This window comes from Chloroflexota bacterium (genome assembly GCA_026708035.1).
In the GTDB taxonomy this organism is placed as follows: Bacteria; Chloroflexota; UBA11872; order UBA11872; family UBA11872; genus JAJECS01.
The window spans coordinates 1-57671 of sequence record JAPOVQ010000023.1; the positions used below are offsets into that span (position 1 = coordinate 1).

General features: G+C 69.7%; 51 protein-coding genes (1 of these 51 running past the window's edge). 18 read left to right on the top strand and 33 right to left on the bottom strand.

Features of this window, described 5'->3' with window-relative positions:
• Window positions 1–1563 (top strand): hypothetical protein (locus tag OXG33_09700; GenBank protein ID MCY4114193.1); only part of this gene is annotated, 1563 nt, incomplete at its 5' end.
• A 40-nt stretch (window positions 1564–1603) separates the two neighbouring features.
• Here the strand turns inward: OXG33_09700 and OXG33_09705 are convergent.
• The 7 genes from OXG33_09705 to OXG33_09735 all read right to left on the bottom strand — a co-directional run bounded on the left by OXG33_09705 (window position 1604) and on the right by OXG33_09735 (window position 7846).
• The gene (locus OXG33_09705; protein ID MCY4114194.1) at window positions 1604–3304 is read right to left on the bottom strand and encodes a ribonuclease J; all 1701 of its coding nucleotides are present in this window, start codon (window positions 3302–3304) and stop codon (window positions 1604–1606) included.
• 79 nt (window positions 3305–3383) lie between these two features.
• Entirely contained in the window at window positions 3384–4007 is a 624-nt protein-coding gene (locus tag OXG33_09710; protein MCY4114195.1) for a uracil-DNA glycosylase, read from the bottom strand.
• Window positions 4008–4925, bottom strand: a complete 918-nt coding sequence (dapA, locus tag OXG33_09715) for a 4-hydroxy-tetrahydrodipicolinate synthase (GenBank protein MCY4114196.1) — start codon at window positions 4923–4925, stop codon at window positions 4008–4010. It abuts the gene before it with no gap.
• 702 nt (window positions 4926–5627) lie between these two features.
• Entirely contained in the window at window positions 5628–5960 is a 333-nt protein-coding gene (locus OXG33_09720; GenBank protein ID MCY4114197.1) for a redoxin domain-containing protein, read from the bottom strand.
• A gap of 18 nt (window positions 5961–5978) precedes the next feature.
• Window positions 5979–6128, bottom strand: coding sequence for a hypothetical protein (locus OXG33_09725; protein ID MCY4114198.1), 150 nt, complete (start codon window positions 6126–6128; stop codon window positions 5979–5981).
• Window positions 6129–6137: 9 nt separating this feature from the next.
• Complete coding sequence (locus tag OXG33_09730; GenBank protein MCY4114199.1) at window positions 6138–6956, bottom strand: ABC transporter permease subunit; 819 nt, start codon at window positions 6954–6956, stop codon at window positions 6138–6140.
• Window positions 6953–7846, bottom strand: coding sequence for an ABC transporter ATP-binding protein (locus OXG33_09735; protein MCY4114200.1), 894 nt, complete (start codon window positions 7844–7846; stop codon window positions 6953–6955). The genes OXG33_09730 and OXG33_09735 overlap by 4 nt, the downstream gene beginning before the upstream one ends.
• A 152-nt stretch (window positions 7847–7998) precedes the next feature.
• Between OXG33_09735 and OXG33_09740 the strand changes: the two genes are divergently transcribed.
• The 3 genes from OXG33_09740 to OXG33_09750 all read left to right on the top strand — a co-directional run bounded on the left by OXG33_09740 (window position 7999) and on the right by OXG33_09750 (window position 11746).
• A complete protein-coding gene (locus OXG33_09740) occupies window positions 7999–8631 on the top strand; it encodes an LON peptidase substrate-binding domain-containing protein (GenBank protein MCY4114201.1) in 633 nt (210 codons plus the stop codon).
• A gap of 396 nt (window positions 8632–9027) precedes the next feature.
• Window positions 9028–9342, top strand: a complete 315-nt coding sequence (locus OXG33_09745; GenBank protein ID MCY4114202.1) for a DUF4389 domain-containing protein — start codon at window positions 9028–9030, stop codon at window positions 9340–9342.
• Window positions 9343–9418: 76 nt separating this feature from the next.
• Entirely contained in the window at window positions 9419–11746 is a 2328-nt protein-coding gene (locus OXG33_09750; protein MCY4114203.1) for a Smr/MutS family protein, read from the top strand.
• Window positions 11747–11866: 120 nt separating this feature from the next.
• Here the strand turns inward: OXG33_09750 and OXG33_09755 are convergent, their stop codons facing one another.
• From OXG33_09755 to OXG33_09770, 4 genes are all read right to left on the bottom strand, one after another.
• Entirely contained in the window at window positions 11867–12040 is a 174-nt protein-coding gene (locus OXG33_09755) for a hypothetical protein (protein ID MCY4114204.1), read from the bottom strand.
• A gap of 14 nt (window positions 12041–12054) precedes the next feature.
• On the bottom strand, window positions 12055–12372 hold the full coding sequence (gene rsfS / locus OXG33_09760; GenBank protein ID MCY4114205.1) for a ribosome silencing factor: 318 nt from the start codon (window positions 12370–12372) through the stop codon (window positions 12055–12057).
• A 62-nt stretch (window positions 12373–12434) separates the two neighbouring features.
• Window positions 12435–13055 (bottom strand): nicotinate-nucleotide adenylyltransferase, encoded by a 621-nt coding sequence (gene nadD, locus OXG33_09765; protein MCY4114206.1) that lies wholly within the window; start codon window positions 13053–13055, stop codon window positions 12435–12437.
• A 7-nt stretch (window positions 13056–13062) separates the two neighbouring features.
• Entirely contained in the window at window positions 13063–13950 is an 888-nt protein-coding gene (locus OXG33_09770; protein MCY4114207.1) for a hypothetical protein, read from the bottom strand.
• 476 nt (window positions 13951–14426) lie between these two features.
• On the opposite strand from OXG33_09770, the gene OXG33_09775 reads away from it, so the two are divergent.
• On the top strand, window positions 14427–15233 hold the full coding sequence (locus tag OXG33_09775) for an SDR family oxidoreductase (protein ID MCY4114208.1): 807 nt from the start codon (window positions 14427–14429) through the stop codon (window positions 15231–15233).
• A gap of 263 nt (window positions 15234–15496) precedes the next feature.
• On the top strand, window positions 15497–16948 hold the full coding sequence (amt, locus tag OXG33_09780) for an ammonium transporter (protein ID MCY4114209.1): 1452 nt from the start codon (window positions 15497–15499) through the stop codon (window positions 16946–16948).
• A 342-nt stretch (window positions 16949–17290) separates the two neighbouring features.
• On the opposite strand, the gene OXG33_09785 is transcribed toward amt, so the two are convergent.
• Window positions 17291–18646, bottom strand: a complete 1356-nt coding sequence (locus OXG33_09785; GenBank protein ID MCY4114210.1) for an FAD-binding protein — start codon at window positions 18644–18646, stop codon at window positions 17291–17293.
• Window positions 18647–18930: 284 nt separating this feature from the next.
• On the opposite strand from OXG33_09785, the gene OXG33_09790 reads away from it, so the two are divergent.
• On the top strand, window positions 18931–19392 hold the full coding sequence (locus OXG33_09790) for an ImmA/IrrE family metallo-endopeptidase (GenBank protein MCY4114211.1): 462 nt from the start codon (window positions 18931–18933) through the stop codon (window positions 19390–19392).
• Here the strand turns inward: OXG33_09790 and OXG33_09795 are convergent.
• Complete coding sequence (locus OXG33_09795) at window positions 19376–19579, bottom strand: hypothetical protein (GenBank protein ID MCY4114212.1); 204 nt, start codon at window positions 19577–19579, stop codon at window positions 19376–19378. The two genes, OXG33_09790 and OXG33_09795, sit on opposite strands and share 17 nt — an antisense overlap.
• Window positions 19580–19774: 195 nt before the next feature.
• Between OXG33_09795 and OXG33_09800 the strand changes: the two genes are divergently transcribed.
• The 3 genes from OXG33_09800 to OXG33_09810 are packed head-to-tail and all read left to right on the top strand — an operon-like array spanning window position 19775 to window position 25122.
• On the top strand, window positions 19775–20482 hold the full coding sequence (locus tag OXG33_09800) for a biotin--[acetyl-CoA-carboxylase] ligase (GenBank protein MCY4114213.1): 708 nt from the start codon (window positions 19775–19777) through the stop codon (window positions 20480–20482).
• A complete protein-coding gene (locus OXG33_09805; protein ID MCY4114214.1) occupies window positions 20479–24726 on the top strand; it encodes a DUF2298 domain-containing protein in 4248 nt (1415 codons plus the stop codon). The genes OXG33_09800 and OXG33_09805 overlap by 4 nt, the downstream gene beginning before the upstream one ends.
• Before the next feature lie 45 nt (window positions 24727–24771).
• Window positions 24772–25122 carry a hypothetical protein gene (locus OXG33_09810; GenBank protein ID MCY4114215.1) on the top strand — a complete coding sequence of 117 codons (351 nt, stop codon included), beginning with the start codon at window positions 24772–24774 and terminating at the stop codon, window positions 25120–25122.
• Between the two features lie 21 nt (window positions 25123–25143).
• On the opposite strand, the gene OXG33_09815 is transcribed toward OXG33_09810, so the two are convergent.
• The 8 genes from OXG33_09815 to OXG33_09850 form a co-directional block, all read right to left on the bottom strand.
• Window positions 25144–25473: a type II toxin-antitoxin system RelE/ParE family toxin gene (locus OXG33_09815; protein MCY4114216.1), complete on the bottom strand. Its 330-nt coding sequence runs from the start codon at window positions 25471–25473 to the stop codon at window positions 25144–25146.
• The gene (locus tag OXG33_09820) at window positions 25470–25709 is read right to left on the bottom strand and encodes a type II toxin-antitoxin system ParD family antitoxin (protein ID MCY4114217.1); all 240 of its coding nucleotides are present in this window, start codon (window positions 25707–25709) and stop codon (window positions 25470–25472) included. Before OXG33_09820 ends, OXG33_09815 begins: the two co-directional genes overlap by 4 nt.
• 268 nt (window positions 25710–25977) lie before the next feature.
• Window positions 25978–28095, bottom strand: a complete 2118-nt coding sequence (locus OXG33_09825) for a DUF5667 domain-containing protein (protein ID MCY4114218.1) — start codon at window positions 28093–28095, stop codon at window positions 25978–25980.
• The gene (locus OXG33_09830) at window positions 28092–28649 is read right to left on the bottom strand and encodes an RNA polymerase sigma factor (protein MCY4114219.1); all 558 of its coding nucleotides are present in this window, start codon (window positions 28647–28649) and stop codon (window positions 28092–28094) included. The genes OXG33_09825 and OXG33_09830 overlap by 4 nt, the downstream gene beginning before the upstream one ends.
• Window positions 28650–28941: 292 nt before the next feature.
• Entirely contained in the window at window positions 28942–29988 is a 1047-nt protein-coding gene (locus OXG33_09835; GenBank protein MCY4114220.1) for an NAD-dependent epimerase/dehydratase family protein, read from the bottom strand.
• The gene (locus tag OXG33_09840; protein MCY4114221.1) at window positions 29880–30839 is read right to left on the bottom strand and encodes a GDP-mannose 4,6-dehydratase; all 960 of its coding nucleotides are present in this window, start codon (window positions 30837–30839) and stop codon (window positions 29880–29882) included. The genes OXG33_09835 and OXG33_09840 overlap by 109 nt, the downstream gene beginning before the upstream one ends.
• Window positions 30840–31061: 222 nt before the next feature.
• Window positions 31062–31487 (bottom strand): hypothetical protein, encoded by a 426-nt coding sequence (locus OXG33_09845; protein MCY4114222.1) that lies wholly within the window; start codon window positions 31485–31487, stop codon window positions 31062–31064.
• Between the two features lie 166 nt (window positions 31488–31653).
• Entirely contained in the window at window positions 31654–31890 is a 237-nt protein-coding gene (locus tag OXG33_09850) for a hypothetical protein (GenBank protein ID MCY4114223.1), read from the bottom strand.
• Window positions 31891–32138: 248 nt separating this feature from the next.
• On the opposite strand from OXG33_09850, the gene OXG33_09855 reads away from it, so the two are divergent.
• Window positions 32139–32423 (top strand): 4a-hydroxytetrahydrobiopterin dehydratase, encoded by a 285-nt coding sequence (locus OXG33_09855; GenBank protein ID MCY4114224.1) that lies wholly within the window; start codon window positions 32139–32141, stop codon window positions 32421–32423.
• A gap of 19 nt (window positions 32424–32442) precedes the next feature.
• Window positions 32443–32610, top strand: a complete 168-nt coding sequence (locus tag OXG33_09860) for a hypothetical protein (GenBank protein MCY4114225.1) — start codon at window positions 32443–32445, stop codon at window positions 32608–32610.
• Window positions 32611–32914: 304 nt separating this feature from the next.
• Here OXG33_09860 and OXG33_09865 read toward each other — a convergent pair whose 3' ends face one another.
• The 3 genes from OXG33_09865 to OXG33_09875 all read right to left on the bottom strand — a co-directional run bounded on the left by OXG33_09865 (window position 32915) and on the right by OXG33_09875 (window position 35892).
• On the bottom strand, window positions 32915–33628 hold the full coding sequence (locus OXG33_09865; GenBank protein ID MCY4114226.1) for a class I SAM-dependent methyltransferase: 714 nt from the start codon (window positions 33626–33628) through the stop codon (window positions 32915–32917).
• A gap of 4 nt (window positions 33629–33632) precedes the next feature.
• The gene (locus OXG33_09870; protein MCY4114227.1) at window positions 33633–34691 is read right to left on the bottom strand and encodes an aminotransferase class I/II-fold pyridoxal phosphate-dependent enzyme; all 1059 of its coding nucleotides are present in this window, start codon (window positions 34689–34691) and stop codon (window positions 33633–33635) included.
• A gap of 181 nt (window positions 34692–34872) precedes the next feature.
• Window positions 34873–35892, bottom strand: a complete 1020-nt coding sequence (locus tag OXG33_09875) for an AIR synthase-related protein (GenBank protein MCY4114228.1) — start codon at window positions 35890–35892, stop codon at window positions 34873–34875.
• Window positions 35893–35903: 11 nt separating this feature from the next.
• Between OXG33_09875 and OXG33_09880 the strand changes: the two genes are divergently transcribed.
• Entirely contained in the window at window positions 35904–37154 is a 1251-nt protein-coding gene (locus OXG33_09880) for a methyltransferase domain-containing protein (protein MCY4114229.1), read from the top strand.
• Between the two features lie 25 nt (window positions 37155–37179).
• Complete coding sequence (gene pabB, locus OXG33_09885) at window positions 37180–38487, top strand: aminodeoxychorismate synthase component I (GenBank protein MCY4114230.1); 1308 nt, start codon at window positions 37180–37182, stop codon at window positions 38485–38487.
• A 129-nt stretch (window positions 38488–38616) separates the two neighbouring features.
• Here the strand turns inward: pabB and OXG33_09890 are convergent, their stop codons facing one another.
• Together OXG33_09890 and OXG33_09895 are read right to left on the bottom strand one after the other, a co-directional pair.
• The gene (locus OXG33_09890) at window positions 38617–39090 is read right to left on the bottom strand and encodes an SH3 domain-containing protein (protein ID MCY4114231.1); all 474 of its coding nucleotides are present in this window, start codon (window positions 39088–39090) and stop codon (window positions 38617–38619) included.
• Between the two features lie 243 nt (window positions 39091–39333).
• Window positions 39334–39798 (bottom strand): hypothetical protein, encoded by a 465-nt coding sequence (locus OXG33_09895; GenBank protein MCY4114232.1) that lies wholly within the window; start codon window positions 39796–39798, stop codon window positions 39334–39336.
• Between the two features lie 243 nt (window positions 39799–40041).
• Between OXG33_09895 and glnA the strand changes: the two genes are divergently transcribed.
• The gene (glnA, locus tag OXG33_09900; protein MCY4114233.1) at window positions 40042–41484 is read left to right on the top strand and encodes a type I glutamate--ammonia ligase; all 1443 of its coding nucleotides are present in this window, start codon (window positions 40042–40044) and stop codon (window positions 41482–41484) included.
• Between the two features lie 18 nt (window positions 41485–41502).
• On the opposite strand, the gene OXG33_09905 is transcribed toward glnA, so the two are convergent.
• From OXG33_09905 to OXG33_09920, 4 genes are all read right to left on the bottom strand, one after another.
• Complete coding sequence (locus tag OXG33_09905; protein MCY4114234.1) at window positions 41503–41946, bottom strand: hypothetical protein; 444 nt, start codon at window positions 41944–41946, stop codon at window positions 41503–41505.
• On the bottom strand, window positions 41943–43025 hold the full coding sequence (locus OXG33_09910; GenBank protein ID MCY4114235.1) for a hypothetical protein: 1083 nt from the start codon (window positions 43023–43025) through the stop codon (window positions 41943–41945). The genes OXG33_09905 and OXG33_09910 overlap by 4 nt, the downstream gene beginning before the upstream one ends.
• Window positions 43022–45064 carry a hypothetical protein gene (locus OXG33_09915; GenBank protein MCY4114236.1) on the bottom strand — a complete coding sequence of 681 codons (2043 nt, stop codon included), beginning with the start codon at window positions 45062–45064 and terminating at the stop codon, window positions 43022–43024. The genes OXG33_09910 and OXG33_09915 overlap by 4 nt, the downstream gene beginning before the upstream one ends.
• A 153-nt stretch (window positions 45065–45217) precedes the next feature.
• Window positions 45218–45991: a class I SAM-dependent methyltransferase gene (locus tag OXG33_09920; GenBank protein ID MCY4114237.1), complete on the bottom strand. Its 774-nt coding sequence runs from the start codon at window positions 45989–45991 to the stop codon at window positions 45218–45220.
• A 188-nt stretch (window positions 45992–46179) separates the two neighbouring features.
• Here OXG33_09920 and csrA point away from each other — a divergent pair, with 188 nt between their 5' ends.
• Both csrA and OXG33_09930 read left to right on the top strand, forming a co-directional pair.
• Window positions 46180–46401, top strand: coding sequence for a carbon storage regulator CsrA (gene csrA / locus OXG33_09925; protein ID MCY4114238.1), 222 nt, complete (start codon window positions 46180–46182; stop codon window positions 46399–46401).
• A gap of 102 nt (window positions 46402–46503) precedes the next feature.
• Window positions 46504–50010: a glycosyl hydrolase gene (locus OXG33_09930; protein ID MCY4114239.1), complete on the top strand. Its 3507-nt coding sequence runs from the start codon at window positions 46504–46506 to the stop codon at window positions 50008–50010.
• On the opposite strand, the gene OXG33_09935 is transcribed toward OXG33_09930, so the two are convergent.
• Entirely contained in the window at window positions 50007–50693 is a 687-nt protein-coding gene (locus OXG33_09935) for a DUF3105 domain-containing protein (protein MCY4114240.1), read from the bottom strand. The genes OXG33_09930 and OXG33_09935 overlap by 4 nt on opposite strands.
• A 97-nt stretch (window positions 50694–50790) precedes the next feature.
• On the opposite strand from OXG33_09935, the gene OXG33_09940 reads away from it, so the two are divergent.
• Complete coding sequence (locus tag OXG33_09940; GenBank protein ID MCY4114241.1) at window positions 50791–52674, top strand: PQQ-dependent sugar dehydrogenase; 1884 nt, start codon at window positions 50791–50793, stop codon at window positions 52672–52674.
• A 116-nt stretch (window positions 52675–52790) separates the two neighbouring features.
• On the opposite strand, the gene OXG33_09945 is transcribed toward OXG33_09940, so the two are convergent.
• Entirely contained in the window at window positions 52791–55601 is a 2811-nt protein-coding gene (locus OXG33_09945; GenBank protein MCY4114242.1) for a hypothetical protein, read from the bottom strand.
• A 689-nt stretch (window positions 55602–56290) separates the two neighbouring features.
• Window positions 56291–57671, bottom strand: the end of a protein-coding gene (locus tag OXG33_09950; protein MCY4114243.1) for a hypothetical protein. 1436 nt of this gene lie beyond the right edge of the window; the window shows 1381 of its 2817 coding nt (coding positions 1437–2817); its start codon lies beyond the right edge, outside the window — the gene reads right to left on this strand; it ends in the stop codon at window positions 56291–56293.

Here is a 57671-nt window from a genome sequence, read left to right on the forward strand (position 1 = left end):
ATCGGCGTCACTGCGGCGCAGGTGGAGTCGTCGGCCTACTACGACGCCAACTTCCGGCTCATCCGCGATCTGGGCGTCGATGGCGTGTTCTGGGAATGGGCCGATCGTGAAGACCTGACGCCGGAGCCCGTGGCGCTCGACTCGCTGCGGCGCCATGACTTGAAGATCGGGCTCTTCTACGACTGGGAGCTGCTGCACGTCGGCGGCCAGCCGGTGCTGAGCGACCGTGCCTACATCGCGGCCGACGAGGCCAGCCTCCGCAAGATCTCGGACGAAGTCATCGCCTTCTACCAGAGGATTCCCGAGGATCTGTGGCTGTACGACGCGCACGGACGATTGCCGGTGATCGTCTACGCCTTCGGCTTTCCCGAAGCGCTCGATGACGTCGACGCGTGGACCTGGTTCTTCACCGAGTTGGCGGGCAGGGTCGAGACCGCGCTAGAGGTCGACGTGATCTTCGACTGGTCGGTGACCTACTTGCCGCCGTCCCAAGTCCAGGAGCTGGCGTTCGAGCGCTGGCCGGACGACTACGCGCCGTTCAACTTCGTGGTGGACGTGCCCCAGTCGCAATTCGGGCATCACGTGGTGACCTGGAACTACATCTTCGACAACCTCGGTGTCGCCTTGAACCACGGGCTCCCGCGCGTGGTCCGCGACGATATCCGCTACCTGCAGGAGACCGCCTGGCTGGCCGCGCACACCAGCCCGAGCCTGGTGTTCATCTACAGCTGGAACGAGTTCTGGGAGGGCTCGCACCTCTTCCCCGACGATACCTACGAGTGGCGGCGCTACGAGCTGGCGCAGGCCCAACTGGCGGAGTTGGCGGAGACGCGTGCCGACGATCTGCCGCGCGCGGTCATCATCGGGGACCCGGCCGACGCGTATCCGCTCGGCACGAACGACCTGTTCGAGAGCCAGCGCCTGCTGCTGCGGCATTTCCTGCGCCGCTACGTGCCCCAGGCCCACTTCATCACCCCTGACCGAGCTACGGCCGACACGCTGGCCGGCTATGACCTGGTGGTGAGCCTGACCACCGACCGGGACATCGACCCGCTGCTGGACGAGATGTCCGAATCGGTCCAGATCGTCTATTTGAACGCCACGGACCTGACAACCGACTTTGCGCGACGTTTCGTGCAGACGGCGGCGGCGATGCAGCCATACGGACGGTTCGAGATTCTGGACCGCGCCGGCCAGCCGATCAGCGACTCGGTCTTGGCCAAGGGCGACGTCTGGCGCGTCACGCCGGCGGCCGGCGCCGGCGTGGCCCTGACCTTCGACGAGGACGGCCAGCCCTACCCGCTGGTCGTACGGGCCGGCAACGATCACTGGATTAACGTCTACAACCCCACCGACGCCGCCCTGGCCGCGGTCTTCGAGACGGTGTATGGCCGTCCGCTCGAGCCCGCCATTACTTTCGGCCTCGGCGGACGCACGCAGCGACTTGAGATCTATCCCGACGGTCGGGTCTTTCAGAACACCTTCAGCGCCCCGGCGGTGTTTCTGCATGAACCGCTGGCCATCCCGGAATTCGAACCGGTTCCGCCGGCGGGGATTCCGTAGAAACCCCTCAGGACCGGCTGCGCGGGGGCGGTTGCCGGCGCTAGACCTCCGTCACGATCGGCAGGATCACCGGCCGCCGCCGCGTCTTCTGGAACAGGTGCCGGCCGAGCGAGCCGCGTATCTTGCTTTGCAGGTAGTCCACCTCGGGGTCCGGGTGGTCGCCCCGGTCGATCGTCTGCCGCACGTGCTCCCGCGCCCGCTCCAGCAAGTCTTCGGATTCGGGGGCGTAGACGAACCCGCGCGAGATGATCTCCGGCGTGCCCACGGACTTGCCGGTGTGGTGGTCCACCGCCGCCACGACCACGACCACGCCGTCCTCGGCCAGGTGCCGCCGGTCGCGCAGCACGGTCTCGCCCACGTCGCCCACGCCCAGGCCGTCCACGAACACCATGCCGGCTTCCACGTAGCCGGTAATCGCGGCGCGCTCGCGCGTCACCTCGATCACGGCCCCGTTCTCCGCCATCACGATGTCGTCCCCCGCCACCCCCACCGACTCCGCCAGCCGCCGGTGCTCCACCAGGTGCCGAAACTCCCCATGCACCGGCATGAAGAACCGTGGCCGCAGCGTCGTGAGCACCAGCTTGAGCTCCTCCTGGCTGGCGTGGCCGGAGACGTGCACCGGGCGCAGTTGCTCGTAGTAGACGGTGGCGCCGAGATGCGCCAGCCGGTCGATGGTGTGGTTGACCTTGGCCTCGTTGCCGGGAATAGCAGCCGCCGAAACGATGATCGTGTCGTCGGGGGCGATGTCGATGTTCCGGTGGTCCCGGTTCGCCATGCGCACCAGCGCCGAGCGCGGCTCGCCCTGCGAGCCGGTGCAGACGATGGCGATGTCCTCGGCCCGGAAGTTGTCCAGTTCGTCCGCGGCCACGATCAGCCCCTCGGGCACTCGCACGTATCCCAGGTCGGAAGCCACCCGGTGCACGCGCTCCATTGACCGCCCGACCAGTGCCACCTTGCGTCCGTAGGCGACGGCCGCGTCGAACACCTGCTGCGCGCGCGAGACGAGCGACGAGAACGTCGCCACGATGATGCGCCCCGGGGCTTCCGCGAAGATCTGGTCGAAGGTCTCCGCCACCACCTGCTCGGACGGCGTGTAGCCGGGACGATCCGCGTAGGTGCTGTCGGCCATCAGCAGCAGCACGCCGTCGCGCCCGAGCCGGCCCAGGGTCTGAACGTCCGGCGGGCGTCCGTCCACCGGCGTGTAGTCCAGCTTGAAGTCGCCCGTGTGCACGATCGTGCCGATCGGCGTGTGCACGGCGATGCCCGTGGCGTCGGGAATGCTGTGACACATGTGAAAGAACTCGCAGCGGAACGGCCCGATCTCGACGACGTCGCCGGCCTCGATCGCGTGGAACTCCTGGCCGTCGACCAGCCGGGCCTCGTCCAGCTTCACCTGCACCAGGCCCAGGGTGAGCGCGGTGCCGTAGAGCGGCAGCGGAAAGTCCCGCAGCGCGAAGGGCAGCGCCCCGATGTGGTCCTCGTGGCCGTGGGTCAGCAGGACGGCGCGCAGCTTGTGCCGAATCTGGCGCAGATAGGCGAAGTCGGGAAGGATCAGGTCCACGCCCAGGTGCTCGGCGTCCGGGAACGTCAGCCCGCAGTCGATGATGACGGCGTCGTCGCCGAACTCGATGACGGTGCAGTTTTTCCCGATCTCTCCCACGCCGCCGATGGGCACGACGCGGACGGTGTCGGGCTTCAGTTCCTGCGGCAACGCGCCAGCTACGTCCGCGGCGCCCGGCAAAGGGCGCCCCTTCCGTCATTCCGGCCAAAGCCGGAATCCAGGCCGGAACCACCCAGCAGCGCTCTAGCGCGCCCCCGCCTCATCCGAACATCGACAGCTGCTGGCTCTCCGGCTCCGCGGGCTCGGCGGCGGGCGCCGGGCCCTCCAGCAGTTTCGGGATTAGCGCAAAGTCGCTGCGCAGCACGTCGCGAAGGCGCATTTGCCGCAGCGCCGCCGCCGGGTGATAGACGGGAAGGAACGTGCGCCCCTCGCGGCGGCGGGGCACCCCGCGCGCCCGCGAGATCTGCGCGTCGGAGAAGTGCGCCTGTAGCGCGTGCCGGCCCAGCAGCACGATCACCTTGGGGTCGATCAGCTCGATTTGCCGGTCCAGGTATGGCCGGCAGGCCTCCGCCTCATCCGGCGCCGGGTCGCGGTTCTCGGGGGGGCGGCACTTGAGCACGTTGGCGATGAAGACCTCGCGCCGCCGCAGGCCGATGCCCTCGATCAGCTCGTCCAGCAATTGCCCGGCGGCGCCCACGAAGGGCCGCCCCTGCTGATCCTCGTGATAGCCGGGACCCTCGCCGATGAACATCACCGCCGCGTCGGCCGCGCCTTCGCCGGGAACGGCGTGCGTGCGACCCCGCGCCAAACGGCAGCGCGTGCAGCCCTTGACGGCGTCGGCGAGCACAGCCAGATCGCTGAAGGTGGGGAGGGCCTCCGCCACCTAGACGGCCACAGGCGTTCGCGTGAGGTAAGCGTCCAGCGCGTAGGCGTCCATCACCGTTCGCAGGGCGGCCTTCATGTCGTCGGGCAGGTCGACCAGGGGAAGTCGCGGAACGCCCACGTCGAATCCACCCAAGCCCAGCGCGGCCTTCACGGACACCGGATTCGGCCAGCCGGCCGGAAACAGGATTTGCGAGATGGGCAACAGGTGCAGGTGCCGGGCGCGCGCGCCGTCGAGATCGCCCGCGACGAACGCGTCGATCATCGCCCGGATTTCGCCGCTCACCACGTGGCTCGCCACGCTCACTACGCCCACGCCGCCCAGCGCCATGATGAGGTACGTGTCCGCGTCGTTGCCGCTGTATATGGCGAAGTCGTCCGGCGTCGAGCGCGCAATGTGGCCAATCTGCTCGAAGTCCGCGCTGGCTTCCTTGATGCCGATGATGTTGTCGATGGCGCTCAGCTGCGCCACCGTCGCCGCCTCGAGGTTGCACGAGGTGCGGCCCGGGACGTTGTAGAGGATGTTGGGCAGCGGCGTGGACGCCGCGATGGCCTCGAAGTGGCGGAAGAGCCCCGCCTGCGGCGGCTTGTTGTAGTAGGGCGTCACCTGGAGCAGGCCGTCGACGCCCACGTCTGCCGCCGCGCGCGACAGGTGGATGCTCTCGCTGGTGTTGTAGCCGCCCGTGCCGGCGATCACGCGCGCGCGCCCGTCGGCGGCGCTCAGGGCTTCTCGGTAGAGCGACATGCGCTCGGGCTCGGTCAGCACCGGCGACTCGCCGGTGGTGCCGGTGACCACGACGGCATCGTTGCCGGCGTCGATCAGGCCGTCGACCATGCGACCGAAGGTGTCGTAGTCGACCGACCCGTCGTCGTGAAACGGCGTGACGACCGCGGTGATGAGCCGACCAAAGGTCAGCATGGCATTCCCCCCTGCGAGGCTGGTTCGCGCCTCAGGCGCGGTGCGGTCACCCCGCACGCGACCCCCGCCCGGAATTGTACCCGCGACGCGGCAGCGTCCCATGGCAGCACCTTTGCCAGGTGTTGCACTTCGTTTGTGCATTTAGGGAATCCAGTTCGGTCAGGTAGATCGCGTGCCGGATTGGAGTAGCAGCGGGTCTCAGACCCGCCCGCATTCTGGCGGTCTCCAAACGACTCCGAAAGCGGGAACCCAGGCCAAGGCGGCGTACGTCAGATCTGGGGACGCCGCGCGGCCGATTGCGAGATCGTGGCGGCACGGCTCGATCCGCCGTCAGCGGTGCGAGTTCCCGTCCCCTCGCCTTTCGCGGCAATAGCGGACGGGAGCGCGGGAATGGCGCCAGATCGTCCTTGGTCGCTAGGGGTGAATTGCCGCAAGCCACCAAGCACTCACCGCCGAGCGCCCCCGGAGTAGGCCGGCATGCCCTACAACCATCCTTGGCATGCCCGCTGTTCGGTATTTGTATGGTATTATCGCGGGCCGTGTGAGGGGGTCCCGCGCGCGGTGGCTGTGTCGTCGCTCCGGCAGGCTGGGCGTAATCCCCTGCCATCGCCGCCTGCTGGAGCAACGCGAACCGCCGGCATCGCTGCATCCGCCGCGTCCGCGGGGCCTCTTCCGCGCGGTCTGGGCGTCGCGAGTCCCGGCCTAGCCGTCCGCCTCGTGGCGCTCAATCAGCGCCCAGAGATCCTTGCTGTCCGGCCACTCGAGCGAGTGCCGCCCCACGAACACCTCGCGCACGATGCCCGCGGGATCGATGAGGACCACCGAGGGCCGCGCCATGTTCCACGACTCGAAGTTGACGCGGACGTAGACGCCGTAGTCGCGGACCATCCGCCGCTTGGGGTCGACCAGCACCGGGAACGGAAGGGCTTCACGCTTGGCGAAGGCGTCTACAACCTTGAGGCCCTGCGCAAAAACGAAGGCGACGGCCACTCCCCGCCTCGTCCACTCGTCCAGCTCGACCTCGAGCCGCGCCATATAGCCGTGGCAGCTCAGTCACCAGACATGCCGCAGAAAGACCAAGTAGAGCCAACCGTCGGCAAAGTCCTGCAGCTCGGTGCGCTCGCCGGTTCCAGCGACGTGGACATCGAAGTCCGGCGCGTGCTCGCCGACGGCGAGCGTCGTCGAGCCTTGGGATCGCGGCATGTCGGCGTCCTACGTCACGATGTCCCGGCGTCGAAATAGTACGACCGCCAGGCCGGTGCCGACGACGGCCACTCCCGCCAGCACCACCGCTTCCAGCCACCCGAACTCCCCGGTCGCGAACTGCTCCAGCGGCCGCCAGTAGCGAAACAGCGACAGATGGCCCAACCACTCCAGCGGTTCGACCACCTCGGCAACCAGAAAGAGCACATACATCACCACGACGATGAGCGCGCTGACGCCGTAGGTGCGGCCCGGCTCCAGCAGGACCGTGGCCACGACCGCGGCAATCGCCGCGGCAGCCAAGCCGAAGAGCAGCAGCTGCACGTGCACCAGGACGATGTCGCTGGCGGGAATCGGCGTGTCGCCGGCCCAGGCGGCCACGCCGAGCAGCAGGCCGACCAGCGCGCCGGCCACGATGATCACCGCGCCCAGCGCCACCGCCGCCAACCGCGTGAGCAAAAATCGCTCGCGCGTGATCGGTTGCGCCAGCAAGACATCGAGGGTGTGGCGGCCGTAGGCCCGGGCAATGGTGCCGCCGCCGACCCACATGCCGAAGTAGGCGGCGAGAATGGGCAGCCAGGTGGTGAGCTGCGAGCCGAGGTATTGGAGAAACGCGCTTTGCTCGATGGCGGGACTGTCGAAGCCCCGACCCAGGAAGGCGGCGCGCGCCGCATCGGGCATGGTTTCGAGGAACGCGTCGAGATCCAGGTCGCGCGACGATGGCCAGAGCGCCATGACCAACAGCGCGAGAATGAACAGACCCACGGTGAACCAGAAAATCGCCAGGCGCCGATGCCGCAGGGTGTGCAGCAACAGATGCAGCGTCACGTCGCGGCCTGCTGGTCGTAGTAGCGTAGAAACGCGTCTTCCAGGCTGGGCTCGTCGATGGTCAGATCGGTGACCTCGAAGCGCGCCAGCGTCTTGATCACCCGGTCCACGGACCCGGTGACTTCGAAGCTGATCGCAGCGTCCGCGCGTGTCACCACCGTGGCGCCCTCGAGATCGTCATCGGTGGGCGTCGGCCCCGCGAATCGGGCGTGGAACCGTCGCACCCGGGTTTCAGTCAGCACGTCGACACGCTCCACGGCCACGAGCCGCCCCTCGCGCAACAGGCCCACGCGGTCACACAGATGCTCGGCTTCCGAGAGGATGTGGGTGGAGAGGAAGATGGTGCGCCCTTCGTCGCGGTACTCGGCCAGGATGCGTCCAAACTCCTGCTGCACCAGCGGATCGAGGCCGCGCGTGGGCTCATCGAGGAGATAGAGCGGCACATCGGCCTGCAACGCGCGCACGATGGCGACCTTTTGCCGGTTGCCGGTCGAGAGCGCCTTGATGCGGCGCGAGGTATCGAGGTCCAGCCGCTCGATGAGCTCGTCGGTGCGATGCACCGGCACCCCACCCATGCGCGCGAAGGCTCGCAGATAGGCCGCCACCCGCGTGGACTCATAGAGCGCGTCGGCGCTGGGCTGATAGCTCACGGAGCGCCGGGCCGCGGGCCCCTCCGCATGCACGTCGGCGCCGAAGATGCGCGCCGAGCCGCTGGTGGGCCGCATCAGGCCCAGCAGCAACCGCGCCGTGGTGGTCTTGCCGGCGCCGTTGGGACCCAGGAAGCCGAAGATTTCTCCCCGTTCCACCGTCAGCGACAGATCGGTCAACGCCTGCACGCTGCCGTAGGACTTCGAAAGCGACTCGGTGACGATAGGCGGCGCGTCGGTCATGGGCGGCGAGTCCCCGATCAGGCCGGTGGCGGCGTGTTCGAAGGCGACTCTACACGGCGTCGCCGCGTCGTGCAGTCTCGATGCGGTCCGAGTTCGCGGAAGGCCGAGGCGCCGCGCCAGGAGTTGCGGGGGTCCAGCCATTAGACTCGAACATGCAGCTGGACCTGTTTCCCCTCCACACGGTGCTGTTTCCGCGGATGCGGTTGCCGCTGCACATCTTCGAGCCGCGGTACCGCGTGATGATTCGCGCCTGCATCGACGAGGAGCGTCCGTTCGGCGTGGCGCTGATCCGCTCCGGGGAGGAAGTTGGCGAGCCGGCGGAGCCTCATGCGGTGGGGACCACGGCGCGCATCACCAGTCATGAAACGCTGCCCGACGGCCGGATGAACATCGAGGCGGTGGGCGAGGAGCGCTTTCGCATCGATGCGCTGGAGCAGCGGGAGCCGCACCTGACGGCGTCGGTGACCTTGGACGCGATGCCGGTGACGGATCCGCGCGAGATGGCGGCCCTGGCGGCGAGCGTGCGCGAGGACTACCGCAAGGCGCTGCGGCTGACGCTTGAGCTGCAGGGCGCGTTCGGCACCCACGAAGAGCTGCCGCGCGATCCGGAGCGCTTCGCCTATTTCACCGCGTCCGCCCTGCCGGCCACGGTCAGCACCCGCCAGAACTTGCTGGAATCACCGAGCGTCGAGGAGCTGCTGGCCCGCGAGGCCAAGCTGATGCGCCGGCTGCTGCGCGACCTCGATGAGCTCCTGGACGCGCGGCAGAACTCGCGCCTGAACTAGACCGCGGGGTGATCGGGCGGGATCGCCGCGACCGGCCGCCATGCGCCATGCCGCATCGCCCTCACGCCAACACTCCCCCTGCGCAGGTGTGCAGACCGGGGACATGGTTTACACATCGGAGCCGCTCGCGGCGCCCCCTCCGTCATTTCCCGCGGAGCCTGTCCCCGCGAAGGCGGGGAGCGGGAATCCACCCTTCATTGAACCTAGGGGCGGACAGGATGCGCCCGGTCATCCCCAAGCCCGGCTGGATTCCGCCAAGGTCGCTGGAAGGAAGAGAGAACCGGGCCCGACCGCGCCCAGGAGACCCCCCTCGTCACGTGTGCCTTGGCGCCCGCCCTCTACACTGGCCGCATCGTGCCTTGTGAGCGGGCACCGCAATGCAGCGAGGGCTGACGCATGGACAGTTCATCCCCCTATCCGGTCAACGTCACCGCCGAATATCCGGAGCGCAGCTCGCGATTGCTCGCCTTCTGCGGACTGACCTTCCTGATCAAGGGGCTATTGCTCCTGCCGCACATCATCGTGCTGTACTTCCTATCGATCGTGGCGGTATTGGCCCAGCTGGTGGGTTACGCCGCCATCATCATCACCGGCTGGTACCCCAGAGGGCTGTTCGACTTCCAGGTCGGCGTGCTGCGCTGGAATCTGCGCGTCAGCGCGTGGTTCCTCTCGATCGTCGACGAGTACCCGCCATTCCGGCTGCAGGATTAGAGCAGGCGCTACCCTGACCTAGGCCCGCCCGCCTCACCGGCGGCCCCGGTTTCTCGCGGGGACGCCGCCTGTATCCATGCGTGCGTCCGATCTGTCCGCCGACCGTCTTGAGCTGCCGGAGATCCTGGCGCAGGCCAGCGCCTACGCCGGCTTCGATCCGGGTCGCGCGCATGTCCGCGCGCTGCGGCCGACCACCGACCATGCCGAGGCGCGCGCCCGGCTGACGGCCACCGCCCAGGCGCGCTGGCTGCTGGGCGAGGCGCCGGGATTCAGCGTCGGCGGCGCGCAGGACGTTCGCGCCGCGGCCGACGCCGCCGCCCGAGGATCGCGCCTGAGCCCCACGGACTTGCAGGCCGTGGCCGCGCAGCTTCGCGCCGTGCGCCTCACCCGCCGCACCGTCGAGACCCACCGCGCGGACACGCCGGCGCTGTGGCGCGTCGTCGTGCCGCTGGCCGACCACCCGGAGCTTGGCTCGCGCATCGACGCCACGTTCGACGAGCAGGGCCGGGTCGCCGACACCGCCTCCCCCGAGCTGCAATCGCTGCGCCGCCGGCTGCGTCAGGCCACGGCCGCGGTGCACGCGATCATGCAGCAGCAGCTCCGGTCGCCCGCCGCGCGCGGCGTGCTGCAAGAGGCCCTCGTCACCGAGCGCGCCGGGCGCCAGGTGGTGCCGGTCAAGCAGGAGCACCAGGGCACCTTCCCCGGCATCGTGCACGACACCTCCGCCAGCGGGGCCACGGTCTACATGGAACCGCTGGCGGCGGTGCCGGCCAACAACCGCGTGCGAGAGCTGGAGGCGGCCGAGCGACACGAGATCGACCGGATTCTGCGCGCGCTGAGCGCAGCGGTCGGCACGCTGCGGGACGACATCGTGGCGGGGGTCGACGGCCTGGGCGTGCTCGACGGCCTGCTGGCGCTGGCCCGCTACGCGGATGCGCACGAGGCCGTGGAGCCAAGCATCGCCCCGGACGCGGGGTTCCAGCTGAAGGAAGCAAGGCATCCCTTGCTGGAGGGCGACGTCGTACCCATCGACATCGAGATTCCAGCCGGCGGATCGCAGGCGATCGTGATCACCGGCCCGAACACCGGCGGCAAGACCGTGGCGCTGAAGACGGTGGGGTTGCTGCACCTGATGGCGGCTTGCGGCCTGCACGTCCCCGCCGCCGGCGCGCGGCTCGCGGTGTACGACCCCGTGCTGGCGGACATCGGCGACGAGCAGAGTATCGAGCAAAGCCTGAGCACCTTTGCCTCGCACATGCGCAACCTGGTGGCGATGGTGCGGGCGGCGGGACCGCGCGCGCTGGTGCTGACCGACGAGCTTGGCGCGGGCACCGATCCCACCGAGGGCGCGGCGCTGGGCCAGGCCATCCTCGAACGGCTGCTCGACGCCGGCGCCGTGGCCGTGGTGACGACGCATCACCCGGAGCTGAAGCTCTTCGCGCACCGGCACCCACGGGCGCGCAACGCCAGCGTGGAATTCGATTCCGCCACTTTGCGCCCCACGTACCGCCTGCTGATGGATGTCCCCGGTCGCAGCAATGCCTTCGACATCGCCACGGGCTTGGGACTCGATGCCGAGATCGTCGAGGCCGCTCGGGCCAAGCTCTCGGCGGAGTTTCGCGATGTCGAAGGGTTGATTGGCGCGCTCCAGCACGAACGACGGGAACTGTCGGAAGCTCGGGCAAACGTGGCCGACGAAGCGGAACGGGTCACCGCGGCGCAGCACGACCTCGACGAGCGGTTGGCGGGCGTCGACGCCGAGCGCGAGCGCGTGGTGGGCGATGCCCGGCGCGAGGCCCGCGCGCTGCTGCGGCAAACCCGCGCCGCGCTGCGGCAAGCCGAGCAGGCGGCGCGACAGGCGCCCGGCGCCTCGACCGACGTCGCGCGCAGGCGCATGCGAAATCTCGAAGCGAAGCTCGATGCGACGAGTCCGCCCGCCGAGCTCCCGCGCGCAGCGCCGCTACTCGAGATTCGGGAAGGGGACCGGGTGCGGGTGGAGGGCTACAGCCGCGAGGCGGTCGTGGTGGCCGTGGACGACGCCGAAGCCGTGATCGGCGCCGGCAACGTGCGCGCGCGCGTGCCTCGGGCGCACGTGCAGGAGGTGCTCGCGCCACAGCCCCAACCCCGGCCGCGGGCGCGCCGACGCGGGACGGCGGTCCCAGCCGAGGTCCACGTTCGGGGCGAGCGCGTGGTCGATGCCTTGGAGCAAGTGGACTTGGCGTTGGACGCCGCCGTGCTCGAAGGAGCGTCGGCCCTGCGGGTGGTCCATGGCGTCGGCACCGGGACGTTGCGCCGAGCAATCCGCAGCCACGTGGGCGAGCATCCGAGCGTGGTCGACCTATCGGACGCGGCGCCAACCGCGGGCGGCGCCGGCGTCACCGTCGTCGCGCTGGCCGGCGGCTAACGACCGGCGCGATCTCGCTGAGCAAGCCCTCCTCCGTTCGCCCTGAGCGCAGTCGAAGGGCGTGGTTCGACAGAGCCTGTCCTGAGCCTGCCGAAGGGCTCACCACGAACGGAAGCGGCGCTACTGCTGCAGGATCTCGAACTCGACCTTGGGCTCGCGGCGCAGCAGCCAGCGTGCCAGCGCCCGGCGCACGGATTGATGGCGCGCGGCGAACGCCAGGACCGACGCGGTCACGCCCAGGGCGCCGCCCACGACCAGCCCCATGCCGAGTCCGGTGCCGAATCCTCGCGACATGCGCCCTCCCGCGCCTACTGCAAGCGAGCCACGACGGGGGCGTCGCTCCAGAGCTCATCCAGCCGATAGTACGCCCGCGCCTCGGGCGCAAATACGTGAACCACGACGCCCCCAAAGTCGGCCAACAGCCACCCGTCCGTCACTTCGCCCTCGAATTGCGGATGCGATGCGGATGGGGGAACGGGTTCGCGGTCCAGGGCGTCGCGGATGGCGCGCATCTGGACGGTGCTGCCGGCGGTGCACACGACGAAGTAGTCGGCAATGATCGTGAGGCCGCGCAGGTCCAAGAGGGCAACATCCGTGGCGCCCCTTTCCGCCAACACCTCGACCACACGGCGCGCCCGCTCGAGTGGGATCAGCGTGCGCTGTGCTCAGGCATCATGAGGTGCCGCGATTATATCCGACCCTCCGCGGCGTCCCGATGCCCGTAGAGACCGTGGCGTCCGATGTAGTCAGCCACCGCGCGGGGCACCAGTCCATCGAGCGAATCCCCAGCCGCAATGCGTCGCCGCACGTCGGACGCCGCGACCTCGCTGGCCGCGTCGGGGAGGATGCGAACCCGCGTCGCGGCCGCGGGATGGTCGCGGACCAGGTCGTCGGGCAGCGCCGCGTCAAATCCGGGCCGTGCCACCGCGATCACCTCGCTGAGCGCGAAGATGCCATCCGTGTCGCGCCAGGCCGCCATGGCCTCCAGGGCGTCCGTCCCGACGATGAGCGTGAACACCGAGTCGGGATGGGCCTTGGTGAGCGTTCGCAGCGTGTCGATGGTGTACGAAGGGGCCGGGCGCGTGAGCTCAAGGTCCTTGACTTCCAGCCACGGGCGATCCCGCACCGCCAGGCGGCACATGGCCAGGCGGTGGTCGGCGGCCGCGTGCGGCGTCCCGCGAAACGGCGACCGGGCGGCGGGGATGAGCCAGACGCGGTCGAGGGCACAGGTGTCCTTGACCAGCCGCGCCACGGCCAGATGCCCACAATGCACCGGGTCGAAGGTGCCGCCGAGGAGTCCAATGCGCATGCGCCGGCTACCGCACGACCAGCTGGCGCGGTCTGCCGCTGCCCGCCGTGGCGAGCGCGGCGCGCACGAGAGCCGCGCTGCGCAGCGCGCCGGAGAGGTTGGGCGCCTCCGCGGGCGCTTGGCCGGTGCGAACCGTCTGCACCAGGTCGCGCACCGCGTCCCCAATGCCGTCGGCCGGACGCCAATTCACCGTCCCCACGTGCGAATTCCCCACCGCCCGGAATGCGTGAGCCGTGTCCGCTGCGTCGATCTCGGCGTCGTTGAAGCCGGCGAGCGTGGCCGTGGTGAAGCCCTCCGTCAGCGTCACCGTTCGCCGGCCGTCGGTGAGCTGCACCAGAGCGGCGAGCCCGTCGCCAGGCTCATCCAGACGGCTGACCGCAAACGCCGCGCTGCCGTGAGCGCCGAACTCCAGCGTGCCGGCCACGGTCGATGGCGCGCCGGGATCGGTTGACGTTCCAGGCCCGGATTCGGCGTACACGCGACTCGGCGATCGGCCCATCAGGTGCGTCAGGATATCGAGCGTGTGAAAGGCCGCCACGGGCAGCGAGTCGCCGCCCAGCGTCGTGACGTGCGCATGCATGAACTTGGGCGCTGTGAGCAATCGGCGCGCCAGCCGCACGACGGGAGAGCTTCGCCAGGGCAACGCGGCCAGCGCCGGCGTCGGCAACGCGCGCAGCGCCGACCGCGACTGCGGGGTGGCGCCGAGCGACACGAGCGCGCCGGGATCGATGAGCATGGGGAGGCCAGCGGGGGCCGGCTCGGGCAGAGTCGCGGCGTCGGCCAGAATGAGGGCCTGGGTGCCCGGCACCGGTACGACGTCCGCCTCGGCAACGGTCGCCACGGCAGCGGCGTAGCGCCGCGCCACGGGGCCTTCGCCCACCACGGCGACGCGCACGGGGCGATCCATAGCTATCGAGTCTCCGAACCGTGGGCCAATGGGCTTTCCTTGCCGTGCGTCGGGTGGAATCTGCCGCGGGGATACCCCTCACCCTAACCCTCTCCCTTGGGAGAGGGGACCGGATTGGGGAGCGGGGACCGGACTGCCGCCGCGGCATTGGAATGCGTCGCTCCCATCGAAAGACTCTTGCGTAACCCTTCGTCATTCCCGCGAAGAGCCTGCCCCGTACTCGATACGGGGCGGGAATCCACCCTTCATTGAATCTCGGGGCGGACAGGACGCGCCCGGTCATCCCCAACCCCGCCTGGAATTTGCAAGGGTCTAATCAAGGAAGAGGGGAACGGGCCACCGCCGGTGCATCGGAATACGCCTGATGTCGAGCGGATTCACCAATTGTCGATTTACCGCCGTCCCGCGTCGCGTCAACCGCGCTACGATGCGGCGGGCAGCACAGCGAGACTCGCGGAGCGCACATGGCCACCGAAGCCCTGAGGCTGGAGGGTTGGGCTCTCATCCTGGGAGCGTCCAGCGGATTCGGTGCCGCCACGGCGCGACACCTGGCGAGCTGCGGCATGAATGTGGTGGGCGTGCATCTCGACCGCCGCAACACGCAGCACCTCGCCGACGCCGTGCGCGACGACATCGAGGCCGCCGGCGGCCAGGCCAGGTTCTTCAACGTGAACGCCGCGGACGCCGATGCGCGCGCGCGGGTGCTGGACGAGGTCGCGCCCGAGCTGTCGGCGCATCAGCCGCCGGTGCGCGTGGTGCTGCACTCGCTGGCCTTCGGCACGCTGCGGCCGTTCATCGGCGAGGACGGCGAGCCAGGCATGTCGTCGCGGCAGCTGGAAATGACGCTAGACGTGATGGCGAACTCGCTGGTGTATTGGACCCAGGACCTGGTGGCGCGGGACTTGCTGGGCGACGGCTCCCGCATTCTGGCGATGACCAGCGCCGGCTCCGACCGCATCTGGCCGGGATATGGAGCGGTTGGCGCGGCCAAGGCCGTGCTCGAGGCCCACGTGCGCCGGCTGGCCGTGGAGCTGGCGCCGCGGCAGGTGACGGTGAACGCGCTGCGCGCCGGCGTGACGGACACTCCCGCGCTGCGCAAGATTCCGGGTCACGAAGAGCTGGTGGCCAACGCCCAGCGGCAGAATCCCGGCGGGCGGCTCACCCGAACCGACGACATCGCACAGGCGATCGCGGCCATGGCGCTGCGTGAAACGAGCTGGATTTCGGGCAACGTCATCGGCGTCGACGGGGGCGAAAACCTCGCCGGCTAGCCCCAACCGGTCGGGCCCCGCACGTTGTCCGCCAAGTGGTTATGCTATGGCCCGAAATCGACGCCGGCCGCTGCCCGGCCGGTCGGGGGGCTTGACCATGTGACGACGCCGCGGGGCCGACGACGACTCCCCCGCGATCCTGTGGGAGCCCCCATGAGCAGCCGCGGCTGGTGCTCCCCCATTGTCGGCGCGGCAATGGCCTGTGACCCGAGCATCGGCGCGGGGTCGGAAGCGTCGTTTACTTTCACAGGAGCGTTTGCCCTATGACATTGTTCTGGTCGCGCGGCCAGCCCCGCTGGGTCGCGACCTTCCGAATTCTCGCCGCCGTCGCCATGGCGCTGGCGGCCTTTCTCATCGTTCGCGGCGTCGTTCTGGCCGCCGGCGATCCCGGCGGCGCGGACACCCTCGCGGCCGAGCCCGGCGCGGGCGTCGACTTCGTCTGGACGCTGACCTCCGGCGCGTTGGTGTTCTTTATGCAGGCCGGGTTTGCGCTGCTCGGCGCGGGCCTGATCCGCGCCAAGAACACCGTCAACTACCTGACGAAGAACATCCTGGACTTCGCCGCCGCCGGGCTGTCGTTCTGGGCCTTTGGGTACGCCTTCATGTTTGGCGGCTCGGGTCTGCCGGGAATGGAAGACGGCAACGCCTTCATCGGCTTTTCCGGGTTCTTCCTGGTGCGCGACGCATATGACGTGTCGACGACCAGCTTCTGGTTCTTCCAGATGGTCTTCGCCGCCACCACGGCCACGATCGTCGCCGGCGCGGTGGCCGAGCGCACCAAGGTGACGGCCTACCTGGCCTACGGCTTCCTCGTCACGGCGCTGATATACCCCATCTACGGTCACTGGATGTGGGGCGGCGGCTGGCTGGGCGGCGAGCAGCTCGAATCGTGGGTCGGCGCCGCCGCCGTGGACTTCGCCGGATCGGGCGTGGTGCACACCATCGGCGGAGTTCTGGCCCTGGCCGGCGCGGCCACCGTGGGCGCGCGGCTGGGCAAGTACGGACCCAACGGCGAAGTGCGGAGCATTCCCGGCCACAACATGGTCTACGTGGTGATCGGCATGTTCGTGCTGTTCTTCGGCTGGTTTGGCTTCAACGGCGGGAGCACGGTGGCGGGGAATGACCTGCGCATCGCGGTCATCATCACCAACACCTTCCTGGCCGGAGCCACCGGCGCGGTCACGGCCGCGTACCTGGGCCTGGTTCGCACGGGCCGCATCAGCGCGGCCAGCACCAGCAACGGCGCCCTGGCCGGGCTGGTGGGCATCACGGCGCCCTGCGCCTTCGTGGCGCCCTGGGCGGCGGTGATCATCGGCGCGATTGCGGCGGTGTTGATGCTGGTGAGCGTCCACGTCGTCGAGCACCGGCTCAAGATCGACGACCCGGTGGGCGCGTCGTCGGTGCACGGCACCGCCGGCGTGTGGGGCCTGCTGGCCGTCGGCATTTTCGCCGATGGCACCTACGGCGAGGTGAGCGGGTTTATTGCCGGCAACGGCTCGCAGTTCGTGGCGCAGCTCATCGCGGCCATCGTGGCCGTCGCGTGGGCGCTGACTACGGGACTGCTGCTGTTCAACGTCCTCAAGCGGACGGTCGGCCTGCGCGCCTCACGCGAGGAGGAGCTGAGCGGGTTGGATCTGCCGGAGCACGGCGAGTCGACGTATACGCACGACGACGCCGAGCCCGAGGCGGAACCGGCGCCAGAGCCAGCGACCTAGTCGCGGATCGTCAAACGACGGGAAAGGGGGCGGACCCTCCGGGGTCCGCCCCCTTGGCGTCAGGGGACTCTCGAACAGGTGAGGCAGCGGCGGTTCGCGAACCGCCACCCGTATCGAGTACGGGGCAGGCTCTAGTCGTGCGGGAAGAGGTTGAGCGACCGCTAGATTCCCGCTCCCCGCCTGCGGAGACCTTGGCGTAATCCCTTCGTCATTCCGGCGAAGGCCGGAATCCAGTCCGGCCGAATCTGGAGGCGCGTCGGATGCTTGGCGTCGGGCGGGTCTGAGACGCGCCCTTGCCGGATTTTGCGGAGTTTCCCTCTGCGGGAATGACGGAATCGACGGCTAGCCCGCCGGCCACATGGCGCCGGGATTGAGGCGCTGATCCGGATCGAAGGCCTGCTTGAGGGCGCGCATGGCGTCGAGCGTCGCCGGGGTCATGGCCTGCGAGACAAATCCCCGCTTGACCCGGCCAAGCCCATGCTCGCCTGACAACACGCCGCCGGCGGCCAGCCCCACGTCGGCGATGACGCCCAGCATGGCGGCCGCCGCCTCGCGCTCCGGCGGGTCATTGGGGTCGTACAGCATGTTGGGGTGGAGCGTGCCGTCGGCGGCGTGGCCAAAGATGGCAATGGGGACGCCGCGGCGCTCGGCTTCGCCGCGGATGCGCGCGTAGGTGTCCGGCAACGCGCGGCGGGGCACGCAGATGTCCTCGCCGATCTTGGCGGGTCGAATGCGGCTCAGCGAGGCCGTGAGTCCGCGCCGCGCCGCCCACCAGCGCTCGGCGACGGTGGCGCCGACAACCTCCACGCCCGCGCTCTGCCGGTCCACGACTTCGAGGAGCAGCAGCTCGTCCGCCCGCACCGCTTCGGGCTCGCCGTCCAGTTCTACCAGCAGCACGGCGCCCGCGTCTTCGGGCAGTCCCCGCGGTCGCGCCCGCTCGATAGCCTGAATCGTCTGCGCGTCGAGAAACTCCAGCTTGGCGGGCACGAGGCCGGCCTCGAGTAGCGACGGCACGACGGCGAGCGCGTCCGTCGGAGTGTCGAAGGCCGCCGCGCGCACCGTCCGTGCCGGCGGCGGCTCGATGAGCCGCACCTCGATCCGGGTGACGATGCCGAGCGTGCCTTCCGAGCCGACCAGCGCGTCGACCACCGGGCCATCGGCCGGGCGGGCGGCCTCGATCACCTCACCGCGGGCCGTGACGGCGCGCAGGCGCGTGACGAAGTCGCGGGTCACGCCGTATTTGAATGCGCTGGCGCCCCCGGCGTTGGTGGCCACGTTGCCGCCAAGCGTGGAACCTGCTTCGGAGGATGGGTCGGGTGGGTAGCACAGGCCGTGCGCCGCCGCGAAGTCGCGAAACGCGTGGGTGACGACTCCGGGCTGGACGACCGCCCGACGCGCATCCGCATCAAACTCCTCGATCGCCTGCATGCGATTGGTGTCGATGACCAGGGATTGCGGCGGCGGAACGGCGGAGGCCGCGAGGCTGGTGGCGCCGCCCCGCGCCAGGCAGGGAACGTCGGCGGCGACCGCCGCACGAACGAGCCGCCGGACCTCCGACTCGCTCTTCGGGAACGCCACGACGGCCGGTTGCCCGCGATAGCCCATCGTGGCGTCATAGGCATAGGTCCACAGGGCGTCCGGATCGTCGACGACGTTGGCGGCGCCGACGACGGCGCGGGCGCGGGCGGCGAGGGTCATCGGCCGACCCTGCAATGGGAGTCCTGACAGCAAGCAAGCAATCCCGTCGCCACTTCCCTGTCATTCCGAACGAACGTGAGGAATCTAGAGCCTCTGGCCTCGCGGCCGGGGTCGGGCATCTGAGATTCCTCGCTGCGCTCGCAATGACATCGGTAGGTCAGAAACGGCAAGGCTGGTACCTGCGGCGGCGCGCCCCACCACCCGGCCCGGTCGACGTTGTTGTTCGTATTTTGTATGGTATCGCGGTGCACACGCATGGGACTTCCCGCCGGCGGATCAGCCAGATGGCCGCACGGCTGCGCTTCATGCCCGGCGGATCGGGCTGGGCCCCAATCGTGGACGTGGCGGGGTACGCCGCCCAGCGCCGACTGGTGCGGCCGATCACGCTGTCGCTGCCTGCGGGAGTCGAGGCCGCGCTGATGCCGCGGCGGGCGCGGTTGCCGCTGCTGCTCCTGGGCGCGCACGCCCCGCCCGACTGGAAAAACGTCAGCGTGGCGCACGAACTCGGCCACCTGACCCTGCATCAGGGGCCGGCCGGCGTTCCTCATCCTCGGTCCACCAGCCGCCGAACGGAGTGGGAAGCCGACCAATTCGCCGTCGAGCTGCTGTTGCCGGACGTCCTCGTGGCGCGCTACGCGCTGAACGCGCACGGACGCATTGACGACGTGGCGGCTCGGCTGGTCGTGCCTCCGGCGGTCCTGCGGCGGCGTCTCCGTGAGCTGAGTGCGGCTAGGACGCCTTCTTGAGCAACGGCAGTCCGGTGCGCGGATTCTCCGAAACTTCGTAGCCCGCTGGCAGCTCGTCCAACACGCCGTCCTTCTCCGTTTGGGCGAAGAAATAGATCGTTTGCTGCCGCCCACCCCGCAAGGTCACGTCCCGCGAGTGCAGATAGTAGGTCTTGCCCGACTTCTGGCTGACTACGCTAAATGCCACCGGCTGTCCCCCTCGTCGCCGTTCGCACGGATTCTACAGACCGCGACGGAGCATACTCGGAAACGATCGCTACAGAAAGTCCAACCAGTGCCGCCAGCGAATGCGCCCCGCCCTTCAGGCGAGCCCAGAGATCGATCCGTCCTGGACGCGGCGTGCATCTCCGTCGGACTGCGGCGGTGCGGCCACGATGTCGATGTGCGCTGCCATGACGTGGTGGACTCCACGCAGGATGTGGCGCGGGAGACCGTGCGTCAAGGGGCCGTTGGGCCGGTGTTGGTCGTCGCCCAACGGCAGTCCGGCGGACGCGGTCGCCGCGGCCGCCGCTGGCTGCACGCGCCGGGCGGGTTGGCGTTCACGATTGCCGTCGAGACGCCGCCCGACGCGTCGTCGGCCTGGCCGACCATGGCCGCGGCCCTTGGGACGGCGCGCGCGATCGAGGCCCACACGGGCATCGCGCTCGGCATCAAGTGGCCGAACGACCTGGTGCATGGCGGACGCAAAGTGGGCGGCGTGCTGGCCGAGGCCCATGGACCGTGGTCGCTGGTGGGCGTGGGGCTCAACGTCAACAGCTCTCCGGGAGTGGCGGACGATACTCCGACGGCGTGCCTGGCGGAGATTGGCGGGGCCGCGCTGGACCTATCGGCGCTGCTGATCGAGCTGGCGGCGGCAATCGCGTGCGCGTTGGTGGCCGACCCAACCACGCGCCGGGCGCTGCAGCGGCCCTGGAACGAGTTGTCGGTGGTCCTGGGCGAACTGGTGTTCGTCAGCGGCCCGGACGGCCACGTCTACGGCCGCGTCGAGTCGCTGCCGGCCGACGGCAGTCTGCATCTGGCGCTGGGCGACGGGACCCGCCGCGTGATCACGACCGGGGACGTGTCCTTGCGCCTGGATCGGACCGGATGACCCACACGCGCGCGCTGCATTGGCTCGCGCTGGCGGCGGTGACCGGCCTGGCGCTCGCCCTGCGGCTGTTCGGACTGGACTGGGATCAGGGTCACCACCTGCACCCCGACGAGCGCTTCCTGAGCATCGTGCTCACCCAGATCCAGCCGCCGACCGACCTGGCGATGTACTTCGATCCCGCCGTGTCGACGTACAGCCCATTCAATCAGGGGATCGGCTTTTTCGTCTACGGCACGTTGCCGGTCTTCCTGGTCGATTGGCTGAGCCGGCTGCTGGGCATGCAGGGCTACGACCAGGCCTACCTGGTGGGCCGCGTGGCGTCGGCCATTGCCGACACCGGCACGGTGGTGCTGGTCTATCTGCTGGGACGGCGCCTGCTCGGCGCATGGCCCGGACTGCTGGCAGCCTTGCTGATGGCGCTTGCGGTCCACGCCATTCAGCTTTCCCACTTCTTCACAGTCGACACGTTTGCCACCTTCTTCAGCACCGCCGCGCTGTGGCTCCTGGTGCGCGCGGCCCACCAGCCCCGCTGGCTGGACCTCGGCATGCTTGGGCTGGCCATCGGGCTGGCGCTGGCGAGCAAGCTGAGCGCCGGGCTGCTGCTGGTCCTGGCGGCGGCATGGTGGGTGGCGCAGGGCTGGCGTGGCCGCAATCTGCGGTCGGGTCCGGCCGCCGCGGCGGCCTGGCTCGGTCGGGGCGTCCTGGTTGCCGTCGCGGCGGCCGTCGCGTTTCGGGTCGCACACCCTTACGCTTTTGCGTCCGCGTCCCCGCTGGACTGGCGGCTAGGCGAGCCATTCCTCAGCGCCGTATCCCAGCAGCAGGCGATCCAAACCGGGACCTATGACTGGCCGCCGGGCGTGCAGTGGGCCGGCACCGCTCCCTACCTGTTTCCGTTGGAGCAAATCGTGCGCTGGGGTGTGGGACCGGCGTTCGGCTTCGCCGCTCTCATCGGCATCGGCGCGTCCGTCGTAGTGCTGTGGCGCGGCGGCCGTCACCCGCTGGCCCTACCGCTGGCCTGGGCCGCGCTGACATTCGGCTACGGCGGGGCCCTGGTGCTCAAGACCATGCGCTATTTCCATCCACTCTATCCCGTGCTCGCGCTGGTGGCCGCGTGGGTGCTGGCCGAGATGTGGCGCCGGCGCCACCGCATCCCACGCATTCCCAGAAGGCTCGCGACCCGAGCCATCGTGATCGGTGGAGGTCTGTTGGTTGCCGCCACCGCCGCGTGGGCGGCCGCGTTCATGCAGATCTACGCGCGCGAGCATCCGCGCGTGGAAGCGTCCGCCTGGATCCACGCCAACGTGCCCGCCGGCGACCACGTGCTGACCGAGCACTGGGACGATCAGCTCCCGCTGGGGCTCCCCGGGCTGCCGCACGACCGCTACGCCTTTAGCCAGCTGCGCGTCTTCGATCGCGAGAACATCGACAAGCGCGGACATCTCATTCAAGCGCTCGGCGCCGCCGACGTCGTCGTGCTCTCCAGCGACCGCGGGGCGGCGACGATTCCCCGCATGCCGCAGCGATATCCGCTGGCGGGGCGCTACTACGACGCCCTCTGGGACGGGGCGCTGGGATTCCGGCTGGCCGCGCAGTTCGAGTCGCGGCCATCGCTCGGCCCGTGGACGATCGACGATGCGAGCGCCGAAGAGGCGTTCACGGTCTACGACCATCCGCGCGTCTCCGTGTTCCTCCGCGATGCGCCCGACATCGCCTCGCGGGTGGCGTCGAGCCTGGCGGAGGTCGACGAGCGCGGGGCCGTTGCGGTGCTGCCCAAGGAGTCGCAGTCAGCCCCAATCCTCCTGACCCCGGAAGCCGCCGCCGCCGTTAAGCGCGACGCCGAATGGCCCGACGTCTATCGCGAACGTCCGCTCGAGGGCTGGGCCGCGGTGCTGGCGTGGTACGGCGCTGGTCTGGCACTCACGCTGGCGCTCTGGCCGCTGCTGGCGCGGGCGCTCGGCGTGCTACCCGATGCCGGCTACGCAGCCGCGCGCGTGCTGGCGCCGGCGCTGGCGGTGCTCCCCGCCTGGTGGCTGGCCAGCGTGGGGCTGGCGCGCTTCGACACGCCGAGCATCGTCGGCGGCGCGGCCGCGCTGGCGCTGGTCGCCGCCGCGACGTGGTCTCGCGGCGGAAGGCCGTGGTCGGTGCTGATTCCGCGTCTGCGCACCGCGCTCATCGTCGAAGGCGTGTTCCTCGCCGCGTGGGCCGGGTTCCTGGCGCTGCGCGCGGCCAATCCCGATCTATGGCATCCCGTGTTCGGCGGCGAGAAGCCGATGGACTACGCCCATCTCAATGCCATCATCCGCACGCCCGCGTTCCCACCGCACAACCCCTGGTACGCCGGGGGCCACCTGAACTACTACTACTTCGGCCACGTGCCGACGGCCGCGCTGAGCAAGGTCCTGGGCGTGCCGCCGGGCACGGCCTACAACCTGGCGCTGGCCGGTTTCGCGGCGGCCATGGTTGCCGGAGTGTTTGCCGTGGGTCACGGCGTGTGGGCGCTGCTGCGGCGACCGGGTTGGCGGGCCGTGGCCGTCGGCGTCGCGGCGGTGCTGCTAGTCGTCGTGGCCGGCAACCTGCAGTCGGGTGTGCAGCTCGTGGAAATCGCGGGCGCCCATGCTGCCGACCCGGCGTCCGGATGGAGCGTTCTCGCGCAGATTCCGGCCACTATCGGCGGGAATCTGGGGGCCGACTACGACCTCTGGGCGCCCACACGGGTCATTCCCGACACCGTCAACGAGTTTCCGTGGTTCACGTTCACCTACGGCGATCTTCACCCACATCTGATGAACCTGGCGGCGACGGCCGCGGCGCTCATGGGCGCACTGGCCCTGGTGGCGCTGGGCGAACGCCGGCGGAGGGGCGAGACGGTTCACTGGTTCTCCTGGGTGGCCGTGCTGGCGTTTCAGGCGCTCGTGCTAGGACTGCACCGAGTCACCAATCCGTGGGACTTTCCCACCTATCTGGTCGTGACACTGGCCACGCTGACCTACGGACTCTGGCGCGGGGGCGGATTGGGCGGGCGAACCGTCATCGCGCTGACGGCGGGGACCGCCGCGGCACTGGTGGCGGCAAGTCACCTGCTGTTCCTGCCGTTCCACCGGCACTACGTGGAGTTCTACGGGGGCGTGATTCCCACCCCGCAAACCACGTCGGCGATTCAGTGGCTGCTCATCTTTGGGCTGCCGACCGCCATCGTGCTCACCCTGGCGGCGCGGACGGTCGCGCCGGCGTTGGCCGATCGTCTGCGCGGGAATGATCGCAGCGTTCCCGCCGCGGCCGCTGCCGTCCCGGCCCTGCTGGCGGTCGGGACGCTGGCAGCAGCGCTGGTTTGGGGCGCGGAGCCATGGTCCGCGCGCCTGTTGCTCGCGGGTCTCGTGGGAACGGTGGGCCTGGCGGCCTGGCGCGTGCGGGACCGGCCGCACATGCTCGTCCCACTCGTCCTCTTCGGCGCGGCGGCGCTGCTGACGGCGATACCGGAAGTGGTGGCCGTGCGGGACGACATCGGACGGCTCAACACGGTCTTCAAGTCCCACCTGCAGGCCTGGGTGCTCGCCGGGCTTGGAGCGGCGATTGCGTTGCCGCAGGTGGCGCGCGCGCTTTGGCGGCAACGATCGCCGCTGACCATGCCGCTGGGCGCGGGATGGGCCGTCGTGCTCGCCGGCATCCTGGCGGTGGCCCTGATCTACCCGGCGGCCGCGACCCCGCACAAGCTGAATCTCCGCATCCAGCCCCTGCCCGCCACGCTGGACGGCGAGGCCTTCATGGACGGCGGCGAAATCCTGGACGAGGGCAAGCCCGTGAGCCTGACGCCCGACTTCCGTGCGCTGACGTGGCTGCGGGACAACGTGACGGGCGCGCCGACCATCGTCGAAGCCCCGACCACGATCTATCGCTGGGGCGGTCGCGCGTCCGTCTACACCGGCCTTCCCACGGTTGTCGGGTGGGACTGGCATGCGCGGCAGCAGCACTGGGGCTACGTGCACGCCGTGGACGCCCGGATCGACGACGTGCGGGAGCTGTTCGACACGCACAACCGTTTCCGCGCGCGCGCGCTGCTGGATCGGTATGGCGTGGATCTGATCTACGTCGGTCCGCTGGAGCGCGCACACCACGAAGGACCCGCACTGACCAAGTTCGAGTCAATGGGCGACCTGGGCGTGACGCCGATTTATGCCGACGGCGACGTCACGATCTATCAAGTGGCCCCAGTGCCGGAGCGCCTGTTGACCGGACCGCGGGGATAGGTCGGCCGCAGCGGCTAGAATTCGGCCTCACGCGAAGGAGGCCTCATGGCCACATCCTTTCTGACCCGCGCCGTGCTGCAGCAGATTACGCAGCGGGTGCTGGCCAACATCATCGAGCAGCTCCCCCAGCGCATGGCGTCGGGGACCGAGCCGGGCGCCGCCGGTGACCGGGAGGCCGCCGAGCTACCGCGACTCAACGCCCTGGCCCTTTCTCAGCTTCAAACGCGCTTGGCGGAGTACGAGGCTCAGTTCGAGGCCATGGGCACGCGCATGGCCCGCATCGAGCGCGAGGTGGGATGGCGAACCACCGTGCGCATCGCCGGAGTCGGCGTGCTCGGCTTGGGTTTGGGCTTTCTGATCGCCGTGGCAGTGGGCGCGTTGGGGTGGATCGGATAGGTCGGCTTCGGGCGCCAGCGATCAGCCCTCGAGCGGCTCCCTCAGCCATGCCGGAATGTCCCGCGCCGCGTGCAGGACCCTCCAAACATCGATGTCCGCCTCTCGCTCAACGTAGAACACCAGAAAGGGGAATTCCCCCACGACCCACGAGCGCAATCCGGGGATATTCAGCTCAAGCGCGTAGCGCGGCGAACCGGCTGCCGGGTGTTCTCCCATGCGGCGAAAGGCTTCCTCCAGCATGTCGATGAAGGCCAGCGCGACTGTCGACTGCGCCTCCGCTAGGTAATGCTCGACAGCCTCGTCCACATCGCTCCGCGCCCGCTCACGCAGGATGACAGGCTTTCGGGTCACCCCTTACCGGCTTCGCGGACCCGATGGCGAAGCCGGTCGAAGTAGCCCGCGTCGGCGGTTCCTGCCGGCGGGGACGCCGCGCCCTCAAGGAGAAGGTCGTGCAGGCGCTGGAGATTGTGATCTTTGCGGATCAATTCGCGGACGTATTCGCTCGACGAGCTGTAGCCTCGCGACCTGACCTGCTGGTCCACGAAGGACTTGAGGGCCTGGGGAAGCGAAATGTTCATCGTGCTCACAAGGCAACGCTATCCGCTTTGGCAAAGATTGGCAAAATGCCGCGTGATCCCCGGGGAACCGGAGATCCTGTACCGCAATTCGTCAGTCGTTGGCACTGCGCATCCAGGGGCTGACTATCCATTTGCCCGCCGTGGTCCAGCCAGTTGAGCTGACCACAACGGTGCGCGGCATGGCTGACGGATGGGTAGCCGCCGGCAATTCGACCGGGGTCAGCCGGCGAGCGCCCGGTTTCGAAATCGCGGCCCGAGCGCAAGGGCGCGCTGACCGCTAGCCTGCCGGCGGCGGCAGGGAGGCGCTGCCCGCCTCGGCTGCGTCCTGGGTTGCCGGCGCGATGAGCTCGACCAGCACCACCAGAAGCAACGGATCGTCGGGATTGGTCGCGTCGACGCGGTAGGCGACCCGCACAACCGCGCCCGGCTCGACGCCGTCCGGCACCAGGTCCGCCGGGTCGTCCGGGATTCGGAACTCCACGCCGCCGACCCGGAGGGCACTCTCCGCAACGCTCTGGACGATGCCGCGGAGCGTGGGCAGGCGTTCCACCTCGACCTCTGATCCGCCGTCGTCCGGGGTCTCCGTCGGCGCTGGCGTCCCGGTTGGCTCCGGCGTGGGTGTGACTTCCGGCGCTGGCGTCTCCGTCGGCTCTGGTGTGGCCTCCGGGGTCGGGGAGGCGATTGGTTCTGGTGTCGGCGTCTCGGTAGGAGCCGGAGTTTGGGTGGGCTCTGGTGTGGGCGTGGCCTCCGGCGTCGGCGTGGCTTCCGGCGCTGGCGTCTCGGTCGGGGCCGGGGTTTCGGTCGGCTCCGGCGTCGGGGTGGTCTCCGGGGTCGGTGACTCGGCGGGGGCCGCAGTCTCCGTCGGCTCAGGCGTGGGTGTGGCCTCCGGCGTCGGGGACGCGGTTGGTTCTGGCGTCGGCGTGGCTTCCGGTGTCGGTGACTCCGTGGGGGCCGGGGTTTCGGTCGGCTCCGGCGTCGGGGTGGTCTCCGGGGTCGGTGACTCGGTGGGGGCCGCGGTCTCCGTCGGCTCCGGCGTCGGGGTGGCCTCCGGGGTCGGTGACTCGGTGGGGGCCGCGGTCTCCGTCGGCTCAGGCGTGGGCGTGGCCTCCGGGGTCGGTGACGCGGTTGGTTCTGGCGTCGGCGTGGCTTCCGGCGTCGGCGCGTGACCCAAGTTCACCAATCGCAGCTGGCCGTCGCTGTCGAGGACGGCCACGACCTGGACCCAGTCACCAAGGGCGATGGCCAGGTCGACTTGGGCTGCCGGTTCGTCTGCGCCGGGGAGGCGCACCGCGATGCCCGAAACCAAGAGCTGCGCGTCATCTTGAGCGTCGAGTCGCCCAACCAGCACGGACTGCTGCTCGGCCGCGACGACAGCATCCGCCGGTGGAGTCGCCTCGGGCGGCGTTTCGGTCGGCGCAGGCGACGGTGTCGGCGTCTCCGCGGCTGGCGTGGCCGTAGGCGGCGCGGTTGGCGCCGGCGACAGCGTGGGTGCGGCCGTTGGGGGCGGCGGAGCCGGAGCGGCCGTTGCCGCGGGCGCAGGGGACGGCGTCGGCAGCTCGGCGGATTCAGCCACCACGCCCGGAGTCGCGGTGGGCAGCAGCGCCAGGTTGGGGCCCCGGCGCGCGTCGAGGAGTCCCTCGTCTGCCGACTGGCTGGCCACGGCGATCGGCTCGCGGACGCCGGGCGCCGACGCCTCGGTCAGGCCCTGGAGCCGCGATTGGTGGTCGCGCAGACGACTCCGGAAGTCCGCGACGACCGCGGCGGCGTCCTCCCGGTCGGCGGGGCCGGCGGCCGCGCTGGCGATGCTCAGCGCGCTCACGCCCTTGCGCAGCGAGTCCCGATAGGCGTCGATGGCGTGCTGGACGGCAGTTCGGTCACCGGCGGGCGCCGTCTGCTCGATTTCACGCAGCCGCGCCTCGGCGTGCTCGAGATAGAGGGTCGCGCGCTCGTCCTCGTCGACGAAGGCGACGCGAAGCTCCTCGAGGGATAGGCGGTATCCATAGAGCGCGCTTCCCGGACCGCTGTTGACGGCGGCGAGCGTGACGCCGCCATAGGCCACGAGCGCCACCGCGACCGCGGCCACCACGCCGGCCAGGCGCACCGGCGTCAGGGGCGGTAGGCGTGGGATCAGTCGATCCCAGAGCGAGGTGATGGGCCGAGGCGGTGCGGCGGCGCGCCGCTGAAGCTCTTGATCGATCAGGGCGAGTCCACGGGCCATCTCGGCAGGCGTCATCGGCGGCGGCGTCATGGCCTGCAGGTCCAGCGCGACCACCAACAACTCGCGCAGGTCCGCAGCCATTTCGGGGTGGTCGCGGAGCACCTGGTCGAGGGAAGCCTCGCCACGCTGCACGCGGTCCAGGCTCTCCTCGAAGGCAGCCTGGAGTTCCTGGCTCATGCCGAGTCCCCTTGCAAAACGTTGCGCAGCGTGGCTATCGCCCGAAATTGCAACGCGCGCACGGCGGGCTCGTTACGGTCCATCAGCCGGCCAATTTCCGCGTGGCTCAGGCCAATGGCAAATCGATAGGTGATGACCTCGCGCTGATCGTCGGTGAGGTGCCGCATGGCTTTGCGCAGCTCTTCCCGCCTGGAGATGGCGTCGAACTGCGAGTCCAGCGTGTCGGACGGGTTGGCCAGCAGGCCCTCTTCGAGCGGCACCGTGTCGCGCGCCGCCCGCCAATGGTCGACGACGACATTCTTCGCAATGCGGTAGAGCCAGGCCGTGAACTCGCCGGTCGAGCGGTGCTCATAGCGCGCGATCGCGTCCATGGCCCGGATGAAGGTCTGGTTGGTGAGGTCCTCGGCCAACACGCGGTCATGGGTCTGATAGGCGATGAAGCGCTGGATCTTGGGCGCAAAGAGGCGATACAGCTCACCAAACGCCTCGCGGTCGAGACGCATGGAGGCCTCGATGAGTGCTTCGAGATGCTCTTCGGGCGATGCGATATCCACGTCCAGGGCGGCGGTCCTGCCAGCGTCGTAACGCGCGGCGCGATCGAGCGTTATCCGGGGAGGCGAGGCCGCCTATTCCATCATAGGGCCGGACCCGGCCGCACTGGAGACCATTGCGCAATCCCCCCAGTGGGGCTTGGAGAGCAGGTCCGGTCCCCTCTCCCTTGATGGGACCGTTGCGTACCCCATCTTGAGGGGGCTGGGGAGCCGGTCCGGTCCCCTCTCCCTTGATGGGAGAGGGCTACGGTGAGGGTGATCCGAGGCTTGGGCGTGGGATGTCGACCATCTACGACTAGGTCCCCACACCGCGGGCACGGCCGGCGAACCATGCGCGCGTCCGGGCCAGTCCTTCCGCCAGATCCACGCGCGGCGTCCAACCAACCGCCTGGCGCGCCAGCGCCGCGTCGCCGATGTATCGCGCCACCTCGGCCTCGGGATGCGGGTGCGGCACGTGGCGGACGCGCGAGGGATCGCCCGCAATGAGGCGGGCAAGCTGGGTGATCGACGTTTCGGCGCCGGAAGCGAGATTCAGCGTGAGGTCCACCGCGGATTCCGTCGCCGCGTCGACGATGCCGCGCGCGCAGTCCTCGACATACACGAAGTCGCGGGTCTGTGCGCCATCGCCGTGGACCTCGAGCGGCGCGCCGGCCAGGTCGCGGCTCAGGAAGCGCGCCACCACGCCGCCTTCCGCGTCGTCGCGCTGCCAGGGGCCGTAGACGTTGAACGGGCGCACCGTGGTTAGACGCAAACCATAGGTCCGCGCGTAGCTCTGCGCGATGATCTCGGCGGCGAGCTTGGAGGCGGCGTAGGGCGACGCCGGGATCGCCGCGGCGTCTTCCGCAAGCGGCTCGTTGGCGGCGGCGTAGACGTGACAGGTGCTCACCAGCACGAGGCGCAGGTCCCGGCGGCGAGCGGCCTCGGTCACAACCAGCGTGCCCAGCACGTTGGCGCGCATAGCGCCGGTCGGGTCGCGCACGCTCGCACCTACTGCGACGTCCGCGGCCAGGTGGTAGACCGTGTCCACGTCCGCCATCGCGCCACTCACGGCGTCGGCGTCGGTGACGTCCGCCTGAATCAGCCCGGAATAGGCCGGATCGCCTTCGAAAGCCTCGAGGCCCGCGGAGCGGCTGCGCGACAGGTTGTCGAGCACGCGCACCGGCTCCCCGCGCTGCAGTAACTCAGCCACCACGTGCCGCCCGATGAAGCCGGCGCCGCCGGTGACGAGCGCGCTCAGGCGTCGACCTCCCGCAGCCAGTCGGCCATGCGCGCGATGCCCGTGGCCAGCGGCGTCTCGGCGCGCCAGCCAAGCTCGCGCTCGATGCGGCCGGTGTCGGCGCACAGCGCCGGCAGGTCGCTGCGCCGTCCGGGCATGACTTCCACGGCGCTCGTCGAGCCGGTCACGCCCACGATGAGCTCGGCGAGGTCGCGGATCGAGGTCTCCCGACCGGTGCCGATATTGAAGACCGAGCCCGCCAATCGCGGACCGGCGCCGAGCACGCGCGTATAGGCGTCGACCGCGTCGTCGATGTACATGAAGTCGCGCGTCTGCGTCCCCCCGCCTTCCACTCGCAGGGGCTCACCGTGCAGTGCGCGCACGATGAAGGCGGGGATGACGGCCGGATAGCCCACGAGGTTCTGATGGGGTCCGAAGGTGTTGAAGTTGCGAATCAACACCACCGGGTGCCCCCACCAGCGATTAATCGCCAGGCAGTGCATCTCGCCCGCCACCTTGCTGGCGGCGTAGACCGACCGCGGCTGGAGCGGATGCCACTCGTCCATCGGCACGCGCACCGGCGCGCCGTAGACCTCGGGCGACGAGGCATATACCAGCAGCGGCGGCCGCCGCATGCCGGCGATGGCGTGGGCGAAACGAAACGTCCCATGCTCGTTGGCGGCGAAGTAGCCCGCGGGGTCGTCCATGGACTCCGGGACCGAAATCCGGGCCGCGTAGTGCACCACGGCGTCGGGCGCCAGGTCCTCCAGGCGCTCGGTGGATAGCTCCGCGAAGTCGCCCGTCACGACCGTCAGCCGGTCGCAGCGCGCCGCCTCGACGGTGAGCGGGTCCGGTCCCGGATATTCGCGCGAAAAGTCGTCAACGCCGATCACCTCGGCGTGCGGATCGTCGGCCAGCAGGCGGCGCGTGAGAGTGATGCCGTACATGCCGGCCGCGCCCGTGATGAGCACCCTCATGCGAGCGTCCAGTCCAGCGACGCACGGCAAGCAATGGCGAGTGCGTTCACGGAAGCCAGAGTATAGGCTGTGGGACAGTCCTGATTAGCACTCTCGATCCGGTCTCACGGTTCACTCCGCGGCCTGCCACCCGTCAGCCGTGACTCACACCTCTGGCGTTAGTTCGGCTCGTTCGCAACAGACTGGCTGAAAGCGATGAGCCCGACTCCAGGCAGCCGGGCGTCATCTATCTCCAGGTGATTCGAACGGCCGGTCGTACGGCCAAGCTCTGTCCTGCTGAATGTCGCGGAACCATCCTTCGTGACGCCACAGCACGTCGTGCCAGTCGGGTCGGCGGGGCTCAACTCTGTGTTCATTGATCAGGTGCCAGACGACCTGCTCGAGCGAAATCCGGCGTGTTGGGAGATGAAGTCGCGGGAATGGCCTGATCCCGCTGTAGCCCGCTGGATCCGCTTGGACATGCAGATGGCAGCGCGGATAAGGCGATGATGCAGCCTTGTCGTACTGGAAGGAGAACAGAGGTCTTGGTTCGTCCAGGTCCTCGCCGGCCTGGTAGGTGTAGGTCGCCCGAGTGGTTTCGAGCCGTGCAGGTGGCGGTTTCGTGGACTCACGGTTCATTTGTAGGGTCATCTGGACGTTCAGGTACATGCCGTTACTGAGCGACACCGGCCACCCGTGCTGCGAACTCCGAGACACGCGGTGACCGACGACAAGCACGCTTTCGGCAAGCCATACATGACCAAGCTCCGCGGGCGTGACGAGCTTGTAGACCTCGCGGATTCGGCGCAGAAAGTCCCTAGCAGCCCGCTGGCTGCTATGCCTCGCTGGGCTCGGCAATCAGATCAGCGACGTGGCAAAGGGAGCGGAATCTCAAATCGCCGTGGTATTGCTCCGGCGGGTTCTGGTAGATCGCAAGAAACTCGTCGGCCGACAGGTCGAAGAGCCGCCGCGCGTCTCGGTCCAGCGCCTGCCAGACGTTCTCTCGCGTCACCTCCACGTGCTCGTACCCATCCGGCAGCCATTCGGGGCGCCCATTGGCGGTTGTGTCCATGGCCCGGCTAGCCCTCTCGAGTGTACGCACGCTGCGTGCACATTAGCAGGGTCGCACCTTCCCGCCCGCCATGCCTAGCTCGGCGCGCCCGGTTCGTCCCCGGGCGAGTTGGGATGGACTCCCGCCTCCGCGGAAATGACGGCCTGGACGGCTGACACGGCCAAAGCGATCCAGAATCAAGCCCACAGCTTGGCGGGGATTCCACGGACGGCGACACTGGGGAGCCGAGACTTGCTGGGAGTAAGCACATGGCGGTGATTGCCGACGCCGAGATTGCGCAGCGGCTCCTCGACCACCCGGGATGGGCGTTTCAGGACGGCGCGCTGGTGAAGAAGTTCGAGTTGCCGGGGTTCATGGACGTGGTGCGGCTGGTCAACGACGTGGCCGGGCCGGCGGAGGCCGCCGACCATCATCCGGACATGTTCATCAACTATCGCCGCATCACCTTCACGCTGGTGACGCACGACGCGGGCGGGGTGACGGAGAAGGACTTTGCGCTGCTGGAGGAGATCGAGAAGGCCGCGGCGGGGTAGCTCGGAGCCGGTCGCCTCGATGCCGTGGCTCGTCGCCGCGTGTCTCGTCGCCATGCTGGCGCTGACGCCGCTGGCCGCGTGCGGGATGTCGGTGGGCGACGAGCAATCGACCTGGGGCGGCCAGGGACCGGCGCCGCTCGTGGCGACGCCGACGGCGGAGTCGTCCGGTGGGGAGAAAGCGCCGTAGCGAACGCCTGAGGTTCGCCGGGACTCAGTCGATTGAGGCGACGGCGGGTGCGGTCTTCTAGAGAGGATGCGAAGCGGGTCATTTCGTTCGGAGTCGAAGTTAAACCCCGAACATGCCAAGAAACTCCGGGCTCACAGGTGTAGCGACCGGGTGCGGCGCCTTCCGCGCGTGCCCAAGTTGGTCGTTTTTCCGGCTCTGAAACGGAGTCCAGGCCGCCCGAAGCGCCGTGCCTTTTCCCGCCCCTTAGATTCCTCGCCTGCGGCTCGGAAAGACAGGAAGGGGAAGGGGCCGGGCCGAGGATGCTCTAGCCCGGGCCTCCGGCCACCCGGCCGCGCGCCATGACGAAGTACTGCTCCGTGGTGGTGACCTCGACCCGGTCGCAGACCAGTCCAAAGAGAAACCGCAGGTCGAGCGGCGACCAGTAGATCTTCCAGATGTCGTAGACGCTGCCGTCCTTGAGGTTCCGGCGTTGCTGCTGGACCCTCGGCCCCACGACTCGCTGCCCTTGATGGCCGCTGGTGCGGCTTTGGGCCGAGTCGACTAGCCAGAGCCAGCCTCCCGGCCGCACGACGCGCCGCGCCTCGCGCATGAACTCGACGGCCCGGCTCACCGGCACGTGGCTGAGCCAGAAGCCGAAGAAGCAGGCATCCGCGGCGCCCTCGGCGACCGGCAGGCGGTAGGCGTCGGCGCGACAGCGCTCGACCGCGTCCGAGGCGCCGGCGATGCGTTGGGCACTGGCGATCATCTCGGGGGCGTAGTCGGTGGCGATCACGCGATTGCGCGGCGCCAGACGCCGGGTCCACCAGCCGGTGCCCGCGGCCACTTCCAGGACCGTGGAATCTCGGAGCGGCTCGATGAAACGGTCCATCTCGGCAAGCTCGCGGTTCCACGCCGCATCCGCCTCGGGTCCGTGTTGGTAGCTGCCGCGGCGTCGATACCAGTCCTCGAACTCATCGGCGCGGGCGCGGTAGTAGTCGCGCGTCTCGGCCTCTACCTGCGCGACGTCACGGGAGGGCATTGGACTAGCGCGCGGCCGCCAGCTCGGCCGCCACGTCGCAGATCACGTCGGCCGCGTAGCGCACGTCGTCCTCGCTCACCTGGTGATGCGTGACGGCGCGAACGCTCGGCGTGCCCTCGAAGCCGATCAGGCGCACGCCGCGAGCCTCGGCGCGTTGGGCGAACTCGACCGCCGTCGCCATGGCCGGGTCCACGTCGAAGAAAACGATGTTGGTTTCGAGGTCGTCCAGCTCGACCGTGAGGCCGGGCGCATCGCTCACGATCTCGGCCAGCAGGCGGGCGTTGGCGTGGTCCTGGACGAGCTTGGGCGGAGTCTCTTCGAGGGCGACGAGGCCGGCAGCCGCGATCACGCCCGCCTGCCGCATGCCGCCGCCCAGCATCTTGCGGACGCGGCGCGCCTCATGGATGAATGCCTCGGAGCCGACCAGGAGCGACCCGACGGGCGCGCCGAGCCCCTTGGAAAGGCAGAACTGCACGCTGTCGGCCTCGCTCACGAGGTCACTGACCGGCGTGCCGAGCGCCGCCGCCGCGTTGAAGATGCGCGCCCCGTCCACGTGGACCAGCAAGCCGTGCGCGCGGGCGGCGCGGCCGATTTCGGCCATGTTTTCCGCAGTGATGCACACGCCCCCCGCGCCATTGTGGGTGTTCTCCACGCAGACGAGGCGCGTCGTGGCCAGGTGCACGTCCCGCGGCTTGACCGCCGACTCGATGAGCTCGGCGGTGAGCACGCCGCGCGGGGCGTGCACGGTGGTCATGGTGACGCCCGCCAGCGAGGCCCAGCCGCCGACCTCCCACATCACCAGGTGGGCGCGTTCTTCGGCGATGACATCGTCGCGGGGACGACAGTGCGTGATGAGGGCGCAGGCGTTGCCCTGGGTGCCACTGGTGACAAAAAGCGCGGCCGGCTTGTCGAACAGCTCGGCGACGTACTCCTCGAGCCTGTTGACCGTGGGATCCTCGCCGGACACGTCGTCGCCCACCTCGGCCTCGGCCATGGCCCGGCGCATGGAGTCCGTGGGCAGCGTCATGGTGTCGCTGCGCAGCTCGATGGGTTTGCGGGTCATCGGTCCTCGCGTGTGCGGCGCCGGGGCCGGGCGACGCCGATCGTAGCTCGCGGGGCGCTGGGAGTGGCCCGAGTCAGGCTTTGGCCTCGAATCGAATCCGTTCGTCTTCCCCTTCGACAAGCTCAGGGCGAACGGATTGTGGTTTGTACATGCCTCAGAGATTTGCCTCTTCAGCGGTTCCTTAGGCCGATTCCAGATACCGCGCCAGCTCGTCGCGGGCGAACGTGGGCAGGGGAGTCGAGGCGTGGTCTGCCGTGAATATCGTTCCGACACTTCGGTTCACGACCGACCCGATCCGTGCCGCGTCGATGCCAGCGTTCCGGAGCCTGGCGAGCGCGCGTTCGGCGGCGGCAGGATCGACCGACGCCAAGAGGGCGCCCGACGCAATGAGTCCAAGCGGATCGAGGCCCAGGGCGTCGCAGATGGCCCGGCACTCCGGATAGATGGGAAGGGCGTCGCCGTCGATCGCCAGGCCCACGTCGGCGGCCTCGGCCAGCTCGTGCAGCGCCATGACCACGCCGCCTTCCGTCGGGTCGTGCATGGCGTGCACGACCGCACGCTCTTGGAGCAGAACTTCGGCCGCCGCGCGCACCGCAATGCCGGGGGAGCCTCGCAAGTCGGCCGCGGCGGCAATGACTTCCCGCGGGACCCCGCGCGCCCGGAGCGCCGGCGCGTGCTCCTCGGCCAGGATGGCCGTGCCTTCGATGGCGATCCCGCCGGTGAGGATGACCGCGTCGCCGACGCGCGCGCCCGACGTTCGCACCACGCCGTCGCGTGGCACGGTTCCCAGCAGGCAGCCAATCGCCATGGGCCGGTCCAAGCCCACCGTGATTTCCGTGTGCCCGCCAACCAGCGCCACGTCGTGCGCCCGCGCCGCCTGCGCCAGGTCGTCCAAGAGCCGACGGGCGTCGTCCGCGTCGATGCCTTCCGGCAGCAGCAGCGTGGTCACCAGCCAGCGGGGGCGCGCGCCGGCGGTGACGAGGTCGTTCTCATTGACCGCGAGCAGATCATGGGCGAGTTGGGCGCTGCCGAAGGTGATCGGGTCGGACGCGACGACCAGGAGCTCGTCGCCGCCGAGGTCGAGCACGGCCGCGTCCTCCCCAATGGCCGCGCCGAGGACCACGTCGGGCGGCGGGGCGGGCACGCCGCGCAGGAATTGCCGGAGCAGTTCGGGCGGCAGCTTCCCTGCGGGCAGATTCACGGCCGGTCTCCGTGAGCGTTAGGATTCGACAGGGGGAGCCCATGCGCGATGCCCAACGGACCGGCGCGGGGGGCGCCATGGCGGAGGAGCCCGCGGCGCCGGCGCACGACACCCGCGAGAGCGCGCGCCTTCGCGAGGCGCTGGTGCAGAAGCTGTCGCATGAGGCCACGTTACGCGATCCCCGCATCATCGCCGCGCTCCGAGCCGTGCCGCGGCACGTGTTCGTGCCTGAAGCCAGCCTGGAACATTCCTACCAGGACACGGTGGTGCCGGTGAAGTATGCGGACGACGAGCTGCTGAGCACCCTCTCCCAGCCGTCCGCGATCGTGGTGATGCTGGAGCAGTTGCAGGTCGGCGCGGGCATGCGCGTGCTGGAGATCGGCACCGGCACGGGCTACAACGCCGCGCTGCTGGCGGAGCTGGTCGGACCGAATGGCCAGGTGACGACCGTGGACATCGACGAGGATCTAACCCGTCGGGCCCGTCAGGCGCTGCGGAGCGTCGGTTACGGGGCCGTGACCGTCCACACCGGCGACGGATTCGACGGCGTCGCGGAACAGGGTCCGTACGACCGGATCGAGCTGAGCGCGTCGACGCCGGTGATCTCGCCCTCCTGGACCGAGCAGCTGGCCGACGGCGGGTTGCTGGTGGGTCCCATCAACGTGAAGGGGCTGCGATTCCTTACGCCGGCGTTCCGCAAGCACGGGACGCGTCTGGTTGCCGAGTCGATGCGCGCCTGCAGCTTCCTGTCGCTGCGCGGGTCCGCCGCGGCCGCGAGCTCGGTTTTTCGATTGCCGGTGCGGCCCAAGCTCCGGTTCGTGTGGGAATCGCCGGACGAGTTTCCCGCCGGCGTGCTGACGCGGGTGTTTCGCCAGAAGCGCCAGGTGCGGGACGAGGTGCCCATTGCCTGGGGGGCGGCGGCCTACGTGCTGCTGACGAACGGCGATGCGTTCGTCACTGAAGCCGGCGACGGCCGCGTGCGCGGGATTTCGCTGCTGGACCGCGAATCCGAGTCGTTGGCGAGCATCATGACGTCGAGCGACGGATGGGGCACGGCGGGCGTGGTGGTGTACGGCGGCGACGGCGCCCACTCGCGCCTGGCCGCGTCGATCGATGAATGGGCCAAACGCGGACGGCCAGCCGTGGAGGCCCTGCAGCTGACCGCGGTGCCCTCTCCGGGGCCCGAGCGACTGGGACCCGGCGAATACCTGGTTCGCAAGCCCTACTACGACCTGATTGCTAGCTACGACACGCCGCGCTAGGGCGCCGGAAACCTCCACGTGGCGGATGGCGGCCCTTGGCGCCGTCCCTCCGCTGCGGGAATGCGCGTCGAACTTTGCAGATTTGCCGCACCTGGCGGTGCTCGACGGCGGCCCGGGCGCGAACGGGCGTTGGACCTATCTGGCGGCCGACCCGGCGCGGTGCCTCGTGTGGGATGCGCACGGCGGCGACGGCTTTGCCGGGCTGCAGGCCTTGCTTGAAGCCGACGACCGTCACCCGGACTGGCCGGCGCCGTTCAGTGGCGGCGCCATCGGCTACCTGGCCTACGACGCGGTGTTCGCGCTGGAGACGTTGCGCGTGCCGCCCGCGCCGGCGCCCGCGGGCTATCTCTGGGCCGGCGTCTACGACCGGGTGCTCGCGCGGGACGAGGCAACCGGCGAGGGCTTCGTCGCCGCCACCAGCCGCTTCGGACGCGATCCGGAGCAACTGATAGATGATGCCCGCGCGCGTCTCGCGGCCACGCCCGCCAGTCCGCGTGAGGTGCGCGCGTCCGGCCTCACCACGAATCTCGATCGCGCGGCCTACGGCGACCGGGTGCGACGAGTCCTGGACTACATCGCGGCGGGCGATTGCTACCAGGTCAACCTGGCGCGGCGTCTGACACTTCAGTGCCAGGCATCGAGCCTCGACGTGTATCGACAGCTCGTGGATCGGCACCCGGCGCCATTCGGCGCGCTTATTCGATCGGGGCCGGTCGACGTCGTGAGCGCCTCGCCGGAACTCTTCATCCACAGCGACGGCCGGCGGGCGGTGGCGCGTCCCATCAAGGGAACCCGACCTCGGAGCCAGGACCCGGCGGAGGACCAGCGCCGGGCCCGCGCGTTGCGGGTCAGCGCCAAGGATCGCGCGGAAAACGTGATGATCGTGGATGTGATGCGCAACGACTTCGGGCGCGTGTGTGCGCCGGGAAGCGTGCGGGCGCCGATCCTGTGGTCGGTGGAGCCGCACCCGACGGTATGGCAGCTCGTGTCCGTGATCCGAGGCGAGCTGGCCGAGGGGGCAACCTCAGTCGACCTGCTCCGCGCGTGCGCGCCGAGCGGCTCCGTGACCGGCGCGCCGAAACTGCGCGCCATCGAAATCATCGACGAGCTGGAACCGGAACGCCGCGGGGTCTACTGCGGGAGCGTGTTTCGACTCGGATTCGACGGCGCGCTGACCGCCAGCGTGGCTATTCGGACGCTGCAGCTCGCGAACGGGCGCGCCAGCCTGGACGTAGGCGCGGGGATCGTGGCGGACTCGGACCCGGATCTCGAGTTCGACGAGACGTCCGACAAGGCGCGCGGGATCCTGGCGGCGCTCGGCGCGCGGGAGTAGGAGCCGCCGCCCGCCGCGCCGATCGGGCGGGTTTGAAACCCGCCCCTACGTCCAGTCGATTTTCCTCATCCGTAGTGAGCCACGGAATGCAAGCGCCGTGCCCGCCGATTCACTTCGGAGAACGGTGCCTCAGGGGTCGAGATAGCGCGCCTGCACCCAGCCGTCGGGCTCGAGCTGGACCCAGATGAGTCCATCCGAGGTTCGCTGGCGGCCGGTGAGTCGCACTTCGGTCTGGAAGAGCAGCACCCGGATCACCGCCGCCCGGACGGTGGGCTCGACCCGGACGTTGAGACCGTCCGTGGCGTTGACGCGACGATTCAGTGCCGGCGTGGGCGTGGGCGTCGCCGCCGGCGTCGGGGTTGGGGTGGGCGTGGGCGTGACCAACGGCATCACGGTTGGCGCGCCATCCGGTGGCGCGACGGCCGGTCGCGGCACGACCGGCGCGCTGACCGTCGGCGCCACGGTCACCGCCGACAGGTCGATCGGCGGACCGCCGAAGAGGAAACGCAGCACGATGATGCCCACCACCGGCACCGCCAGCGTGCCGAGGACGCCCAGGGCCACTCCGAGATGGCCACGCAGCCAGCCTGCCCAGCGCTCCACGCCGCTTCGCCACCTCTTGGCCGAACGTGCCGGCTAACCCTAGCGCACGGCCGGCGAGCGGCCCGGCTGCGCGTGCGATCTGGTGGCCCCGAAACGGACGGCCGGTTCGACGTAGGGTCGGCCCTTGTGGCCGCCCCGATCGGCGTTTCCCAGGCTGCACGCAGCCTGGGCCACCGGGACCCTAGACGGCCAGACGACTCGATGTAGGGGCAGCCCCTCTGGCTGCCCTGATCGGCGCCGCCCTCAGTCGGTCTCAGCCTCGGCGCCCGGCCAGGGGGGCCAGTTGCCGAAGGCCTTGGCGGTGCGGCCCGAGTAGGCGATAGCCAGAGCGCCCCGCGCCTCGTCGCCGATGCCGACGAGCATGCCGTTGGCGCGTCCGCCGGCGCTGATGGCGATGATGCCCTGCGCGTCGCCGCCGCTGATCGCGACGATGCCGCTGGCCGAACCCGCGCCAATCGCAACCACGCCGACGGCGTTGAAGAGGCTGACGGCGACCAGGCCGACCGCAACCAGCGGACTCATGGCAAAGGTTCCAACACCCACCACGTAGGCGAGCGCCGTGCCCTCGACGACCACGCCTTCCATGTCGATGACGCCGAAGGCGCCGAGCAGCAGGACAACGACGGTGCCCACCAGCACGGCCAGCGTGGCCAGACCGGATGCACCTCGTGCGACGTTGCCGACGGTTGCCTTGCCTGTTTCAGTCATACGCGCCACCTCCTGCGGCCCAATGTGCGCCGTGGCCCACCGTTGGTCAAAGGGCCCCAGGGCTGGCACGCCGTTGCAGAAGCGGCGCCCCGCCGCCTACAATCCAGGGCCGTCGATGGACGGTGTCCGCACGGTGCCAGAGCTGGCGCCGCGGGCGGGATCGCGCCCATGCAGCGCTGCCGCTGCTGGGCGTTTTTTTGTTTGGTCGAGCGCGCGGCGCCCGGCCAGGGAGGACAAGTCGATATGGCAGACGCCTCACAAGCAGACCTGATCCAGGCGGCGCTTCGCAAAGCGCGGGACGCCGACTGCCGCATCGTGGACGTTCGCTTCACCGATATCCCGGGCACCTGGCAGCACTTCTCCATTCCGCTGGACAAGCTGGACGAGGACGTGTTCACCGAGGGCCTGGGATTCGACGGATCGAGCGTGCGGGGGTTCCAGCAGATCCATGAAAGCGACATGCTGGTGATGCCCGACCCCACGACGGCGTTCGTGGACCCCACGCTGGAAGTGCCCACGCTCGTGCTCACGGGCAACATCCAGGACCCGGTGACCGGCGAGCCGTACTCGCGCGATCCCCGGCACGTGGCGCAGAAGGCCGAACAGCACCTGATCGACAGCGGCATCGCGGACGTGAGCTATTGGGGGCCGGAAGCCGAGTTCTTCATCCTCAACAGCGTCCGGTTCGACCAAAGCGCCAACGCGGCCTTTTTCTTCATCGACTCCGAGGAGGGCATTTGGAACTCGGGCGCGGACGACGTCCACGCGCCGAACCTGGGGCACCGCCCGCTGCACAAGCGGGGCTATTTCCCCGTTCCGCCCAACGACAAGCTGCAGGATCTGCGCTCGCGGATCACGCTGGAGTTGATGAACGTGGGCATCGACGTCGAATTGCATCACCACGAGGTGGCCACCGCCGGCCAGGCCGAGATCGACATTCGCTACGGCCCGCTGACGAAGACCGCCGACCAGATGATGCTCTTCAAGTACATCATCAAGAACGTGGCGCGCCAGCACGGCTACACCGTGACCTTTATGCCCAAGCCAATCTTCGGCGACAACGGCTCAGGCATGCACGTGCACCAGAGCTTGTGGAAGGGCGGCGACAACCTGTTCTACGACGCGGACGGCTACGCGCGGCTGAGCGAGACGGCCCGTCACTACATCGGCGGGCTGCTGCGGCACGCCCCGGCGCTGCTGGCCTTCTGCGCGCCGACCACGAACTCCTACCGGCGCTTGGTGCCGGGATTCGAGGCGCCGGTGAACCTGGTGTACTCCCAGCGCAACCGCAGCGCGTGCGTGCGCATCCCGGCCTACTCACCGAGCCCGGCCGCGCGGCGCGTCGAGTTTCGTCCGCCGGACCCGAGCGCGAACCCGTACCTCGCGTTTGCGGCCATGCTGATGGCCGGTCTGGACGGCATTCGCAACCAGATCGAGCCCCCGGACCCGGTGGACCTCGACCTGTACGACCTGGAGCCCGAGGAGGCGGCGAAGGTGCAGTCGGTGCCCGGGTCGCTCTACGAGGTGCTGGACGCGCTGGAAGCCGACAACGCGTTTCTGCGGGAAGGCGGCGTATTCACGCAGGACCTGATCGACACCTGGCTGGACTACAAGCGCACCGTCGAAGCGGACGAGGTGAACCTGCGGCCGCACCCGTACGAGTTCATGCTCTACTACGACGTGTAGGCACTCGCCGTGGGCGGCTTAGCCGCCCGCTGAGTCCTCCGGATCGTCGTCCGGGAACGCTTGGCCCAAATCGACCAGGGTCGGCGAGGCGTCGGGATGCCGTCGCCGCACGGCGAGCAGGCGGTTGATGAACCGCGCGACTCGCCTGGTGCTGACGGGCGGCGGTGCATGCCGTGGCGGCGGGTCGACCGCGTCCACGCGCGCGCCAACGTGCTGATCAGGCGAATTGGCGGCGGCTTCCGCGGGCCCGAGCACGCGAAGGGTCGAAATGGCGACTCCCGGTGGAGCCGCCGTCCGTCCCACGGCCACGCGCGCCGTGCGCTCGCCGTCCTCGGCGGCAATCACGACCCGCTGCCCGGCCTCTGGCCAAGGGTCGCCCGGGTCGAGCCATAGCAGGGGACCGTTGGAGCGCAGGCGAATTCCGATGACATGGCGAATTGGCGGCGACGGGCCGTCCGTCACTGCGGCTGGCCGTCGGCGGCGGGTCGGAGCGCGAGGTCCTCGAACACCAGCTTGGGCGTGACGTTGTGCTGAATGTGGACCTGGGCGGCGCGGGCGCGCAGCATGCGCGCCACCACGGAGCGGAGCGCCGCTCGCGTCTCGGTCGGCGCGTCGCTTGCAGCGGCGCGCATGGCGGCGCGGAGCTCCGACGCCTGCGCCCGATTGATGTGCCCCAGCCATCCATAGGCGCGCTCCGCTTGCTCGAGGGGCCGGCCGCGGCCCAGCAGTTCATCAACCGCCATGAAGCGCGCGGGGGGCGTCGCACGCTCGAAATCTTCAGCCTTGGCCTGGCGCTCAGCGAATTCACGCCAGCGGCTCGTGTCGCGCGCCATGCCGATCGCCCATCCGGCGCGTCCCCGCGCCGCGGCGGCAATGGCCTGGGCGGTTTCAGGCTCAAGCGCAGCCTCGCTGACCAGGTGCGCGGAAACCAGGGCCTCCGGCACGGGCGCCAGCGCGATGTGATGGCAGCGGGATCTCAAGGTGGGCAGCACGCCAGTCGCCTGTTGGGCGATCAGGATGATGACCGCATGCGGCGCCGGCTCCTCGAGCGTCTTCAGCAGGGCATTGGCCGCGGGAATGCTCATCTCTTCGGCCGCGTCGATGATGGCGACGCGCGCCGGACCGTGCGCCGGTTTGAGATGGGTCTCGGCCGCAAGCTCGCGCACGCCGCGGATCGGGATATCGCGAAACCCATCGCGACGGCGCAGGACGTGCACGTCGAGGTAGGCGGTGTGGACGTAGCCGGCGTCTCGCCGGTCGCGCGGCGGCCGGGGGTCGTCCACTTCGTCGGGATGGTCCCGCCGAACCGCCGCGTGCCAGAACGGCGCGTCTGGTCCCACGGCACGACACAGGCGGCAGGTCAGGCAGGGCCGCTCGGACTGCGCGCAGCGCAGCGCCTGCGCCATGCGCGCGGCGAAGGTCCGACGGCCGCAGCCCGGGACGCCCGTAATGAGATAGGCATGTCCGAGGCGGCCCGCACGGTGGGCGCCCTGAAACGCCCGCACGGCCCGCTCGTGGCCCAGGAGGCCCCAGAGGCTCATGCCGGAACGGGCACGGTGGCAATGTCCCGGATGCGAATGCCCAGCACCACTTGCTGCGCCAAGTCAAAGGTGTCGGTGTCAAAGATGCTCACGGTGCCGCCATCGCCGGTGCCCACGACCAGCGTGCGGCGCCCGGCGTCCACGGCCAGCGCGCGGGGGTTTCCCGCCACGGGCAAAAGGAACGCAATGCCGAGGTCGGTTGGGTCCAACGCGGTGATGGTGTCGGCCCACATGTTGGCGACGAGCAGGGCCGATTCGTCCGGCAGCAGCGCCAGCCGATGCACGCCCTCCTCCAGGTCGCGCGACGCCGACATCTCCAGGGTGTCGGCGTCGAGGCGGGTCACGCTGCCGTCGCGCAGGCTGGCCACGAACACATTGCCGGCCCTGTCCACCGCGATGGCCTCCGGCCACGACGGCACGCTGACGGACTCAAGCTCCTCGCCGGTGGCGACATCCACCAGGGCCACGGTCGAGAAGGCGCGATTGGCGATATAGACCGATTTGCCGTCGCCACGGGGCACCACGTCGCCGACACCGGCCCGCACCTGCCAGTCATGCACGATGCGTCGCTCGTCCGGATCGATGACGAACAGGTGTCCGCGGTCGAGGTCGGACCCGGTCACGTAGAGCAGCCCGGAGACGGGGTCGACCGCCATGTCGGCCACGACGAGGCTGGTGGCCGGGGCCCGATCGTTGCCCGCCAACAGCTGCGGCTCGCCGCCATAGAACATCTGGGCGAAGTCCGCATCCAGGGTGACGGTGGCGAACGCGGTTTGGTGCGGCTCGATCGTGACGGGATTCGGCGACTGATGGACCGTGATGGGTCCCAAGGCCTCCGCCGTGCGACCGAGGCTTTCGGCGCTTGCCGTCATGGCGCTCACCACGTAGGAGCTGCCGGCGATCAGATCGTCGAACACCACGACGCCCGACTCGTCGGTCTCGCGCGCCCGCACCAGGACCTCGCTGCCGCGAACGCTCCAGAGCAAGTGGACGATGGCGCTGCCCGGGGGGCGGTCGTCCTCATCGCGCACCTCAACGCGGAGACTGAACGCCAGGGGAATCGGCGCGGCGATCCGACCGGTTCGCACATTGAACACTCGGACCTCGGTGGCCAGCTCGTCGGCGACATAGAGGCGGCCGCGCGCGGGATCGGCCGCCAGCGCCCACGCCGCACCGGCGGCCTGGATCTCGGCGTCCCGCACGGGCGCCAGCGACGGGAGATCGATGACGGCCAGGTTCGCCGACACCGCCTCGCCGCGTCTCGGGACGCCGCCGACGAACACGGAGCCCGGCGCGGCGGCCGGGAGCACGAACGTCAGTTCGCCAGGCGTTTCCAGGCCGGCCTCAACCGACGGCGCACGCAGCGTGTCGTAGCCGGCGGCGCGCGCCGTGACTTGATAGGCCACGTCGGAGGCCAATCCCACGAAGCGAGCAATGCCGTCGGTTCCGGTATGCCCGGCGGCCACCAGCTGCCCCTGCAGGCCGCGAACCTCAACGAGTGTGCTCGGCAGGGGATCACCCGAGGCATCGGCCAGCACCTCAACATCGAGCCGGCCCGGAGCGGGCTCAACCAGGAAGGTGGTGCGACCCTCGCCGGCCGGCTCGCCGCCGCGATAGGCCGCGGAGCCGAGGAATTCGATCTGGGTGCCCGGCAGCAGCGGCACGGTGGTCGGCAGCTGGGTTTCGATGGTGAAGGTGCCGGCACGGGAGATCACGACCTCGCCCACATACACGCCCGGCAACGGCTGCTCGACGGTCTCGATTTCCCCGCCAAGGGTGATCTGCGGCCGCGCGACCTGCACGACCATCTCCAGCCGCATCAGGGTGCCCTCCTCCCAGCGGCTGCCGCGGATGGTCAACTCGCTGCCCGGCGGCCCGCTTTCCGGTTCGACACGCATCGCCGGCCCACTCTGATCGACAAGCGGGAAGTCGCCGGTGACCGCCGAGCCATAAAGACCGAGCGCCAGAATGATGATGACCGGCAGCAGCGCGATGGACGCCAAAACGGCGGCGATGGTGACGGCGCGACCGGTGGGCATGCACGAACTCCGGGCCCGGCGGCCTGCCTGACCGGGCGTCGCCATCCTCGCGGACTCCGCCCAGATGCCTGACGCGCAGCGTCCGCGAGGATCCGGCAAGCCAACCGGGGATGCGCGGAATTGTAAGCCGCCAGCCGCAAGCCCACCCGGCCGCTAGCCGCGCGCGGTGAAGCAGCCGCTGCGGCGGGGGATGACGATTCGCCCTTGCGCATCCGCCGCGGCCATGAGCGAGGCGCGCATGTGGGGTGCGAGCAGGTCTGCCAGACGCTCGCGATCGGCAGACGACATCCGAGCCGGCGCGCCCCGCGCGAATAGCCCCGCGCGGTAGGCGGCAAGCGCCCCCGCCACGGAGTCGAACACCAGTGGGTCATCCCGCCAGCGCACCGTCACATCGGCAAAGACCCGGCGCAGCTGGTCGGCGCCGTTCTCGAGCGTGAAGCGGTGGCGCGCGGTGGGCGCGAGGGCGCGCGCGGCCATGGCCGCCTTGCCGGCGCTGCGGCAGGCGTCCACATGCAGGTCCAGGAGGCGACGACCGGACCGCGCGCTGTTGGTGGCGGCGAGCAGCATGCCGCGCGACGACATCACGCGGCGGATCTCCCACAGCCAGCCGGCGGGGTCGCTCGGGTAGTAGAGCACGTGACCCGCGAGGACCAGGTCGAAGGAGCCGTCGGGGTGAGGCAGGCGCGAAATGTCGGCGCGTGCGGCATCGACGCCGGGGATCGACCCGCTGGCGCGTACGGCGTCGCGGTCGAGATCAACGGCGGTGACAAGCGCGTGCGGCGCCAGCCGCCGGCGCAGCGCCGCGGTACGCGTCCCGTTTCCGCAGCCGGCGTCGAGCGCCGCGTAGACCGCGTGCGGATCGACGGGCGCGAGCATCCAGGCGGTGTAGTCGCTGTCGCCAGGGCTCGGGGCGCAGGAGGGGGGCACGATCGCGTCAGCTGCCGTGCTAGGCAGTCCAGCGCCCGCTGACCGGGCCGCTTGTGATAAAATGAACAAGCCGCACGATGCGTGCATTCCTCCCCAACGACGGCTGTCACGTAGTGTGGCAGTTCACAAGGGTCCGGCCAGGCGCGACGACGTCCGCTCGCAGCCGGCGCAGAAAGGCATGGAGGCCGGTGCTCGTTCTCTCCCGTAAAGCCAACGAGACGATCGTCGTGGACGACGCCATCGAGGTGACCGTGCTGGAAATACTTGGCGACCGCGTAAAGATTGGCATCAACGCTCCCCGCGACGTGCCGATCGTGCGGCAGGAGTTGCTGCATCAAGGCCGGGACAATCATCGTGCCGCGGCACCGCCGGCGGAGTCGCCGTCTGCGACGACCGAACGCGACGCTTGACGCAGGTCCGCGCCCGTTGACTCGCTGCTCTTCCCTCCGGATCGTGTCCCGCCGCTCTAGGCCTGCGCCGCGCGTCGACCACGGGCGCACGGAGCGTTGCGCATGAGCGACGCGTTCACCCAGCTGCGCGAGAGCTTTCAAGCTCCGACCCCGGACGACCGGCCGCTCGCGCTGTGGCTCTGGAATGGCGAGCTGCACGAGGCGCGGATCGCGCGCCAGATTCGTCAGTTGGCCGACAAGGGGATAGGCGGCGTGGTGATTCGCGCCAGCCGGGGGCTGCGCACGCCGTACCTCGGCGATCGCTGGTGGGACACCATCGAATACGCGGTGGGTGCCGCCGCCAAAGCCGGGTTGTCCGTGTGGATCGGCGACGACTACCGGTCGCCGAGCGGGGCGGCGGGCGATCCCGGCGAAGCTGACGGACAGACGCCGTCGCAGGTGCTCGCCTCTGGCCCGGAGCATCAGGGCAAGGCCCTGGTCCGGAGCGTGCTTTCGGTCACGGGCCCATCCGAAGTTTCGCTCGAAGGCCGCTACCCCGAGGGCGAGCCGCTGGTGCGCGTGGCGGGCCGGGTGGACGCCGGGCAGGGCCTGGACCCCGAGAGCCTAACCGAGATTCCGGACGCCCCGACGTGGGAGTGCCCGGACGGCGAGTGGCAGATCTTCAGCTTTGCCGTGGCTCCGGTCGACGATCGAATCGACTACTTGCGCCCCGAAACCGTGGCGCGCTTTATCGAAGCCGCCTACGCGCCCTACGCCGAGCGATTGGGCGACGCCATCGCCGGCTTCGCGTTCGATTCGCCGCACCTGGCCAGCCGACCCATTCCATGGACCGACGACCTGCCCGAGCAATTCGCCGCGCGCAAGGGCTACGCCTTGGCGCCGCTGCTGCCGCAGTTGATCGTGCGTGCCGGTCCCGCGACCGCCAGGCTGCGCTGCGACTTCTACGACGTGGTGGCGGCGCGCTACACGGAGTGCTGGTTCGAGCAGCTTGCGGAGTGGTGCCAGGCGCGCGGCTACTCATGGATGGGGCACACGGAAGAGCACATCGCCGCACATCCGGCTCGCCAGGGCGACTACCTTCGCACGATGCGCGCCGTGCCGCTGCCGGGCAGTGACATGCACGGCTTCCGCAACGCCCGCCCGCGCACGGTGCAGCCTGCCGAGATCAAGCCCGCCGTATCCGTCGCCGCGCTGGCGGAGCGCCCCCGGGTTGCGGTGCGCGCGTTCGGCGGCGCCGGGTGGAGCGTGACCCTGGACGATGTGCGGCGGGGGCTGAGTCGCATGGCGGTGATCGGCGCCGACCTGCCGGTGATCCAAAGCTTCCACTACAGCATGGACCGCGCGGTCGCGGCCGACGATTGGCCCAACACGTTCTTCTCCCAGAACCCGTATTGGCGCCAGTTCGGCGAGGTCACGTCGTATGCCGCGCGTCTCAGCACCTTGGTGCGCCGAAGTCACGCGACCACGACCATCGGCGTGCTGTCGCCCTTGACCAGCGTTTGGGCGAACACGGCCGATGGCCGGCCCAATGCGCGCGCGCGGGAAATCGGCGAGGCCTTCGAGTCGCTGGTGGACGGGCTGTATGCGCGCCGCATCGACGTGAATGTCGTTGACACCGCGTTCGTCCTTGGCGGCGAGCTTGACGGTGCGTCGCTGCGCCAGGGCCGCGTGGCCGTGAATGCCTTGGTCATCCCGCCCATGCCGGTGATGGAGCGTGCCGTGGCGGCGCGGCTGGCCGAATTCGTGAAGGCCGGTGGGCGCCTGATCTGGGGCGGCGAACTCCCGAGCGTCAGCTCCGAGGCCGGCGCGAGCGACGAGGAGCTGCTGCGCCTGGTGAAGCCGCTGACCCCGGCCGGGGCGTCGACCAAGCGGGGCAGCCGCATGGGCAAAGGCCGCATCTTCACGCTCAAGGAAGACGCGGCGGACTGGCTGGATCGCCTGACGGCGCGGCTGACGACCGCAACCAGCCTGGCCTCGGACACGGACGGCGTCGCGCTCGCGGCCCGCCGGCTCGACGGCGGCGAGGTGGTGTTGGTCGTCAACGAAACGCCCGAGGAGCAAAAGGTCGCCGTTAGGAGCCGCGCCCGGGGCGCCGCGGAGCTGTGGGACCCGGAGAGCGGTTCGCACCAATCGCTCAGCACCACCGGCGCACGCACGCGGCGCACGGCGGAGTTCGTGCTTCCTGGACACGCGGCGCGCGCCGTCGTGTTCGACGCCGACACCAAGCCCGCCCGCGGCTCGTCGAGCCGCCGGGCGCCGCGCGTGAAGCCCAGGGATCTGGGCTGCGAGTGGCAGTTTGCGCTGGAAACCGGCGTGCCCACCGGCCAGGGCACGGTGCGCCGCACCGAACTCCCCGTGATGCGGTTTCAGGACTTCGCGCTTGGCGCGGGGCGCCTGGAGCGACTGCGGGATCCGCTGTATGACGACTCGAGCTGGCGCGAGCTGTGGCTCACCACGGCCGACGCCAATGCCGTGGGCAACTGGCGCGCCTCGTGGATCACCGGCGTGCGACAGCCGGAGGGCTGGGTGGTTCGGCCGGATAGTGAGGCCCACGACCGGCTGCGTTTCACCAAGTCGCTGACGATCACCGACCCGCCGATCAAGGCCTGGGCCACATTCGTGGGCGTCGAAAAAGCCACGGTCTACATGAACGGCACGGCGCTGGGCGAGTCCGATGACTGGTCCAACCCGGTGACCTACAACATCATGCCCTACCTGCGGCTGGGCCAGAACACGATCGTGGCGGACATCGCCAGCACCTCCGGCACACCGCTCTCGCTGCTGTTCGAGGCGCAAATCGATCTGCGCTCCGGGGAGTCGCTGGTCGTGGTGTCCGACGCGTCCTGGGACGTGCAGGCGCCGCGCTCGGAGATGTGGACCGGCACGGCATTCGCCCGCGACGTGCCGACCGTGACGTGGGAGCGCGGGGGACCGCCCGTGCAGCCGTGGAGCCACATTGTGCTATTGGGCGAGCCCGTGCAGTTTCCACGCACGCTGATGTATCGCCAACGGCTGCCGACGGGCTGCGTGGGCATCGGCATTCCCTATATCAAGGGCGTGCACAAGGTCTATGTCGACGTGCGGGAACGGACGCCGGACATCAACGGCGTCTACAACATCACGACCGGCGGCGTGCTGAGCGTGGAGGTCCACGCGACGGACTTTTCCAATGGGGTGCTCGCGCCGCTGGCGTTGTTCATGCGCCCAACCACGATCAGCCTCACGCCGTGGGATGAGCTGGGCTATGGGTGGTACTCGGGCTCCGCGGTCTATGAGCAGAGCGTCGAGCTCTCCAAGGCCGAGGCCGCCGGCACGGTGGTGCTCGATCTTGGGGACGTACGCCACCACGCCGAAGTAATTGTGAACAACCGATCGCTCGGGTCGCGTGTGTGGCCGCCCTATCGCTTCGACCTCACCGGCGCGGTGAACGCCGGATCCAACACGGTTCGCGTCCGCGTGAGCAACCTGGCCGCGAACGAGATGCGCTGGCGGCGCGACGAATCGCGCATGGGCGACCCCTGGCACCGCTATTGGCACGAGGGCAACATCGAGCCGGAGCGGCTGGTGTCCGGCCTGTTGGGGCCGGTGCAGCTGGAGCTGTCGCCCTAGCCGCCGTCTCCCGGACAAAGCTCGGCCGCGGGCCGGCTGCCGGAATACCCACGCACGAAGTTGTAGACCTCGGACTTGTCGTAGGCGTCCAGTCGCTGCATGACCAAGAGGGCCGTGAGCACCACTTCGGAGTCGCCCAAGCCGGCGTCGGGGTGCACGACCACGTCGTAGCCTTCCAGTTCTTGCGCCACGCGGTTCATCTCGGCCTCCAGCGCGGCGCCCCCAGACGGGTTGAAATGGACGATCACGTGGCCCGCGCACAGGTTGGCGACCTGGACCACGTCGGCAATGGTCGAGGTATGGAAGCCAAAGGCCGCAGGCTGAAGCGCCCGCGCGCCGGAGGTCGGCGGATCGGTGGCGTAGGGCTCGAGTGGCCCTCCGTTGTCCACGAGGGGCGATTCCTGAATGTCCTGCACGTCACCCGGGCCTTGGTCCAGGTTGCTGAGGCAGAACAGGTTGAGCGGAATGAGCACGGCCATCATGAAGGCAAAGTAGAGCCAGAATCCGCGGCCCAAGCCGGAGCGCGGCTGTGCGCCCGACTGCTGCCCGCGGCGTTGCCGCTTGGGCTTCTCGTCGGCCTTGGCGGGTGCGTCGTCGGCTTCGGGGGAATCGGCCGGCCTGCCGCCACGGGCGAGTTCGGCAGCCCGTGAATCCGATGCGCGGCGGCGCCTACGTCTTGCCATGGGGGAAGTGTGTTGCTGCTTTGTGCCGTCCGCGATACTCGCGGTCGCGGACCTCTTGTAGCATAACCAGGTTTTGAGCCCGGCTCGATCACCCCGCGTGACGCCCACCACCCGACCAGAGACGCGACGCCTGCCACGACGTCGCCTGCTGGCGGCGGGCGCTCTGGCCGCGGCCGGGTTCACGCTTGGCTGGCCTCGCGTCCGCGGACTCGAACCCACCGGGGACGCGCGCGCCGTAGCCGTGCGGTTCGAGCCGGAGCTGGGTCACAACATCGCGACGCTCTCGGTGACGGCGGCGGGTGGGCATCACCTGGTCGACTTCCTGGGTCACTACTTCCGCACGGGCGGGCTGCGGCGGGCGGGGCTGGCCATCAGCGAACCGATCGTCGAGGACGGCGTGCTGTGCCAGTACTTCCAGCGCGGCGTGATGGAAAGCCGGCTGACCGGCGATGGGGTGGTGATGCAGTGGCGCGACCTGTGGACCGTGCTGGGTGACGGCGAGGGCGCGGCGGCGATCGCGGACATTCCCAGCGAGTCGGCGCTCACGAATCCGCACCCCGGCCGCGCGGTGGGGCCCTATGGGCACGTGGTGTCGAACCAAGCGGTGGACGGGACGCGAACCGGGTTCCTCGAGCTCTACGACGCCGTCGGCGGTGACCTCGGCCTAGGCGCGCCGCTGACGGCGGCACGCCTGGAAACCGGCGATGACGACGACCCGATCATTCCGGGGTTGGCGCCGGACTTCGTGCGGCAGTATTTCGAGGCCGGGGTAATGGAGGTTCACCCGCAGACGCCCGGCGCCGCGAGCCTGGCGTTGGTGGGCGACGTGACCCGCGACACGGCGTATGCGAACTACAACTGGCAGTTCGTGCGAAGCTTTGACGCCGCGCCGGCGCTGGCGCCGGGGCGGCGCATGCGCCTGGAGCGAACCGAGCGGCCGGCCGGCCCGATTCAAAGCGGCCCGCCCATTCCGCCGCCGGGATTCGAGATCTCGGTGTTCGCCGGCACGCAGCGCTTCGGTTTCCCGGCGGTGCTTCGCTTCGCGCCGGACGGACGGCTCTTCGTCGCCTTCTCGAATGACCGGATCGTGACGATGCAGGACTCAACCGGCGATGGGCGGGCCGACGTGATTCGCACCTTTGCCTCGGGTGACGGCGTCAAGGATCCGCGGGGGCTGGCGTTCGTGGGCGAACACGTCTATCTATCCGTCGAGGAGAAGATCATTCGGCTGCGAGACGCTTCCGGCTCGGGGGCCGCCGACGAGTCGGCGGACGTGGTCACCGGCCTGGAACTGGACACGAGGGTGCCGTTCCATCGCAACAACGGCATCGCCATCGGTCCGGACCAGTTGCTGTACATGACGCTCGGCAGCACGACGAACGCGGGCGAAATCCGCGAGCGTCCGCTGTCGGCCTCCATCTTGCGGTCGCGGTTGGACGGGACGGGGCTGGAGAAGTTCGCCACCGGTCTGCGCAACCCATTCGGCCTGGCGTTCAGCCCGGACGGGGAGCTGTTCTGCACCGACAACGGTCCTGACAGCAGCGTGCGGCGCAACGACGATCCGCCCGACGAGCTCAACCACGTGATCCAAGGCGCGGACTATGGGCACGCGCGGTTCTGGGGCACGCCGCCGCCGGACTCGGGGACCCGCGGACCCGTGGCGAATCTGCCGGCCCACGGCGCGGCCGCGGGCTTGAGCTTCTTCACCGGGCCGCAGGCGGGGGAGTTTGACGGGAACGTGTTGATCGCCATGTGGGGACCGGCGGGGGGACGCAGCTCGTTTGCGCACAACATCCTGCGCGCGCGGCTGCAGCGCCAAGGCGACTCCTACACGGCGCAGGTGCAACCGTTCGTCAGCTCGCTGACGCGGCCCACAGACGTGGTGGTGGGCCCGCACGGCGACCTCTACATTGCCGATCACGTGGGCCGCACGATCTATCGGCTGCGCCGCCGCGGCCTGGCGCCGTCGGTGCTGCGGTAGCCCGGCGAGACGCGCGGCGGCGGAGCCGCCATCGGGCCGAGTTCCGGATTCTCTGGCCGCGCGAGCGTGCATCGGCCCCTGGAGAACAGCGGCTGCCGATCGAAGTGGCGCCCGGCTCAGCTTCCGGGCACGGTGTCATACGTCTCGAATGCCACCTCGCCATCCTCGGTGATCTTGATCCCAAGCACCGGCATCACGGCGGCGTCGCGCCAGGCCCCCGGCTCGTATTCATGCCGCAGGCGAATCACCAGCACCCAGTCGCCCGCGCCCGGCACGGCTCCCGACGACGCCATCGCCGCGAACACGCCGTCGGCATTCAGCGACGCCAGGCGGGAAGTCCGCGCATCGAACTCGTAGGTGTGCGTCGTCGTCGTCACGCTCGACCGGAGCCAGCCGTCGAACCACGCGACGGGCGCCGGCGAGCGTCCGTCGGATGGAAGGGCCAGCGGCAGGGTCCACGGCGAATCGGCGACGGCGAGCACCGCCCAATCCTGGCCGGTCCACCCATCGGGCGAGCGATTGTCAAAGGCCGCGGTGAAGGCGATCCGTCCATCCGCGGCCCGCACGTCGGACACCCGCACGCCGAAGGCCGGCGGGTCAGGCCGCGCGGGCGGCGGCATGATGGGCGCGACCGACCCGCTCGGGGCGTAGATGGCCACGTAGTCGTTCCACCAAATCGGTTGCTGTCCGACGGCGGGAAACATCCACGTCCACGGCTCGACCGCAATCGGCAGGACCAGGAGATCAGGCGTGCGCTGGCCCAACGGCTCCAGCGTCCACGGCACGGGCGTCATGGAATACAAGAGCCCAGTGTCGAGATGGCCCGAGAGCCGCGCGTGCGAGAGAGCCGAGGCAATCCGGAGCTCGTGCAGCGGTGGGGTTTGGGGAGCCACGTACACCACCGTCGATGGCGGGAGCGATCGCAGCGCCGCGAAGGACGCGGGGGTCGGCGGCACGTCCAGCGCCAGGAACGCCGGTCGCACCCGGTAGAGCGCCACGGCACCGTCGCGCACCAGCAGTTCGAACAAGCCGGGATCCGCCAGCCAACGCGCCGCTCGCTCGGGCAGCCGCGCCGCCCAGGCGTCCGTCGCGTAGACATAGTCGATGCCCAGGCGCCGCATGGCCTCCGGCTCCAAGTAGTCGCTGGCATCCAAGTATTCGGGGGACAGCCTGTCGGCCAGGTGGAACACGCCGACGTATCCGGCGTGGTTGGGGCGGCCCGTGACGGCGGTCACCTTCCACTCCGGACGGCCGGGTACGAGCACGCGCGCATCCAGTGCCGTGTGGTCGCGGATATAGGCCGCCACACGCGCGGACACGGCCGGCATCGCCGCCCGTCCGCTCCCGTAGCCGGCGGCGGCCGCGGGCCCCACGACCCCCGCGTTGGCAAGCTCAACCCCTCCGCCAACCGCCGACCCCAGCGCGCGAACCGGCCCCACGACGGTCGGCCAGATGATCAGGCCGAGCAGCAATATGCCGGCGGCCCGGCGCCAGCGGGGCTGCAGCCCCGCCAGGCGGGCGCTGAGCGCCAGCAGCAGCGCGATCAGCGCCAGGTTGCGCGCATTCCCAGCCAAGCGGTCGAGGTCGTGGGGAAACGGTTCATAGTGGAGCAGCAGCCAGGCCACAATCGACAGCATGGCGCCCGCCGCCAGCGCCGTCACGAGGCGATCGCGCCAGGCCAGCAATGCCGCGATCCCCGCCACGACCACCGGCCCAACCGCTAGCAGGCCAACTCCACCCGGATGCGGCTCGAACACGCCGAGCAGCCGCCAGTTGGACGGGGCGCCCTCCCACCAGAGCACCAGCCCCGACGACGCCGAATCAACCAGAAGCCCCGTAAATTTGCCGCCACCGGCCAGCAGCAGGACCACGGCGAGCGCGAGCCCCGCGCCGGGCCGCCACACGGCGCGCCACGCCAGGGCCCGCTCCCGCCAGACCCTTCGCAACTGCGCGGCTTCAAGACCCGCCCACAGCACGAGCACCAGTGGCGTGAACGACGTCGCCAGCAGGCCGACGAAGCCGATCAATCCGCCGAGTGTCAAGGTCGCCGGCCACGACCGCCGCCCGGCATGCGCGGCGCGCTCCAGCACCACGATCGCCAGCGCATACGCCAGCAGGAACCCGGGCGTCCAAATATTGGGCAACAGCCGTTCCCTCCACGACCTGAATTCTGGCTGCCAGTACATCTCCCCCAGCGACGCCCGCAGGCCCGCGTCCGGCCATCCCGCCGGGATGGGAGTCTGCAGAAGCCCGTATCCCACGTCGCCCCGGGTCCACAGCGCGGTCGAGAGCAGCAGCGGCGCCAGGAGCAGCGCGACCCGCCACGACCCACGCGCCGCCAGCGCCGTCACCGTCACCAGCGCGAAGCTCACCCAGGCATAGACGCCAAGCAACTCGTTGACGAAGGCCGGGTCGGGTCCCGTTGGCGGAGCCAGCAGTCCGGCCAGCAGGTCGACGCCGTGGTGATAGTGCAGCAGCATGCCCGGGTTCCACGGCGCCTCCGGCGGGAATCCGCCCGCACGCAGCCAGCCCGACAGTCCCAGGTGCATGTATGGGTCGGTAACGATCACCTGCTGCCGACTGGCGAGGCCCGCCCACGCCAGCGCCAGGACGGCGACGGTGAATCCAGCGACCGTGCGCGACCCCGGGCGAAGGGGGCGGGGTGCGCGCCAGACGAGGATCGCGCCCAGCGCGAGCATGACGCCCCAGCCGATGGCCGCGCCGGCCAATCCCGGCACGACGTAGAGCACGAAATTGACGATCAGGCCCCAGAGCGCGGGGCCGACAACGAGCCCTTGCGCCAGGGCCATGGGCTCGTCGTCCTGCCGCAGCGCCACGCGGACGATGACGTAGCCGATGGCGGCGAGCGCGGCGAACTCCGCAGCCAGCAGCAATAGGCCGGGGACCACCGCCGGATCAACGGTCATTGATCAGCCCTGACCCGACGCTTCCGATCCGGCTAACGACGACGCTCAAATCAGTCCCGGTGCGCGAGGCAACTCCAGGCGGCTCGGGCCCCGCCGTGCCGGCCTCACCGGCGGTCCCTTGCCGAGCGATAGGACCGGCCCGGGGCGAACGTCGGCCAAAGGAATATGGGTGATTTCACTATCCGGGGAAACTGTGGCTGAGTCTGCATTGTTTCATAGATGCATGTATGAACGCAGCGAATGGCACCAAGGCGTATCTTGGGCAATAGCGCGGATTCACCCAGGCTAGTGCCAAGTGTTTACGAATCTAATCTCACGATCCGAGAGGCCAATGAACCTGAATTGACTGTCCTACGGTGCCGCAGGCGGATCGCCAGCACCCAGTCGTCCGCGCCCGCTATGGCTCCAGACGTTGATGCCGTGGAGGTAGTCATTGGCTGCGCGGAATCGCTGTTCGACGAGCCAGACTAGTCCGGCATACGACCACGGGCGGCAGTCGGAATCGGCAGTCTCCGTCACCGCGCCCATTGCGCCCACCAATGGAGCATGGATGCAGCGATCGCGCGGCTTGGCGCTGTCAAGTCGCCGCGAAGAAGGTGGTGCACGCGGAGTCTGAGCCTCGGTCCGCGCCGTGACCATGACGTGTGCCGCAACACCGAGGTGGGCTGGAATCCTAGACGGCGCGTTACTCAGCTACCGGGCAGGGTGTCAAAGGTCTCGAAGGCGATGTCGCCATTCTCGGAAGTCGTGAACCGAAGCACCGGCAGCAGGGCGGCGTCGCGCCACGTGCCCGGCTCGTATTCATGCCGCAGGCGGAGCGCCAGCACCCAGTCGCCCGCCCCCGGTACGGCTCCCGACGACGCCATCGCCGTGAACACGCCGTCGGCATTCAGCGACGCCAGGCGGGAAGTCCGCGCATCGAACTCGTAGGTGTGCGTCGTCGTCGTCACGCTCGACCGGAGCCAGCCGTCGAACCACGCGACGGGCGCCGGCGAGCGTCCGTCGGATGGAAGGGCCAGCGGCAGGGTCCACGGCGAATCGGCGACGGCGAGCACCGCCCAATCCTGGCCGGTCCACCCATCGGGCGAGCGATTGTCAAAGGCCGCGGTGAAGGCGATCCGTCCATCCGCGGCCCGCACGTCGGACACCCGCACGCCGAAGGCCGGCGGGTCAGGCCGCGCGGGCGGCGGCATGATGGGCGCGACCGACCCGCTCGGGGCGTAAATCGCCACGTAGTGCTTCTGCCAAATCGGCTGCTGTCCGACGGAGGGAAACATCCACGTCCACGGCTCGACCACTGTCGGCAGGACCAGGAGATCAGGCTCGCGCTGGCCCAGCGGCTCCACCGTCCACGGCAGGGGCGTCACGAAATGCACGGGCCCGGTGTCGATATGGCCCGACAGCCGCGTGTGCGAGAGAGCCGAGGCGATCAGCAGCCCGTGCACTGGCGGGGTTTGCGGCGCCACGTACACCACCGTCGATGGCGGGAGCGATCGCAGCGCCGCGAAGGACGCGGGGGTCGGCGGCACGTCCAGCGCCAGGAACGCCGGTCGCACCCGGTAGAGCGCCACGGCACCGTCGCGCACCAGCAGTTCGAACAAGCCGGGATCCGCCAGCCAGCGGGCCGCTCGCTCGGGCAGCCGCGCCGCCCACGCGTCCGTCGCGTAGACATAGTCGATGCCCAGGCGCCGCACGGCTGTCGGCTCCAAGAACTCTCGGGCATCCAAGAACTCGGGGCCGAGTTTGTATTCCTGGTGAACCGCGCCGGCAAATCCTGCATGGTTGGGGCGGCCGGTGACGGCGGTTACCTTCCAGGAAGGCTCCACGGTCATCAGCACGCGGGCATCCACTGCGGTGTGGTCGCGGATATAGGCCGCCACGCGCGCGGACACGGCCGGCATGACCTCCCGTCCGCTCGTGTTGATGCCGCCGGCCGCGGGTCCCTCGTCCGCGGCGTTGGCGATTTCAATGCCTTGGCCGAGCGACGATCCCAAGGAGCGAACCTGCCCCACGACCGTCGGCCAGATGATGAGGCCGGCCAGCAACACGGCGGAGACCCGGCGCCAGCGG

What these genes read in the sequence shown, in the direction of transcription:
- dapA (MCY4114196.1), bottom strand. Translation starts at nt 4,925, where the DNA reads ATGCTGACCTTTGGTCGGCTCATCACCGCGGTCGTCACGCCGTTTCAC.
- OXG33_09720 (MCY4114197.1), bottom strand. Translation starts at nt 5,960, where the DNA reads ATGGCGCGGCTCGAGGTCGAGCTGGACGAGTGGACGAGGCGGGGAGTG.
- OXG33_09725 (MCY4114198.1), bottom strand. Translation starts at nt 6,128, where the DNA reads ATGCCGCGATCCCAAGGCTCGACGACGCTCGCCGTCGGCGAGCACGCG.
- OXG33_09735 (MCY4114200.1), bottom strand. Translation starts at nt 7,846, where the DNA reads ATGACCGACGCGCCGCCTATCGTCACCGAGTCGCTTTCGAAGTCCTAC.
- OXG33_09740 (MCY4114201.1), top strand. Translation starts at nt 7,999, where the DNA reads ATGCAGCTGGACCTGTTTCCCCTCCACACGGTGCTGTTTCCGCGGATG.
- OXG33_09745 (MCY4114202.1), top strand. Translation starts at nt 9,028, where the DNA reads ATGGACAGTTCATCCCCCTATCCGGTCAACGTCACCGCCGAATATCCG.
- OXG33_09750 (MCY4114203.1), top strand. Translation starts at nt 9,419, where the DNA reads ATGCGTGCGTCCGATCTGTCCGCCGACCGTCTTGAGCTGCCGGAGATC.
- OXG33_09755 (MCY4114204.1), bottom strand. Translation starts at nt 12,040, where the DNA reads ATGTCGCGAGGATTCGGCACCGGACTCGGCATGGGGCTGGTCGTGGGC.
- nadD (MCY4114206.1), bottom strand. Translation starts at nt 13,055, where the DNA reads ATGCGCATTGGACTCCTCGGCGGCACCTTCGACCCGGTGCATTGTGGG.
- OXG33_09775 (MCY4114208.1), top strand. Translation starts at nt 14,427, where the DNA reads ATGGCCACCGAAGCCCTGAGGCTGGAGGGTTGGGCTCTCATCCTGGGA.
- amt (MCY4114209.1), top strand. Translation starts at nt 15,497, where the DNA reads ATGACATTGTTCTGGTCGCGCGGCCAGCCCCGCTGGGTCGCGACCTTC.
- OXG33_09785 (MCY4114210.1), bottom strand. Translation starts at nt 18,646, where the DNA reads ATGACCCTCGCCGCCCGCGCCCGCGCCGTCGTCGGCGCCGCCAACGTC.
- OXG33_09790 (MCY4114211.1), top strand. Translation starts at nt 18,931, where the DNA reads ATGGCCGCACGGCTGCGCTTCATGCCCGGCGGATCGGGCTGGGCCCCA.
- OXG33_09805 (MCY4114214.1), top strand. Translation starts at nt 20,479, where the DNA reads ATGACCCACACGCGCGCGCTGCATTGGCTCGCGCTGGCGGCGGTGACC.
- OXG33_09810 (MCY4114215.1), top strand. Translation starts at nt 24,772, where the DNA reads ATGGCCACATCCTTTCTGACCCGCGCCGTGCTGCAGCAGATTACGCAG.
- OXG33_09825 (MCY4114218.1), bottom strand. Translation starts at nt 28,095, where the DNA reads ATGAGCCAGGAACTCCAGGCTGCCTTCGAGGAGAGCCTGGACCGCGTG.
- OXG33_09840 (MCY4114221.1), bottom strand. Translation starts at nt 30,839, where the DNA reads ATGAGGGTGCTCATCACGGGCGCGGCCGGCATGTACGGCATCACTCTC.
- OXG33_09845 (MCY4114222.1), bottom strand. Translation starts at nt 31,487, where the DNA reads ATGTACCTGAACGTCCAGATGACCCTACAAATGAACCGTGAGTCCACG.
- OXG33_09850 (MCY4114223.1), bottom strand. Translation starts at nt 31,890, where the DNA reads ATGGACACAACCGCCAATGGGCGCCCCGAATGGCTGCCGGATGGGTAC.
- OXG33_09855 (MCY4114224.1), top strand. Translation starts at nt 32,139, where the DNA reads ATGGCGGTGATTGCCGACGCCGAGATTGCGCAGCGGCTCCTCGACCAC.
- OXG33_09860 (MCY4114225.1), top strand. Translation starts at nt 32,443, where the DNA reads ATGCCGTGGCTCGTCGCCGCGTGTCTCGTCGCCATGCTGGCGCTGACG.
- OXG33_09865 (MCY4114226.1), bottom strand. Translation starts at nt 33,628, where the DNA reads ATGCCCTCCCGTGACGTCGCGCAGGTAGAGGCCGAGACGCGCGACTAC.
- OXG33_09870 (MCY4114227.1), bottom strand. Translation starts at nt 34,691, where the DNA reads ATGACCCGCAAACCCATCGAGCTGCGCAGCGACACCATGACGCTGCCC.
- pabB (MCY4114230.1), top strand. Translation starts at nt 37,180, where the DNA reads ATGGCGGCCCTTGGCGCCGTCCCTCCGCTGCGGGAATGCGCGTCGAAC.
- OXG33_09895 (MCY4114232.1), bottom strand. Translation starts at nt 39,798, where the DNA reads ATGACTGAAACAGGCAAGGCAACCGTCGGCAACGTCGCACGAGGTGCA.
- glnA (MCY4114233.1), top strand. Translation starts at nt 40,042, where the DNA reads ATGGCAGACGCCTCACAAGCAGACCTGATCCAGGCGGCGCTTCGCAAA.
- OXG33_09910 (MCY4114235.1), bottom strand. Translation starts at nt 43,025, where the DNA reads ATGAGCCTCTGGGGCCTCCTGGGCCACGAGCGGGCCGTGCGGGCGTTT.
- OXG33_09915 (MCY4114236.1), bottom strand. Translation starts at nt 45,064, where the DNA reads ATGCCCACCGGTCGCGCCGTCACCATCGCCGCCGTTTTGGCGTCCATC.
- OXG33_09930 (MCY4114239.1), top strand. Translation starts at nt 46,504, where the DNA reads ATGAGCGACGCGTTCACCCAGCTGCGCGAGAGCTTTCAAGCTCCGACC.
- OXG33_09935 (MCY4114240.1), bottom strand. Translation starts at nt 50,693, where the DNA reads ATGGCAAGACGTAGGCGCCGCCGCGCATCGGATTCACGGGCTGCCGAA.
- OXG33_09945 (MCY4114242.1), bottom strand. Translation starts at nt 55,601, where the DNA reads ATGACCGTTGATCCGGCGGTGGTCCCCGGCCTATTGCTGCTGGCTGCG.